This is a genomic window from Streptomyces sp. NPDC058092 (genome assembly GCF_042884935.1).
Lineage (GTDB): Bacteria > Actinomycetota > Actinomycetes > Streptomycetales > Streptomycetaceae > Streptomyces.
The window spans coordinates 1-53,983 of record NZ_JBHVSY010000041.1; the positions used below are offsets into that span (position 1 = coordinate 1).

At 69.9% G+C, this 53,983-nt stretch carries 43 protein-coding genes and 4 pseudogenes; 28 read left to right on the forward strand and 19 right to left on the reverse strand.

Annotation, left to right across the window (positions count from 1 at the left end; all coding sequences use genetic code 11):
• Positions 1-38: 38 nt before the first annotated feature.
• From ACFVV1_RS38455 to ACFVV1_RS38465, 3 genes and pseudogenes are all read right to left on the reverse strand, one after another.
• Entirely contained in the window at positions 39-449 is a 411-nt protein-coding gene (locus ACFVV1_RS38455) for a transposase (protein ID WP_389999609.1), read from the reverse strand.
• Between the two features lie 154 nt (positions 450-603).
• Positions 604-798 (reverse strand): annotated as a pseudogene (locus tag ACFVV1_RS38460) (ISL3 family transposase); the annotation flags it as partial.
• Between the two features lie 341 nt (positions 799-1,139).
• Positions 1,140-1,508 (reverse strand): annotated as a pseudogene (locus ACFVV1_RS38465) (alpha/beta fold hydrolase); the annotation flags it as partial.
• A gap of 25 nt (positions 1,509-1,533) precedes the next feature.
• On the opposite strand from ACFVV1_RS38465, the gene ACFVV1_RS38470 reads away from it, so the two are divergent.
• The gene (locus ACFVV1_RS38470; protein ID WP_389999612.1) at positions 1,534-1,803 is read left to right on the forward strand and encodes a GNAT family N-acetyltransferase; all 270 of its coding nucleotides are present in this window, start codon (positions 1,534-1,536) and stop codon (positions 1,801-1,803) included.
• 625 nt (positions 1,804-2,428) lie between these two features.
• Here the strand turns inward: ACFVV1_RS38470 and ACFVV1_RS38475 are convergent.
• On the reverse strand, positions 2,429-2,812 hold the full coding sequence (locus tag ACFVV1_RS38475; protein ID WP_389999615.1) for a hypothetical protein: 384 nt from the start codon (positions 2,810-2,812) through the stop codon (positions 2,429-2,431).
• An 84-nt stretch (positions 2,813-2,896) separates the two neighbouring features.
• Between ACFVV1_RS38475 and ACFVV1_RS38480 the strand changes: the two genes are divergently transcribed.
• Positions 2,897-3,298, forward strand: coding sequence for a heavy metal-responsive transcriptional regulator (locus ACFVV1_RS38480; protein WP_389999618.1), 402 nt, complete (start codon positions 2,897-2,899; stop codon positions 3,296-3,298).
• Positions 3,299-3,805: 507 nt separating this feature from the next.
• Here the strand turns inward: ACFVV1_RS38480 and ACFVV1_RS38485 are convergent.
• From ACFVV1_RS38485 to ACFVV1_RS38510, 6 genes are read right to left on the reverse strand one after another with little or no spacing between them, the layout of a single operon-like run.
• A complete protein-coding gene (locus ACFVV1_RS38485) occupies positions 3,806-5,035 on the reverse strand; it encodes a cytochrome P450 (RefSeq protein ID WP_389999621.1) in 1,230 nt (409 codons plus the stop codon).
• Positions 5,036-5,093: 58 nt separating this feature from the next.
• Positions 5,094-6,368, reverse strand: a complete 1,275-nt coding sequence (locus ACFVV1_RS38490; protein ID WP_389999623.1) for a cytochrome P450 — start codon at positions 6,366-6,368, stop codon at positions 5,094-5,096.
• Complete coding sequence (locus ACFVV1_RS38495) at positions 6,365-6,973, reverse strand: ATP/GTP-binding protein (RefSeq protein ID WP_389999626.1); 609 nt, start codon at positions 6,971-6,973, stop codon at positions 6,365-6,367. Before ACFVV1_RS38495 ends, ACFVV1_RS38490 begins: the two co-directional genes overlap by 4 nt.
• Positions 6,951-7,316 carry a DUF742 domain-containing protein gene (locus tag ACFVV1_RS38500; protein ID WP_389999628.1) on the reverse strand — a complete coding sequence of 122 codons (366 nt, stop codon included), beginning with the start codon at positions 7,314-7,316 and terminating at the stop codon, positions 6,951-6,953. The genes ACFVV1_RS38495 and ACFVV1_RS38500 overlap by 23 nt, the downstream gene beginning before the upstream one ends.
• A complete protein-coding gene (locus tag ACFVV1_RS38505; RefSeq protein ID WP_389999631.1) occupies positions 7,313-7,720 on the reverse strand; it encodes a roadblock/LC7 domain-containing protein in 408 nt (135 codons plus the stop codon). Before ACFVV1_RS38505 ends, ACFVV1_RS38500 begins: the two co-directional genes overlap by 4 nt.
• A 2-nt stretch (positions 7,721-7,722) precedes the next feature.
• Positions 7,723-9,333 (reverse strand): ATP-binding protein, encoded by a 1,611-nt coding sequence (locus ACFVV1_RS38510; protein ID WP_389999634.1) that lies wholly within the window; start codon positions 9,331-9,333, stop codon positions 7,723-7,725.
• A gap of 428 nt (positions 9,334-9,761) precedes the next feature.
• Between ACFVV1_RS38510 and ACFVV1_RS38515 the strand changes: the two genes are divergently transcribed.
• The 6 genes and pseudogenes from ACFVV1_RS38515 (at position 9,762) to ACFVV1_RS38540 (ending at position 15,138) form a co-directional block, all read left to right on the forward strand.
• Positions 9,762-10,112 (forward strand): hypothetical protein, encoded by a 351-nt coding sequence (locus tag ACFVV1_RS38515; RefSeq protein ID WP_389999636.1) that lies wholly within the window; start codon positions 9,762-9,764, stop codon positions 10,110-10,112.
• 41 nt (positions 10,113-10,153) lie between these two features.
• The gene (locus ACFVV1_RS38520; protein ID WP_389999637.1) at positions 10,154-10,354 is read left to right on the forward strand and encodes a hypothetical protein; all 201 of its coding nucleotides are present in this window, start codon (positions 10,154-10,156) and stop codon (positions 10,352-10,354) included.
• Between the two features lie 25 nt (positions 10,355-10,379).
• Positions 10,380-10,949: an isochorismatase family cysteine hydrolase gene (locus tag ACFVV1_RS38525; RefSeq protein ID WP_389999640.1), complete on the forward strand. Its 570-nt coding sequence runs from the start codon at positions 10,380-10,382 to the stop codon at positions 10,947-10,949.
• 4 nt (positions 10,950-10,953) lie between these two features.
• Positions 10,954-11,742, forward strand: a pseudogene (locus tag ACFVV1_RS38530) (FAD-dependent oxidoreductase); the annotation flags it as partial.
• A 161-nt stretch (positions 11,743-11,903) separates the two neighbouring features.
• The gene (locus tag ACFVV1_RS38535) at positions 11,904-12,857 is read left to right on the forward strand and encodes a hypothetical protein (RefSeq protein ID WP_389999643.1); all 954 of its coding nucleotides are present in this window, start codon (positions 11,904-11,906) and stop codon (positions 12,855-12,857) included.
• A 1,465-nt stretch (positions 12,858-14,322) separates the two neighbouring features.
• The gene (locus ACFVV1_RS38540; protein ID WP_389999646.1) at positions 14,323-15,138 is read left to right on the forward strand and encodes a GPP34 family phosphoprotein; all 816 of its coding nucleotides are present in this window, start codon (positions 14,323-14,325) and stop codon (positions 15,136-15,138) included.
• 379 nt (positions 15,139-15,517) lie between these two features.
• Here the strand turns inward: ACFVV1_RS38540 and ACFVV1_RS38545 are convergent, their stop codons facing one another.
• Complete coding sequence (locus ACFVV1_RS38545) at positions 15,518-15,646, reverse strand: hypothetical protein (protein WP_389999648.1); 129 nt, start codon at positions 15,644-15,646, stop codon at positions 15,518-15,520.
• Between the two features lie 313 nt (positions 15,647-15,959).
• Here ACFVV1_RS38545 and ACFVV1_RS38550 point away from each other — a divergent pair, with 313 nt between their 5' ends.
• The 4 genes from ACFVV1_RS38550 to ACFVV1_RS38565 all read left to right on the forward strand — a co-directional run bounded on the left by ACFVV1_RS38550 (position 15,960) and on the right by ACFVV1_RS38565 (position 18,191).
• Positions 15,960-16,421 (forward strand): SRPBCC domain-containing protein, encoded by a 462-nt coding sequence (locus tag ACFVV1_RS38550; protein ID WP_389999651.1) that lies wholly within the window; start codon positions 15,960-15,962, stop codon positions 16,419-16,421.
• Between the two features lie 5 nt (positions 16,422-16,426).
• Positions 16,427-16,780, forward strand: coding sequence for a winged helix-turn-helix domain-containing protein (locus tag ACFVV1_RS38555; protein WP_327271338.1), 354 nt, complete (start codon positions 16,427-16,429; stop codon positions 16,778-16,780).
• 14 nt (positions 16,781-16,794) lie between these two features.
• The gene (locus ACFVV1_RS38560) at positions 16,795-17,238 is read left to right on the forward strand and encodes an SRPBCC domain-containing protein (protein WP_389999654.1); all 444 of its coding nucleotides are present in this window, start codon (positions 16,795-16,797) and stop codon (positions 17,236-17,238) included.
• 389 nt (positions 17,239-17,627) lie between these two features.
• Positions 17,628-18,191 carry a dihydrofolate reductase family protein gene (locus ACFVV1_RS38565; RefSeq protein WP_389999656.1) on the forward strand — a complete coding sequence of 188 codons (564 nt, stop codon included), beginning with the start codon at positions 17,628-17,630 and terminating at the stop codon, positions 18,189-18,191.
• 56 nt (positions 18,192-18,247) lie between these two features.
• Here the strand turns inward: ACFVV1_RS38565 and ACFVV1_RS38570 are convergent, their stop codons facing one another.
• Positions 18,248-18,727, reverse strand: coding sequence for a transposase family protein (locus ACFVV1_RS38570; protein ID WP_389999711.1), 480 nt, complete (start codon positions 18,725-18,727; stop codon positions 18,248-18,250).
• 149 nt (positions 18,728-18,876) lie between these two features.
• On the opposite strand from ACFVV1_RS38570, the gene ACFVV1_RS38575 reads away from it, so the two are divergent.
• Complete coding sequence (locus ACFVV1_RS38575) at positions 18,877-20,202, forward strand: TerD family protein (protein WP_389999714.1); 1,326 nt, start codon at positions 18,877-18,879, stop codon at positions 20,200-20,202.
• Positions 20,203-20,253: 51 nt separating this feature from the next.
• Here the strand turns inward: ACFVV1_RS38575 and ACFVV1_RS38580 are convergent, their stop codons facing one another.
• Complete coding sequence (locus tag ACFVV1_RS38580; protein WP_389999659.1) at positions 20,254-21,426, reverse strand: glycosyltransferase; 1,173 nt, start codon at positions 21,424-21,426, stop codon at positions 20,254-20,256.
• A gap of 58 nt (positions 21,427-21,484) precedes the next feature.
• Between ACFVV1_RS38580 and ACFVV1_RS38585 the strand changes: the two genes are divergently transcribed.
• Both ACFVV1_RS38585 and ACFVV1_RS38590 read left to right on the forward strand, forming a co-directional pair.
• Positions 21,485-22,270 (forward strand): glutamate racemase, encoded by a 786-nt coding sequence (locus tag ACFVV1_RS38585; RefSeq protein ID WP_389999662.1) that lies wholly within the window; start codon positions 21,485-21,487, stop codon positions 22,268-22,270.
• 60 nt (positions 22,271-22,330) lie between these two features.
• Positions 22,331-22,894 carry a hypothetical protein gene (locus ACFVV1_RS38590; RefSeq protein ID WP_389999665.1) on the forward strand — a complete coding sequence of 188 codons (564 nt, stop codon included), beginning with the start codon at positions 22,331-22,333 and terminating at the stop codon, positions 22,892-22,894.
• On the opposite strand, the gene ACFVV1_RS38595 is transcribed toward ACFVV1_RS38590, so the two are convergent.
• On the reverse strand, positions 22,842-24,131 hold the full coding sequence (locus ACFVV1_RS38595; RefSeq protein ID WP_389999667.1) for an O-antigen ligase family protein: 1,290 nt from the start codon (positions 24,129-24,131) through the stop codon (positions 22,842-22,844). The genes ACFVV1_RS38590 and ACFVV1_RS38595 overlap by 53 nt on opposite strands.
• Before the next feature lie 188 nt (positions 24,132-24,319).
• Here ACFVV1_RS38595 and lnt point away from each other — a divergent pair, with 188 nt between their 5' ends.
• Positions 24,320-25,921: an apolipoprotein N-acyltransferase gene (gene lnt, locus ACFVV1_RS38600; RefSeq protein WP_389999670.1), complete on the forward strand. Its 1,602-nt coding sequence runs from the start codon at positions 24,320-24,322 to the stop codon at positions 25,919-25,921.
• A 30-nt stretch (positions 25,922-25,951) separates the two neighbouring features.
• The gene (locus ACFVV1_RS38605; RefSeq protein ID WP_389999672.1) at positions 25,952-26,431 is read left to right on the forward strand and encodes an NUDIX domain-containing protein; all 480 of its coding nucleotides are present in this window, start codon (positions 25,952-25,954) and stop codon (positions 26,429-26,431) included.
• 58 nt (positions 26,432-26,489) lie between these two features.
• On the opposite strand, the gene ACFVV1_RS38610 is transcribed toward ACFVV1_RS38605, so the two are convergent.
• Positions 26,490-27,875, reverse strand: a complete 1,386-nt coding sequence (locus ACFVV1_RS38610) for an MFS transporter (RefSeq protein ID WP_389999675.1) — start codon at positions 27,873-27,875, stop codon at positions 26,490-26,492.
• Positions 27,876-28,272: 397 nt separating this feature from the next.
• Positions 28,273-28,665, reverse strand: a complete 393-nt coding sequence (locus ACFVV1_RS38615) for an NADase-type glycan-binding domain-containing protein (protein ID WP_389999677.1) — start codon at positions 28,663-28,665, stop codon at positions 28,273-28,275.
• Between ACFVV1_RS38615 and ACFVV1_RS38620 the strand changes: the two genes are divergently transcribed.
• From ACFVV1_RS38620 to ACFVV1_RS38630, 3 genes and pseudogenes are all read left to right on the forward strand, one after another.
• On the forward strand, positions 28,656-29,573 hold the full coding sequence (locus ACFVV1_RS38620; RefSeq protein WP_389999680.1) for a hypothetical protein: 918 nt from the start codon (positions 28,656-28,658) through the stop codon (positions 29,571-29,573). The genes ACFVV1_RS38615 and ACFVV1_RS38620 overlap by 10 nt on opposite strands.
• A gap of 160 nt (positions 29,574-29,733) precedes the next feature.
• A pseudogene (locus ACFVV1_RS38625) lies at positions 29,734-29,856 on the forward strand (hypothetical protein); the annotation flags it as partial.
• 767 nt (positions 29,857-30,623) lie between these two features.
• Positions 30,624-31,331, forward strand: coding sequence for a response regulator transcription factor (locus tag ACFVV1_RS38630; protein WP_389999683.1), 708 nt, complete (start codon positions 30,624-30,626; stop codon positions 31,329-31,331).
• Positions 31,332-31,347: 16 nt separating this feature from the next.
• Here ACFVV1_RS38630 and ACFVV1_RS38635 read toward each other — a convergent pair whose 3' ends face one another.
• Together ACFVV1_RS38635 and ACFVV1_RS38640 are read right to left on the reverse strand one after the other, a co-directional pair.
• Positions 31,348-33,951 carry a LuxR C-terminal-related transcriptional regulator gene (locus tag ACFVV1_RS38635; RefSeq protein WP_389999685.1) on the reverse strand — a complete coding sequence of 868 codons (2,604 nt, stop codon included), beginning with the start codon at positions 33,949-33,951 and terminating at the stop codon, positions 31,348-31,350.
• Positions 33,948-36,338, reverse strand: a complete 2,391-nt coding sequence (locus ACFVV1_RS38640; protein ID WP_389999688.1) for a LuxR C-terminal-related transcriptional regulator — start codon at positions 36,336-36,338, stop codon at positions 33,948-33,950. Before ACFVV1_RS38640 ends, ACFVV1_RS38635 begins: the two co-directional genes overlap by 4 nt.
• A 288-nt stretch (positions 36,339-36,626) precedes the next feature.
• Between ACFVV1_RS38640 and ACFVV1_RS38645 the strand changes: the two genes are divergently transcribed.
• From ACFVV1_RS38645 to ACFVV1_RS38675, 7 genes are all read left to right on the forward strand, one after another.
• Positions 36,627-39,353, forward strand: a complete 2,727-nt coding sequence (locus ACFVV1_RS38645; protein ID WP_389999691.1) for a LuxR C-terminal-related transcriptional regulator — start codon at positions 36,627-36,629, stop codon at positions 39,351-39,353.
• A gap of 414 nt (positions 39,354-39,767) precedes the next feature.
• Positions 39,768-40,598: a LuxR C-terminal-related transcriptional regulator gene (locus ACFVV1_RS38650; RefSeq protein WP_389999717.1), complete on the forward strand. Its 831-nt coding sequence runs from the start codon at positions 39,768-39,770 to the stop codon at positions 40,596-40,598.
• Between the two features lie 95 nt (positions 40,599-40,693).
• Positions 40,694-41,446 (forward strand): response regulator, encoded by a 753-nt coding sequence (locus tag ACFVV1_RS38655; RefSeq protein WP_389999694.1) that lies wholly within the window; start codon positions 40,694-40,696, stop codon positions 41,444-41,446.
• Positions 41,447-41,449: 3 nt separating this feature from the next.
• Positions 41,450-42,445, forward strand: a complete 996-nt coding sequence (locus tag ACFVV1_RS38660; protein WP_389999697.1) for a sensor histidine kinase — start codon at positions 41,450-41,452, stop codon at positions 42,443-42,445.
• A 386-nt stretch (positions 42,446-42,831) separates the two neighbouring features.
• Positions 42,832-43,947 (forward strand): S8 family serine peptidase, encoded by a 1,116-nt coding sequence (locus tag ACFVV1_RS38665; RefSeq protein WP_389999699.1) that lies wholly within the window; start codon positions 42,832-42,834, stop codon positions 43,945-43,947.
• A 91-nt stretch (positions 43,948-44,038) separates the two neighbouring features.
• Positions 44,039-44,986, forward strand: a complete 948-nt coding sequence (locus tag ACFVV1_RS38670; RefSeq protein ID WP_389999701.1) for an ABC transporter ATP-binding protein — start codon at positions 44,039-44,041, stop codon at positions 44,984-44,986.
• Entirely contained in the window at positions 44,967-45,704 is a 738-nt protein-coding gene (locus tag ACFVV1_RS38675; RefSeq protein ID WP_389999704.1) for an ABC transporter permease, read from the forward strand. The genes ACFVV1_RS38670 and ACFVV1_RS38675 overlap by 20 nt, the downstream gene beginning before the upstream one ends.
• Before the next feature lie 92 nt (positions 45,705-45,796).
• Here the strand turns inward: ACFVV1_RS38675 and ACFVV1_RS38680 are convergent, their stop codons facing one another.
• Entirely contained in the window at positions 45,797-46,969 is a 1,173-nt protein-coding gene (locus ACFVV1_RS38680) for a peptidoglycan DD-metalloendopeptidase family protein (protein ID WP_389999706.1), read from the reverse strand.
• Positions 46,970-47,838: 869 nt separating this feature from the next.
• Here ACFVV1_RS38680 and ACFVV1_RS38685 point away from each other — a divergent pair.
• Positions 47,839-53,983, forward strand: a 6,145-nt coding sequence (locus tag ACFVV1_RS38685; protein WP_389999709.1) for an amino acid adenylation domain-containing protein, incomplete at its 3' end; no start/stop codon positions are given.

A 53,983-nucleotide genomic window follows, 5' to 3' on the forward strand; every position in this document is an offset into this window, starting at 1 on the left:
TTAGGTAAGCCATCAGACCCAAGAACCTCCCTCCAAATTCATCCCGACTGAATCGGGGATACGACAAGGCGCCTCATGGCGCACTGCCACCGGTCAGCGACCTGGATCGCCTGGGGTGCCCCGGCAGAAGCGCCTTCGGCGAAGAACGGAGCTCGGTCCCGGCAGATCACCTCGATGCCCGGCCGCTTCGCCAGCCACTCGGCCAGGCTGGACGCCTCCCGGTCAGGCAGCAGGTCCACCGGTCGACGGGTCTCGCAGTCGACCAGCACAGTGCCGTAGACGCGGCCCTTGCGTGTGGCGTACTCATCGACGCCAACCACCCGCGGTGCCGGCACGTCCGGCTCGGGCAGCATGTCGACCAGCCGCAGCACCGTACTGCGGCTGACGGAGACTCCGAACACGCCCGCCATCCGGGCCCCGGCCCGGCCCGCGAGGGCGAGGCCGATCATGGCCAGGGTCGACCGCAGACGTTCGGTCCACCGGCTGTATCTCCTGGTCAGCCCCGGCAACTGCTCGACGAACGTCCCCCGCCCGCACGCAGCGTGCCAGACAGAAGAACCTGCGGACTCGCAGGCACAGAACCACCCGCCGCCCCGCACTGGGCACATCGGCGGGAAACCGCAGGTAGGAGCTGTGTATTCGACTCGAAGAGCACCCACAGCTTGGACACACCGCCTCGATCGTCGTACTGCGGGCCTCGACGCGTACCGCCTCGTCGCACACGTCGACCGACAGCACCGTCACGTCCGCGACCGACGGGAACAACAGAGCTTCCAGCCGGACCAATCCCTCTTCCACGACGTCGAACTGTCGGCCACCTCAAGATCGGCACTGATCATTTTCAGGCAACTTCCCAGAGGCCCCCGCGGACGTCAGCCGTCACTCAACGTATGCGCTTCACGGAAAGTGAGCCAGAGCCACACTGGCAACAGCACTTATGCACGAGTGCCGGCGGCGGTTGGTGACCAACCCCACCCGGATCGTTGACGAGAAATGACGGCACTGCTGGCGGTCGCCGGCCGCACCGCGTTGTGGACAGTCATGGAACTTCCCATCGCTGTGGTCACGTAATTCCCCAGGTCCTGGCCGTGTAGAGGGTGAGTGGCTCCTGGGGCAGTCAGCTTGGACAGCGGTCGGCTGACGGAGTCCATGAAGCTCAGCATCCGGCGGTTGACCTCCTGCGCGTAGTCGATCTGCGGTCCGTGGCCGGTGTTGGAGACGATTTCGGCTCGGGCGCGGGGTCATCAGGCGCGGGATGCGCTCCACTTGCCGCTTTGGGTGCACGAGGAGGCTTCGTTTGCCGAGTACTAGGTAGAGCGGGGTGTGGATGGTGGACAGTTCGTCGTCGGAGAGGGGCGCAGCGGAGCCGGGCGGCGTATGCGGTAGGCGCGGACACCCAGCCTGATCATCGTGCGTAGCTCAGGCACGATCAGGACCGGCTGCTCCAGCCAGGCCGCCAGTCGTGGGCGTAGCGCCTTGGGCGCGAAGGTCGCGAAGAGGCTGACGAAGTTGGGCTTCTGCGGGATCAAGGCCATGGACCTGCACCGGACGCAGGTCCTCCACCTCTTCTACCGCTCCGCCACCTCAGCATGGGGTCAGGGTTTCGCCGGCGAAGCCGCCACCAAAGTCACGGCCTGGGTGTCCCGCCACGTTCCCGACCTCCCTCTGATTGCCAGGGTTCGGCCGGCCAACATCGCTTCCCGACGCGTGGCGATCCGGGCCGGTCCGACCCGGACGGAGCACCTTGACGGAGCCGGATACGCCGGTCTCGACTGGATCTATGCGTCGAAACTCCCAAACTGAACAGCATCTCCACGCCATCCGGTGCGCACGTCGACCTCTCCGCCCGCAGATCGAGAGGCGACTACGACTCCGAGATGGTCAAGGCCCTCAACCGGCACCGACCTGTCGATGGGAACCCCGGAGGGTTCGCAACCGCAGCTAAAACCGTACGAAACAGGGGAGATCGGTCCGCCCGCAGGATCTCGTCGATCAGGGCCTTGTACGGGTCCGGAGCAGTAGCCCGGGGAGGCAGCTTCTTGCGAGGTTTTGGCCAAGGCGAGTCCAGGGCCTTCCGCGCTGTCCGCCACGTCACGCCGTGCTTGCGCTCAAGCTCCCGCACTGACATGCCGCCGCGATGGTCATGCCGGATCGCGGCGTACAGCTCGACCTTCGACACCTGCGGCACGACCAGCACCTTTCACCGAGAGCATTCCGATGCTGCCCTGGCAAGAGCCCCCGTGCCTCGGAGGTACCACCACCGGCATGGGCCGGGGACCTCCCGGCGCTCGTAGAGCCGGACCCGCACGGTCTGTTCTTCGGGGCCGGGAACTGTGTGGTGTGAGTGGTACGGGAGTGGTTCGTTGATCTTCTGAGACTCGTTCTTGGGGGTGTGGCTCTGTGGCGGGTTGTTGTACTGGCCGACACATCAACGGAGTTGCCCATGCGGGCCTTCCCTGTGGATCCGCCTTCGGGTACGCGGTACCGGACTGTCATTGACGACCTCCGGCACGCCCACGGCATTCAGGGCCTGGCGCAGTTCGTCCACGCTCGGTGCCCCGTCCACGGTCCCGTCGGCATGCCGGTAGATCCGGCACGACACGGACGGCCCCGCCCCGGCCTGCGCGAACGGATCCATCCCGTCGAGCAGCACTGTGGGCGAGCCGGTCATGCCCCGCCGGGCCGCCTTCGCCTCGTCGTGCACCTTCACCGCCTCGACCTCGGCCACCCGCCCGGCCAGCGCGGTACAGATCCGCTCCTGCGCCACGGGCGCGTTCGGACAGTCCGCAACCGTCAGTACCGTGATCCGCATCGCCGTCGTCCTCCCAGTTCAAAGCCTTCACCGGCGACGCTAGACCTTCCAGCGTGCTGGAAGGTCAAGAGCTAGCCTGGAAGCATGCGCATCGGAGAGCTGGCCACCAGGAGCGGAGTCCCGGCCAAGACCATCCGCTTCTACGAACAGGCCGGCCTCATGCCTGAGCCCCCGCGCACCCTGGCCGGTTACCGCGACTACCCGGCCGATGCCGCCACACGGCTCACGTTCATCCGCGACGCTCAGCACGCCGGCCTCACCCTCGCCGAAATCCGCGGCATCCTCGCCCTGCGCGACAGCGGCCAGAGCCCCTGCGGCCACGTCAGCGACCTCATCCAGCAGCACCTCGACGACATCAACCGGCGCCTGGCCGAACTCCGCAAAACCCGCAGCGCGCTGAACGAACTTGCTCAGCGGGCCGCCGAAACCGACCCGGCGTCGTGCACCGACACCGACATCTGCCGCATCCTCGCCCGGGCCGGATGAGCCAGCACCCCCTGGGGCCTTCGGCCGGTCGAGCACGCACATGGGGTGACGACCACTCTCACGGCCCGCGGGAGGAGGCGTGGCGGGATGCCCCGGTCGCTTGCACGCTGGGCGGCGCTGAGCTGGGTGAGCGCACCGAGCAGTGGCGCCCCCTCGTCGCCAAGGCCGGGCGGCGCGAGGAGATCGACGACGGGCTGCGGCTGTCCTTCCCGCCGGACGCCGAGCTCGCCGGGCAGCTCGCGGCTCTCGCCGCGGCCGAGCAGGGCTGCTGCGCGTTCTTCGACTTCACCTCCCGCGGCCTGCCAAAGACCAGCCTCCAACACCAGCTCACCGGCGCCGCGGTCAACCTCATCCGCATCAACGCATGGCTCACGGCACACCTCACGCACGCACCCGAACCAGCCTCCTTGCAGCACTTCGCCCCGCCGCACAACGACGGGGCGAAGCAACCAGGCCCGAATCAACCAACAGCGTCAAGGCATGCTCCGCCGGGTCTCGCAAACAGGGTCAGATACCGAGCCGTACGGGCAGGGTCGAGGAACTGTTCGAGAAGAGGGACGGCACCGCGATGAGGGTGTCCGGATCGACTGCCATCGCGAGATCCGGGTACCGCTCGAACACTGCGGGCAGGGCCAACGCGGCCTCCAGCCGCGCCAGCGGCGCGCCGAGACAGAAGTGCGGGCCGTTACTGAAGGCCAGGTGCTTGCGCTGTTTCCGGGTGATGTCGAACCGGTCGGCATCCTCGCCGTGCTGGGCCGTGTCACGCCCCACAGCGCTGAACGGAGCCATGATCGCGTCCCCCTTCGGGATGCGCACCCCGGCGATCTCGACGTCCTCAAGGGGATAGCGGAAGGGGAAGTTCCCAATCGGGGCGTCCCAGCGCAGCGTCTCCTCCACCACGTTCGCCCAGGTGTCCGCGTCGCCCCGGACGGCAATCTCCCGCTGGTCGGGATGGGTCAGCAGCGCGCGCACCGCATTGGTGATCAGGCTCAGGGTGGTCTCCTGCCCTGCCGACAGCATGAGCAGCAGAGTACCGACCAGCTCCTCCTCGCTGAGCGCGTCGGGGTTCTCGGCACGGGCCGCGATCAATGCGCTGGTGAGGTCGCTTCCCGGCTCACGCCTACGGCCTTCGACCACCCGCGCCAGCAGTTCGTACTGCTCGATCTGGCTGGCGCTGACCTCCTCGGGCAGCAGATCGGAGCGGAAGATGTTGTCCATCAGCTCCTGCAGGCGGGGACGCTCGTCGGCCGGAACACCGAACAGCTCGCAGATGACCTGCATGGGCACAGGGTGCGCGAAGTGACGGCGGAGGTCGACACTGCCGTCGGCGGCGGCGTGCGAAGGCAGGTCATCCAGCAGGTCGTCCACGATCTGCTGGATACGGGGACGCAGTTCCTGGACACGGCGCGGTGTGAAGGTCTGGGTGACGAGTTTGCGCAGGCGGCGGTGTTCCTGGCCGTCCGAGGTCACCATGTTGGTGACTTTCACCATGCCGATGAGGGGCCAGCCGTCCGCAATCTCGCCTCGGATGATGGCGTTCCAGTTGCGCCAGTCCTTGCTGAAGCGGGGGTCGTTGATCATCTCATTCAGCAGGGCGTGATCCGTCACGGACCAGGCCATCACGTCGCCGGGCAGCTGGACCCGCACCACGGGGCCGAGTTCACGGAGCTTGGCCGCCTCGCCGTGATGGTCCGCGCCATGAGGATCCAGAGCGATGACAGGTATATGTGGCGTCATGCCGAACTGCTCCTAATCTCAGGACCCGCCGTGCGGTGGTCCTGTCGGATACAAGGGTTCATCGACCCGTCCTGGTAGGGATACGGGCCGGTATACGGGCCGCGGAGAACTCCGCGGGCAGTGCGACCGGCACCCTCGTCCAGGGAGAGGGACGCCAGGCCACCTCGTCCGCCGGAATGCCGAGTCTCATGTCCGGCAGCAGATGCAGAGCGGTCTGCACCGCGGTACGAGTGATCAGCCGAGCGGGCACCTGTGCGGGACACACATGCGGGCCGGCCGAAAAGGCCAGATGCGAGCGGTTTCCCCAGCCTTCGTCCGCACCGTCCGGCCGGACCTCGGGATCGTCGTTGGCGGCTGCGTGCCCGAGGATGAGGCAGTCGCCGCGCCGGATGTACTGGCCTCCCAGCTCGGTGTCGTGAAGCGCGTACCGGGCGGGCATGTTGTTCATGGGGGGATCGCGCCACAGCGCCTCGTCGAGCGCGTCGTCCACTCCGAGCCTCCCGCCGTGCAGGCGGGCGGCGAAACGCGGATCGGTGAGCATAAGCCGGAGCGTGTGCGAGATCCAGGCGGTGACCGTCTCGTTTCCTGCGGAGATCATCACGACGATGGACTGCAGGCGCTCCGCCTCGTTGCGCAGGTTGGGGTGGTTGATGAAGACCGTCGTCATGTCGTCGGTCGGATTGCTCCGCCGCTCGCGCACCGTATCGAGGAGGATCTGCTCGAAGTTGCGGTTGCCGGCCTGGGAGTCCACCGCGCTGCCGAACAGTGCGATGAGCGCGTCGAGCAGTTCCCGGCCCTCTTCGCTGTCCAGGCCGAACAACGAAGCAAGCGACAGCATCGGCACGATCGTGGCGTATTCGTTGACCAGATCAGCGCTGCCACGCTCGGAGAACGTCGCGATCAGATCCGTGCACAGCGCCTCCACCTCACGACGCACCTTGCGCTGGTCCATCCGCGCGATCCCGTCGTCGAGAGGCTTGCGCAGCCGCCGGTGTTCGGGGCCGTCGGCTCCGATGACATTGGCACGCCATCCCATCATCGGGAGGAGCCCCGAATGCGGCGAGACGACCCCCTCGTTCAGGTCGCGCCAGTTACGGGCGTCGCGGGAGTAGAGCTGCTCCTGCCGCGTGATGACCAGCAGTTCCTGGTAGCCCATCACCAGCCAGGCAGGCACTCCCGGCTCCAGCTCGACCTTCGCGACGCTGCCCCACTCCTCGCGGAGCCTGCGGTAGACCGCACGTGGGTCGGACGAGCCGACGACTGCGGACAGCGGAAGCAGTCCGGTGCCGTGCTGTGCGTGCGCCGGGCACCCCGGCGGCGGCAGAGTGCTCACGAGGCTGTCTCCAGGGTGCGCGCCGCATGGGTGCCCGATACGTGTTCCACCAACCTGATCAGAGAATCGACCGATGAGGCGCGGTCGCGCGCGTTGCAGGTCACTATGGGTGTCTCGGGCAGCAGATCGAGCGCACCGCGCAGTTCCTCGTCGGTGTAGCGCTCGCTGTCCGGGAACTGATTGATCGCGACCGCGAACGGGAGCCCGCGGATCTCCAATTGCTCCAGTACGTCGAAACTCTCCTCCAGCCTGCGGGTATCGATCAGCACGAGCACACCGAGGGCGCCCTCGGCCAGCCCTTCCCACAGATCCCAGAACCGCCGCTGGCCAGGCGTACCGAACAGATAGAGGACCAGTTGCGAGCTGAGCGTGACACGGCCGAAGTCCATGGCGACGGTGGTGGTCGTCTTGTCGCTCAGACCGGCCAGTTCGTCGACCCCCACGCTCGCCGCCGTCATCACCTCCTCGGTGCGCAGCGGTTCGATCTCGCTGACGGATCCGACGAGCGTGGTCTTGCCCACGCCGAACGCGCCCACGACGAGGATCTTGACGGCCTGCTGCACCGTGTCGGGCAAGTAGCGGTCAGCGGAACCGACGGAGACCATCCAGTACCTCCTGTAGCAGTTGCTTATCGGGCAGGGCGGCCCGTGGAACACCGGAGCGTGCGGACAGATGCCCGCTGTCGACGAGGTCGGACGCCAGCACCCTCACCAGACTGACCGGCAGCCCGAGATGAGCGGCGGCCTCCACGAGGGACAGCAGCTGCGCGCACATGCGCACGAGGGCGATCTCTTCCCTGGTCGCGGAGACAGGGAGGGCCCGTAGGGGGTCCACCGCCACGAGGAGCGTCTCGACGCCGATCGTGTTTCGGGTTGGCCGGGAGCGCCCCTTCGTGATCACGTACGGGCGTAACGCACCGTCCGAGAACCCCTCTCCCGGCCCGCTCACGCGGGGCCCTGGCGCGGCGGGCTGCTGAGATTGCGCGCCCCGATCTTTATCACCTGCGCCTGCATCTGCCGGGCTACGAGCTTCGGGTCGATCACCGGGCCCGTCACCACGGCGAGATGTGCTCCGTCGGCACTGCGCATAAACAGGAAACCGCCGTTGAACTCCACCATCTGCTGGTGCACGGCGCCGCCGTCCTCGCCGAACTCCCGTCCGAGACCGCGGCCGAGGGACTGAAGACCCGAGCAGCTCGCCGACAACCGGTCGGCGGAGTCGCGGTCCATGCCCTCCGAGTTGGCCAACAGCAGACCGTCGGAACTGAAGACGATCGCCAGCCGTACGCCGGGCACTGCGGCGACTTCGGAGATCATCCAGCCACGCTGCTCCGGGTTCTCCACGTAATTCATGCTCACATCTGTCCTTCCGGGGAATTGGGGGTGGTGGAGGAGTCGTACGGCGGGTCGTGCGGGTCGTGCGGGTCGTGACCGGGAGCGGAGCCGGATGCGGGGGGCGTGGTCCGGCCGCCTTCGAAGAACTGCCCCATCCAGTCGCCGGCGTCCTCCGGCGAACCCGGCGGAGTGACAGCGGTCGGCGCCTCCTCCACCGCGGGGACGTATCCGTCACGCCGAGACCTGCGCTGGGGCAACCGGTGGTGACGTGCGGCCGGACCATCGGTGGCAGGCGGGAGCGAATTGGACCGGTCCGCCTCCCGGGGCGAGGGGGCGGGTTCGGCCGCCGGAGCCGGGGCTTGCGCAGGAACGGTGCGGCCGGGGGCGGCCGGGGTGACGTCGGCGGAGGGCACGGCCGGTGATGGTGACGGTGGAGCGGGCGGCGGCGTGGGAAGCACCCGCCCGCCGGGCGCTCCGGCGGGCGCGAGGGTCTTCAGGAGCTCCAGCGGCACGAGGATCACCGCGCGGACACCTCCGTACGGCGACGGACCCAGATCGACACTGAGACCGTGCCGGTGGGCGAAGCGGCCGACGACCGCGAAGCCGGTCTGCGGGATCTCGCCGACATCACCGACGCCGAGAAGGCGGCGGCCCGAGACGATGTCACGTGCTTCGGCCAGCCGGTACTCGTCCAGGCCCAGGCCGCCGTCATCCACTTCGATGACCGCACCACGCTGCACGGTCCGCACCGTGACGGGCACGCTGGTCCTCGGCGGTGAGTACTCGGTCGCGTTGGCGAGCAGCTCCGCGATGAGATGGATCAGTGGTTCGACCACCGATGCGGTGATGCCGACATCCGGGTCACCGGTGACCTCGACACGCTTGAACGAGACGATCCGGCCCGAGGCGGCCCGCACCACATCGACCAGCGCCAGCGGCTTCTGCCACTGCTGGCCGGGCCACTCCCCGCACAGCACCTTGAGACTCTGGGCGTGTCGCGCCTGCTGAGTCGCCGCATGGTCGACATGCATGGTGGCCTCGAGCAGGTCTGCGTCGCCCGGGTGACGCTCCGCCACACCCGTGATCGTCGCCTGAATTCGGTGTGCCGAGGTCTGGACTCTGCTCGCCAGCTCGACCAACGCGATGCGCTGCGACTCCTCGCGGTTGTCGATCGCATCGGACACATCCGTAAGCAGCCGGTCGAAGCGCTTGGAGAGCTCCCGGACGAGGGGCTCCGAACTGTCCCGCGATGCAGGAATCCCGCTCCTGCCGAGAGCGGCAGGCAGCCGCTCCTCCAGGAGGAAATCCGCCTCCTGGAGCGTCGCTTCGGACTGCGTACGTACATGTGCGTGCCAGTCAGCATCACGGCGTGCGGATTCCGCCTCACGCTCACGTATCTCGGCACCCAGGCGGGTGGCTTCGGCCACGCTCGCCCGGTGCTGCCTGCGCAGGCGCACGAGGCAGGCGAAGACCAGCAGAAAAGCCACGACGTATGCCACGGTCGCGGTCACGCCGACACCTGCGATGGGCACCACGGCTCCTGAGAAGGCAAGGAGGGTGAGCACGAGAGACGCCGCCCAAAGGCCGTTGCTCCTACGGGGTTTGACAATGGACGCGGGCGAACGAGCCATGAAAGACCTTTGATTCGGCAATAATCGGCAATAAGTCGATGTCTGGTGGAAGCCAGGCGTCGGACATCAAGCGATGTGCGGTGGGGGGAGGACCGGGCGGGTGGCAGCACGGGGGTCCGCAGACCCGGGCGACCTGTCGGCATCGCCCCGGTTCGTCATCGTCTTCATGGGAGGAACCACTCCTGCACAAGAGGTTGTGTGAAGATCGTATCTTCGATCCGCTTCAGCGGAAGTGCTGGCCGGGCATGAACAGCCATGGTCCCCTTCCTGCTTGGGCGCGCTGCGCCACAGCTCACGCCTTGCAGGGCGGCAATCAGGGCTTCGGCATGGTCGCCTGGCATCCGGTTCATGACGAAGTGCCAGGTTGGTGGGGTTCCGGGAGCAAGAGCAGGCACAGGCTTCCAAGACCATGGAGTTCTCGACGCCCCGTGACCTCGATGGAAGACCGCGCCTGCCGACGCATCATCGCCGATCCGCCCTCGACCAACTGCGCGAGCAGCCCCTGGGCCGGTAGTGCCTACGACACGGCCCTGCGCCTGCTGTCCACGCCCTCGGTTCTGGTCGACCGCGGCGCCACTGGCGGGCCCGCGCCGCTGGACGGCTCGGTCGAGGAGTCACTCCTCGCCACCAGCTTCGACCATCCGGATATCGTGTCCTTCGGTGTTCGCGGAGTTTCCACCGGATACGCCGGCTGGTCCGGCGCCGCCCATGCGTCCCTCTCCCGCGAGCGCAGCCTCACCGTCGACGAGCTGGTCGCGAGCTGGTCACCTGCGAGCTGAACGTCCAGGAGCTGTCGCGCTTCACGCGACAGATTCAACGGATGAGCGAGGGCGGGCAGGACCCCTCCATGCCCGAGCAGTACGGCTGGCGCTTCCCGCGCGCCGCGTACTCCCGGCTCACCACGGCCCGTGCTCAGGAGACCGCCCAGCACGTCCTGATGCGGGAGGCCATCATGAAGACCAGCGGACTGGCCGAACGGCTGCGCGCCGCGCAGGACGCTCTACGCGAGAGCGTCGGCTGAGGGCACGAGGCAGGAGAGGCAGCGGATGGACATCGGCAGCGCCGCGCTGGTCGTGGTCGACATGCAGAACGGCTTCGTGAACCACCACAGCCGCCACGCTGTGCCTGCGGTCTCCGACATGGTCGCCCAGTGGTCCGCCGCCGGCCGGCCCGTGATCTTCACCCGCTATTTCAACTACCCTGGCAGCTTTTACGAGCGCTTTTTTCAGTGGTACCGGCTCCAGGAGCCGCCCGAGACCGACATCGTCTCCGAGCTCACCGAGGCTGCCGTCCATGCGCATGCGGTCATCGACAAGCCTGGGTACACGCTGTTCACCTCGGAGGTCGCCGAACTGATCCGCCAGGCCGACTGGACCGACCTCGTCTTCTGTGGGATCGCCACCGAGAGCTGCGTCCTGAAGTCCGCCGCCGACGCCTTCGAGCACGGCTACGCACCCTGGATCGTCACCGACGCCTCCGCGAGCGACGCCGGCCCGGACGTCCACGAAGCCGGACTCGTCGTCGCCCGCCGCCTGATCGGAACGGGCCAACTCGTCACCGCAGAGCATGTGGTGGGACAACTCACCGCGTACGCAGGGGCCCCGGTGCTGGAATAACCGCATGGCCGACACACCGTCCCGCACCGGTTCGCCCGCAACCCACGACACCGACCTGATCACCATCGGAGGCGGACCGGCCGGCTGCGCCGCCGCCCGCATGGCCGCCGGCGTCGGCATGCGCTCGGTCCTGATCGAGCCGGACACACTGTGCCGCGACCTCTGCCGCATCCCGGCCCCGAACAACGTCCTCAGCGGCTACACCACCGGCCCCGCGCTCGCCGACTCCATCACCATGGAGCTGAAGAGCACGGAGCTGTGCCGCCTGGAACTCGGCCGCCACGTTGTCGAACTCCGCGCCAGGCGGCGACCACGTCGCCGTCACCCTGGACACGGGTACTCGCCCGGCCGCTCCGTACGCCGTCGTCGCCACCGGCGTCGGCCCCCTCCAGCCTCGTGACGTCGCCTGGATCACCGCCCCCAGCAGCCTCAACCCTGCCCCTGCTCTGGCAGGCCGACGCGGACGGCGCCGAAGGCCGCACCATCCTCGTCCTCGGCGGCGACCGCCCGATCGGCACGTTCCTCCGCGCCCACCCGACCAGCGACACCCGCTTGCTCGTGGCGTACCCGGACGCCGACGCGTACAAGACCGAAGAGATCCGCGACGACCCACGCGTCATGCTCCTGCCCGTCGAGCACCTGACCCTGCCCCCCCGCCGAAGGGACCACGGTGACAGCTGAAGCGGTGAGCCGGGACGGCGGGGGGCACACCGTCGCGGCAGACGCCGCGTATCCGAGCATCGGGAACGCGCCCACCGCTCCGCCCGGCGACCTCATCCGCGGCGCGGACGGCTAAAAGCAGCTGGGAGTGACGCTCAGGCGGTTGGCCTGACCCCTTCACTGCACTTCGCTGCTGCAGCAGCCTGCCTCGCTCCAGGACCGAGTCGCGCATCCGGCTCTGCCTGACGTGCGCTGCGTCATGGAGTCCGTTTATGTGATGAATGGCAACTCTCTGTGACCGTCGTGATACCGCAGGAGAGTGTCGGTGACCTGCGGCGCGGCAACGTACTGGTCAGTAATTTCAACAATGCCGCGAACCAGCAGGGCACGGGGACCACTCTCGTGCAGGTCAGCCCCGAAGGCACGACCAGACTGTTCGCCCAGATCAACCCGCAGAACCTGCCAGGACCGTGCCCGGGGGGTGTGGGGCTGACCACCGCACTGTCCATCCTGCCGGGCGGCTGGGTGGTGGTAGGCAGTCTGCCCACGGACGACGGCACATCCGCCACGGCGCACGCCGGGTGCCTGCTCGTGCTGGACAGCCACGGAAAGGTCCGGGAGACCTTCAGCGGCCAGGGGATCAACGGTCCTTGGGACATGACGGCGAAAAGCCGCGGCGGGAAAACTGATCTGTTCGTCACCAACGTGCTCAACGACACGGTCGCCGGCGGCGGCAACGTCGTGCGGCGGGGCACCGTGCTGCGGATCACCCTGCGCACCCACGACAACCGGCCGCCGACCCGGATCGCCACGACCGAGATCGGTTCGGGCTTCGCCGAGAAGACCGACCCGGCAGCCCTCGTGATCGGGCCGACGGGTGTCGGCCTGCGGGACGGGACGCTCTACGTGGCGGACACCGTCGACAACCGCATCACCGCGATCCCGGACGCACTGACCCGGCGCACCAGCGCCGGCATTGGCCGAGTGGTCACCACCGACCAGCACCTCAACGGCCCGCTCGGGATGGCGATCACCCCGAAGGGCGACATCCTCACCGTCAACGGCGGCGACGGCAACATTGTGGAGACCACCCCACGCGGCGTCCAGGTGGCCGTGCGCACGCTCGACACCAGCGGCACCCCGCCGGGAGCGGGCGCACTGTTCGGACTCGCGATCGCCGAAAAAACCCAACAAGTCTACTTCGTCGACAACGCGACCAACACTCTGAACCTGCTGAGCCGACCCTGACCGCTTGCGCGGGGCTGCTCCGGCCCTGCGCGAGCCCAGGCGTGCGGTGCGCCCGAGCGGGTACACGAAAGGTCTGGTCGCGCGCCCCCGCTGTCGGCGCCACGCGGGACGGCCCACGGCCCCGGCGCACCCAGGAATACCCGGGGGCGCCGGGGCCCCGGTGTTCTCCGGGCGGACGGTGCCCGCCAACTGGTCACAGAACCGGCCTCCGGTGAGCGCCTCACGGGATCACAGGTTCAGGACGATGCGGCGATGCGGCCACCAACGACCAGTGCGCACGCTCCTGACCGCCGGCCGCCCCGTCCCCGGGGAAAGAGGCGGTCCACGGCGAGGCATGGACCGCCGCCAGAGCCAGCGACTCACGAGGCTCACCTCGCCGCCCTCGCCCGTCACATCGTTGAGTAAACCGACCGATGCCCCTCTGGTTCGGTGGGCCCGGACGAACCCAGGCCCACCCCGCTACGGTTATGGCTGCACCACCCGTCGGTTCGGCTTCGAGTCCCCTTCAGAAGACTCGAACCCGTGGTCTTCAGGCATGCTCCGAAGCATGGCCAGGACGGGGGACCAGTCACGCCGGACTGTGAACAGAGGTTCCTGCCCTCGGCTGATGTGCGTCGCAGGTCGCCCCTCATCGCGATCCGGGGCCGTGTCGTCGCCGACCGGGAACGCTACGAACGGGCCACCCTTGCCCATCGGCAGAGCCGACACCAGTTGCGTGGCGTGCCTCGTGACAGGGCGCGCCTCTGAGGTTCCCCCGAGATGCGGGCAGAGGTGACAGCAGGTCAGATGGGTCTCATGAGAGGGCCCAGACGATGCCTGCCCCGAGGGTACCCGCTGGAGTTGCGTGAGCGTGCGGTGCGGATGAACTCCCGCACCAGCATGCTCTGTCTCCCCCCATCGTCGGACCTGCTATACCTTACAAGGGCGACGCCGAGGCCTTCGAAGGGTCGAGGAGATCGCCGGCCGTTGTCAGAGACAGGCGCCGTGGATGTTTGCCGGCTTGCCGGGCCGACAAAGGCCGCCCAGCTTCCGGTGTCCATGCGCCCGACATGCCACGTACCAGAAGCAGATGTGGCGCGCGTGACCGGAGCCGGACCTGGCACCGTGGTTCAACGCTTTTCGTTCCCGCATCCATCGGTGCCTTCGCCTGTCCGAGGGCCTCGCCCTGATCCGGCTGCACGCCCTGCCTGTTACCCGCATTGCCGAACCGGCCATCGACCGCTTCCGCCGCGGCAAGAAGGGCGCCTACCTGACCCTCGACCGGCACCCCGTCCTGCTCCCGCCGGAACTGGCCCTGCTCATCAAGGAGTAGATTGCCCAGCTCATGAGCGACTCACGGATGCGCCAGCAGCGAGGTATTACCGTACTTCGGTTTCGAGGGCGCCCGGTGCGGCGAGTTGCGGAAGCTGGCGCGAGGGTCCGCGGAGGACTCCCCTCCTCGGACAGCCGCGCCTAACCTGCATGTATGACCTTGGGGGATGAACTGCTCCTGCTCGCGGCAGTCCCGGGCAGGCGACGTATACGGATACGGGCCGAGGACCGGCTCCGGTTCGCCCTGCGGGCCTCGGAGTTGGTGGATCTGGGCCTGGCCGGCCGGATCACAGCCAGCCCCCGGCGGATCGAGGTGACGGACTCTCGGCGCGTCGAGGACCGTCGCCTGAGCAATGTCCTGCGCAGTCTGGGTGCGGCTGATCCTCCACCCAGCCTCAAGGACTGGCTGCGCCAGACACCGCGCTCCCTCACCATCGAGTACCTCTCCCGGCTCGAGGACCAGAAGGCGGTCCGGGTCCGCCGGTGGCGCGACCCCGGCGGCCGTACCCACCACGACATTCTCTCCGTCGACCTGCCACGCCGCCGGGCGCTGCTGGGCCGTCTCGACAGCGTGGTCCGCTCCGGCTCCGCAATGCCGAAGGCCGCCCGCGACGTACGCCTCGCCGTGCTCGTCCAGGCTGCGGGCCTCGCCCCTGCCGCCTACCCAGGCCTGCAGGGCATCACCGACCGCCGCCGTTTGGCAGCCCTCGCCGCACCCGACCACCTCACGCCCGCCACCGCCGGAACGGCCCTGGGTGCCGACGAGGAACTCGCAGCAGCACTGACCACCGGCGCCGACGTCTTCACCCGCCGAGTCCTCGGCGAGCTGAGCGACCTCTACGCCGACTTCACCACCGGCGGCCACAGCCTCGCCCACGACCTGGACCCGGGCGGTTGGTCCGAGGGAGGCACAGGCAGCACCGGCCACCACAGCGGCGGGCACGGGGACGACAGCCACGGCGGCTGGTGACACCAACAACTGAGAATCGCACAACTCGTATCCGAGCCCAGTGGCTCATTGGGCGTTTCAAGCCACGGAGCCGAGCGAAGGCCTGCTCGACGAGCCGTGGCTTCATGGCGGTCTCTCCTGTCGAGCAGGTTGCGGACAGTTGCGTGGAACGACCGTCCCGTGCACCGGCGTTGACGGTGGAACGGAGCCGCTCGCCCGACCGGATGCCTCGCCCCGCCGCGACGAGTTCGAACACGTCGGGTGTCACGGAGCCTCCAGGCTCGTAGGGGTGGAGACGCCCGGAGCGCCGCCCCCGGCCGGGAAGGTCGGTACGGTGCTCCGTGGCGTCAGGGGTGCTGCTCGGTGGTGGTGTTGCCGGCCACGACAACCTGGTAGCTGCTCAGGTCCATGCGGCGTCCGTGCCCCGGGCGCGCTGGGCCGCGGCGAATTCGTCGGCGGGCCGGCTGCCGCAGGGGTGGTCGGCGGGGAACCGCTCCAGGACGGTGCGTGGGGTGGCGGTGGTCGTCATCGGGGGTGACCTCCGTTCTCGCAGGCGTCGCAGATCATTCGTCGACCCCGCCGGGCCGGCCCTGCGCCTCCCCGCCATCAGCTCCGCTCCTTTGTCACTCGTGACCGGCAACCGGGCCGGACATCGGGCCCGCCCGGCGGCCAGGAGCACTGTTTGGGCGGGCGGGTCTTGCGGCGATCCGGTTCAGCTTGGCGCGGGCCCACTCGGAAGCCATCGGCAGGAATCGGGCCACCATTGCGCAACTAAAGGTTGCATACACTTGAAGAAGTCGGCTAGGTTGATGCGCAACCAAACGTTGCAGAAGGTGGCGGGCATGGAACTTGGAACGATCGAGCGGGAGATCTACATCGACGCCTCACCCGAGGTCGTCTTCGACGTGGTGAGCAGTCCCGAGCACCTACGCGAGTGGTGGCCGGACGAGGCGGAGTTCCCGGCCGTGCCCGGGGGAGCGGGGCGGATCGGCTTCGGGGACTTCTCGCAGGGCGGTACCTGGGTGCAGTTCGCGGTCGTCGACGCCGTGCCGCCGCGGCGCTTCTCCTTCCGGTGGACCCACGACGAGGGGGAGTCGGCCGCCCCGGGCAACTCGAACCTGGTCGTCTTCGAACTCAAGCCCGCCGGGACAGGGACGCTCCTGCGGATGACCGAGAACGGCTTCCGGGAGCGCGGCTGGGACGAGGCGAAGGCCGCCGCCAAGTACGCCGAGCACGTCACCGGCTGGGACTTCTACCTGCCGCGGCTGCCGGCGTACGCCGCGAAGGTCGGAGCGGGTGCATAAGCGTGATGGTGGACGACGACCTCTGGTCGGCGGTCGGTGACCCGACCCGGCGCCGGATGCTCGACCTGTTGCTGAGCGAGGGCAGCGGGACGGCGACCAGCCTGAGCGAGCACCTGCCGGTGACCCGTCAGGCGGTGGCGAAGCACCTCGTCGTCCTCGACCGGGTCGGCCTGGTGCACGCCACCACAGCCGGCCGCGAGAAGCAGTTCCGCGTCGATCAGGCCCAGCTCGCCCGCGCCGTCGCCCAACTTGCCGACGTCGGAGCTGCCTGGGGCTCCCGTCTCCAGCGCATCAAGCGCATCGCCGAGACGATCCAGCGCGGCAAGGACACGAACAACGAGACCGAGAAGAAGCAGTAGAGAGGAACACGGAGATGGCAGACATCCTTCACCGCATCGGAGTCGAGCAGTCCTCGCCGGAGCAGGTGTACGACGCGCTCACCACCCTGGACGGCTTGTCCGGCTGGTGGACCGAGAAGACGTCGGGGGAGACCGACCTCGGCGGCGTGATCGACTTCCGTTTCGGGCCGGGCGGGTTCGAGATGAAGGTCGCCGAGCTCGATCCGGGCCGGCTCGTCCGGTGGGACGTCGTGGACGGACCGCAGGAGTGGATCGGCACCAGCGTGCAGTGGGACATCCGTCAGGACGGCGACTACACGATCGTGTTGTTCAAGCACGAGGGCTGGCGTGAGCCGGTCGAGTTCATGCACCACTGCAGCACCAAGTGGGGCACCTTCCTGATGAGTCTCAAGCAGCTCCTTGAGACCGGGGAAGGTGCCCCCGAGCCGCGCGACGTGAAGATCAGCGACTGGCACTGACCCGGCAACGCTCGCCGAGCCAGCCGTTCGCGCGGGCTTCGCGGATGCGCGTGGGTGGAAGCCGTTGAGGTCGAGTAGCGGGCGGCAGCCGCGTCGAGGTGTTGGCCGGCATGCCCGGCACGCCCATTCCGCCGGAGGAGATCGCCCTGCCGCTCATCAGGGTGGAGGGGCGGCTTGATCCGCGGCTTCTGGTTTCCACACAGGAGCCCTGCGGCGAAGGGTTCCCGTTGGGGAGCCCGATAAGAGGGTTGTCTTACGTGTTGTGAGTGAGGTTTTCTCAACGAAATGATCTCGTGAGGTGACTCGGCCCAGGGGATCCCGCGAGCCGCGATGAGTCCTGCGGCGTCCGGCGGTCGTACTGTCGGACCCGTTACCGAGGAGGACTTCTGATGCGCAGCGTGACCTATTCGATGGGCGTCTCACTTGACGGCTACATCGTCGGGCCGGACGGCGACTTCGACTGGACGGCGCCCGACGAGGATGTCTTTCGCTCCTGGATCGACGAGATTCGACAGGTCGGCGTGCACCTGTTGGGACGACGGCTGTACGAGACGATGCTGTACTGGGAGACCGTCGACCAGGATCCATCGCTCGACGACGCCATGCTCGAGTGGGCCGCGATCTGGAAGCCGCTCCCCAAGGTGGTGTTCTCCACCACGCTGTCGGCCGTGCAGGGCAATGCCCGCCTGGCCTCCGGCGGCCTGGCGGAGGAGATCGAGCGGTTGCGAGCCGAGCCGGGGGAGGGCGACATCGCGATCGGCGGCGCGACTCTCGCCGCCGAGGCGGCCGCGTTGGGCCTGATCGACGAGTACCGGGCCAGGGTCTACCCGGTGCTGGTTGGCGGTGGCATCCCGTTCTTTCCCCAGCGCGAGCGCCGGGTGGATCTCGAACTCGTCGAGACCCGCACCTTCAGCTCCAGATTCGTCTACCTCCGCTACCGCGTGGCGCGTTAGCCGGCCGCCGAGCCCTAGGAAGAACGGGCCAGTCAGTGACGTCTTCTCAGTGAAGATCACGTCCAGTGTCTGTTGAGGACGAGGGCGGCGCGGGTGATGTCGCCGATTCGGCTTGGGCTGAGGGTGACATGTTGCAGGGTGCGCCAGCGTTGTTTGAGTTCGGCGGCGGTGCGTTCGCCCAGGGAGCGGACGTTTTTGATCAGGGCGTTCGTTGCGCGGGTGTCGGCGTGCAAGGCCTGCTCGGACTGGCCCTTGGGACGGCGGACGGGGACCCGGATACCGATGCCCGCACCGATATGGCCCTTGTCCGCCGAAGTCGGCATTCCCTCGGCGGCTGCCTTGTACAGCGCGGGTAGCGCGTGGCGGCGGGCGGCGGTGATATCGGGGGTGGAACCGGGCTCGACGTCGGAGACCCACAACGGGGTGCCGTCCGGGGCGGACAGGAACTGCACGTTGCCGCCGAACGCCTTGTGCTGAGAAAACCTCAGTGAACCACGATCCCCAATGCGAGCGAACTTGGGAAAAATGGGCGTCAGGAGGCGTCAGGAGGCGTCTTGATCGCGTAAAGGGCGAGTTCTCGGGAGGTTACCGGCGGTTCGCCGGATGGTGACCGCACCGCTGTGGGCTCCGTGGCGCGCGGGGGATTAGGTTGGCCGAGAAAAGCCTTCGGGCAGCCGGACTCGCGATGGGGGCGAGCATGACCATGCTAAAAGGCGCCAATGTTCCGGTGGCGGCTCACGCCGTGCGGGTCGAATTGGGGTGGCACACCTCCTCGGGCTCGCCGGACGTGGATGGCTCGGCGCTCCTTCTCGTGTCGGGAAGGGTGCGCGGCGACGCCGACCTCGTTTTTTACAACCAGCCCTCCCACGCATCCGGTGCGGTACGCCACGAGGGCAAGCGAACCGCCGGTGACGCGGTGACGGACAGCCTCGCCGTCGACCTGGCGCGCGTCGAACCGGCCATCGACCGCGTGGTCCTGGCCGCCTCTGCGGACGGGGGCACCTTCGGGCAGGTGACGGGGCTGTACGTACGGATCACGGACGCGGCGGACGGCTCGGAGATCGCCCGCTTCGACAGTGCGGACGCGACGGTCGAGACCGCGTTCATTCTCGGCGAGCTCTACCGGCGCCAGGGCGCCTGGAAATTCCGCGCCGTCGGCCAGGGGTACGACACCGGTCTCGAAGGTCTCGCGACGGACTTCGGTATTTCCGTCGACGAACCACAGCGGCCCCAGCCGTATCACCAACCCCCGTCGCCTCAACAGCCGCAGCACGGAACGCGGGTTGACCACCTGTCACCGCCCGCACCGCTGTTTCCGCCCGCACCTTTGGCATCACCTCCGGCCCCTTCCGTGCCTCCCGCCGCCCCGCCCGTCCGGCTCTCCAAAGTGACTCTCACCAAGGACGCGCCGTCGGTCTCCCTCGCCAAACAGGGCGGCACTTCGGGAGCCCTCCGGGTCAATCTCAACTGGGAAGTGCGCAAACAGTTCAAGGGCTGGGGAAGCAAACTCGGCAGAGCGGTCGCCAACCACGCGGACCTCGATCTTGATCTCTGTGCCCTCTACGAACTCACCGACGGCCGCAAGGGAGTCGTGCAGGCACTCGGAAACGCGTTCGGCGCGCTTCGGCAGCCCCCCTATATCCATCTCGACGGCGACGACCGCACCGGCGCCTTGGCCACCGGTGAGAACCTCACCGTCAACCTCGACCAGAAGGACAAGCTCCGCCGCGTCCTGATCTTCGTCACCATCTACGAAGGCGCCCGGAGTTTCGCCGATCTCCATGCCACCGTCACCCTCCAGCCCCAGCACGGCGCCCCGATCGACTTCTCGCTCGACGAATGCACCGTCCCGTCCACCGTCTGCGCGCTCGCGCTCCTCACCAACAACGGGGGAGACCTCACGGTGCAGCGCGAGGCCCGCTATCTCGTGCCCGAGCGAGGAGTGAGCCCGCAGCGCACCATCGACTACGCCTACGGGTGGGGCATGAACTGGACACCCGGCCGTAAATGACCCCCCGGGGGTCCGGCCGTCCCTGCGGTCATCGGCCCCCGCCGGCTCCGCTCACCGGTCCGGCGCGGCCTCGGGACGGGCGTACGTACGTCCCTTCCAGGCCGCGCCCCGCCCCCGGTGGTGCTGCACCGCCGAATCGACCGTCATCAGCAGATACAGCACAGCGGTGAACGGCAGCAGCGGCGCCAGCCACAGTGACTGCCGGTAGTAACCGAGCATCGGCATGTACGTCCCGGCCATCACCGCCCACGCCAGCCCGCCCGCCCACGCCGTCACCGGAGCACCGCCCAGCAGCCCCGCGACGAGCGTGACCGGCGGCGCGAGATAGACCAGCGCGAGCCCCAGCACCGTCCCGAGGAGCAGCGGCGCACTGTGCCGCAACTGGGCGTACGCGCTCCGCGACACCATCCGCCACAGATCCGCCAGGCGCGGATACGGCCGCACGCTGTCTACCCGCTCCGCGAGCCCCAGCCAGACCCGCCCGCCGCTGCGCTGCACCGCCCGCGCCAGCGAGACGTCGTCGATCACCGCCTGCCGGATCGACTCCGGCACCCGCGCCCGCTCCGCCGCCCCGGTCCGCAGCAGCACACATCCGCCCGCCGCCGCGGCCGTCCGCGCCCCCGTCCGGTTCACCCACCGGAACGGATAGAGCTGCGAGAAGAAATAGACGAAGGCCGGCACGACCAGCCGCTCCCAGCCGCTCGACACCCGCAGCCGGGCCATCTGGGAGACCAGGTCGAACCCGCCCGGCACGGCGGCGGCGACCAGCTCGCGCAGGCTGTCCGGTTCATGCGCGATGTCGGCGTCCGTCAGCAGCAGATACTCCGGCTCCCGGGCCCGGGCCAGCGAGATCCCGTACCGCACGGCCCAGAGCTTGCCCGTCCAGCCCGGCTCCGGCTCACCGGGCGACGCCACCGTCACCGGCAGGCCCCCGTACCGTACGGACAGGGCACGGGCGACGTCCCCGGTGCCGTCCGCGCTGCCGTCGTCCACGAGGAAGATCTCCGCGACCCCTGGGTAGTCCTGCGCCATCAGCGACGGCAGACTCACCGGCAGCATGTCGGCCTCGTCGCGCGCGGGCACGACGATCGCCACGGAAGGCCAGTGATCCGGTGCCTCCCGGCGTGGCAGCCGCTGGTCGGTCCGCCAGAAGAACCCCTGTCCCAGCAGCAGCCACACCCATGCGGCCAGCGAACCCACGGCGATCCAGGCAACGGCACTCATTTGCCGCAGTCTGCCCCACTGTGACGGAACCGCAAGGGCGGTCGACTAAGGTGACCGGGTGAAGATCGCGCTCATGGACTCCGGAATCGGCCTGCTCGCGGCCGCCGCCGCGGTACGCAGGCTCAGGCCCGACGCCGATCTGGTGCTCTCCTCGGACCCCGGCAGCATGCCCTGGGGGCCGCGTACCCCCGAGGACGTGGCCGCCCGCGCGCTGGACGTGGCCCGCGCGGCCGCCGCCCACCGGCCCGACGCACTGATCGTCGCCTGCAACACGGCCTCCGTGCACGCCCTGCCGACGCTCCGCGCCGAGCTGGAACCCGCGCTGCCGGTCATCGGCACCGTTCCCGCCATCAAGCCGTCCGTCGCCGGTGGGGGCCCCGTCGCGATCTGGGCCACGCCCGCTACCACCGGCAGCCCGTACCAGCGCGGACTCATCCGGGACTTCGCCCGCTCCGTCGCCGTCACCGAGGTCCCGTGTCCGGGTCTCGCCGACGCCGTGGAGCACGCGGACGAGCCGGCGATCGACCGGGCCATCGCCGCGGCCGCCGCGCTCACCCCGCGCGAGGTGCGGGCCGTGGTCCTGGGCTGCACCCATTACGAGCTGGTCGCCGAACGCATCCGCGCGGCCGTGCGGCAGCCCGGTCTGCCTCCCGTCGTGCTGCACGGTTCCGCCGGTGCCGTCGCCGCCCAGGCGCTGCGCCGAATCGGGGCGGCCCCCGCTCCGTCGGCGGAACCGGCCGGAGGTCTCACCGTGCTCCTCGGCGGCCGCACCGCCGACCTGCCGGAAGCCGCTCTGACGTACGCCGAGGGGCACCTGCTGGGGGCCGTCAGCACCGCACGCTGACCCGGCGCGGGGCCACCGGACCCATGCCCGGCGTGCGGGTTCTTGAGTACGCTGCTTGACATGAGGGACCACCCCCGAAAACCGAGGCGCCCCGGAGTCGGCCCGCACTCCGACGTTTGGATCGGCAGGGCCACCAACCGGACCCAGTGGGTGCTCGCCGCTGTGGGCGCCGCCTGCCTGGCGCTCGGCGTCCAGCTGGCCGTCACCTCCAACTGGACGTCCGGAATCGCCCCGCTGCTGATGTCTGTGATCGGCTGCGTCGCCGCCGGGCTGCTCATGCTGTTCGGCACCCTCGCCTTCGTGAACGTGGCCGTCAGGGTCGACGGGGACGCCCTCGAAGTGCGCTGCGGACACATGGGCCTCCCGCGCCGCCGCATTCTGCTGACCCAGGTGGTGGGCGCGGAGTTCGTACCCCAGGTCAACCCGCGCCAGTGGGGCGGCTGGGGCTACCGCTGGCGCCCCGAGCAGGGCACGGCCGTGGTGGTCCGCAGAGGCGAGGGCCTGGTGCTCCGGCTCGGTGACGGCCGGACGTTCACCATCACGGTCGACGACGCGGAGACGGGCGTACGGTTCATCCGCGAGCGCCTGCACCTGTCGACGAGCGGTGCGCCGGCCGGAGCCTGATCCACGACAGGGCCTGTGGCCTTAGGGGCCCGGGAACGGCTCGGAGCGGGGCGCGGTCCGAGGGCCGGGTGCGGTTGACCGTGCCGAGGGGGCCGTCATACGCCGCGCCGACCGCATCAGGTCCCTCAGCCGCACCGTTCGGACCAGGTCCCTGACGGCCATCGCCCGGTCCGCGCGTCCCGTCCGCACCGTCCGACCCCGCCGTGCCGTCGCCGATGGGCCGCCGGGCCGACGCGAGCCCTGCGAGAAGTCCCACCCCCGCGGTCACCGGCGTGAAGCTCAGGGCATTGCCGACGCTCGCCAGCATCGCGAGTGCGGTGAGCGCGGCGCCGGCTGTCAGGACGACGGCCGTGGTGCGGGGCGACCGCCACAGCACGTACAGCAGCCAGCCGAAGGCCGACCCCAGCAGTACCACCCCCACCACGCCTTGTTCGGCCGCCTGCTGCAACGGCGCCGAGTGCGGCTTGCCGTCGGAGTGGAGGGTCTGCTGCACGGCGGGGCTCAGTTCGGCGAACCGTCCGGGGCCGACGCCCAGCACCGGATGTTCTCCGGCCAGCTCCAGCGCGTCCTGCCAGAGCAGCACCCGGTTCGGGGTGAGCGGACCTTCCAGGGACACCATCAGGCCTTGGGGCAGCGCGTCGGCGGCGACCGCCCATGACGTTCCGACGGCAAGACCGGCGGCCAGCGCGAGCCCCGCCAGGCCGAGCAGCCGTTGCCGCATCCTGGCGGCGGCCAGCGAACAGAGCAGCACCCCGAGTGCCGCGGCGAACCCGGCCACCGAACGCAGCGCCGGCGCGGCGCACGCCGCGCCCAGCGCCAGCAGCCGCAGCGTGTACCGCAGCGGTGCCTGCCGGGCCGCCGCCGCCGCGCAGCAGGCGGCGCCCGCCGCGAGCACCAGCAGTGCGGCGGCGGCCCCGGTGTGACCGGGCGCCGTGTCCACCGTGGCCGTGGCGCCCGGCATGCCGTGGCGCGAGAGGAGCCCCATGAGGAGCGCCCCGACGGCGGCAACCGTGGCCGTCGCCACCGGCAGCAGCGTGCCGCAGATCCGGCCGCAGGCGAAGCCCGCGGCGACGGCGAGCAGGGCAAGCAGAACGCCCTCCGGACCGGTCTCCCGTCCGGCGGCACTGATCAACGACCAGATCGCGCAGGCAGCGAGGATCACGGCCCCGGCCCCGTCGGAAGCGTTCCCGCGTCCGCGTCCGCGTGCCCGGCCCTGTGCCGCTGGTGCAATCGTCACGTGCGCCCCCGACCTGTGACCGTCCCGTTCGCCATGGCCGGATCCGGCCCGTCGTCGGGGACTGGCGGACACGGTAACGGCAGTGGCCCGTATCTGTGCGGGAAAGTGGCGAAACGATCCGGCACGAAGGGTTCCGTCACCCCCGAGGGGCTGCCCGGCACACAGCCGACCACCGTAGACTCCGCCGGGTGAGCGCCACCATCACGTCAGTCGACGACCCGCAACAGCCCGCAGCCGCCCCCGCGTCAGGGGGGAGACGGCCGGTGCGGCGGCTCGTACGGCCCGCCGCCGCCGTGATCGCGGGAGTACTGCTGTACCTGAGCTTCCCGCCGCGACCCCTGTGGTGGCTGGTTCTGCCCGGTTTCGCCCTGCTCGGCTGGGTGCTGCACGAACGCAGACTGCGCGCCGGATTCGGCCTCGGCCTCCTCGCCGGGCTCGGTTTCATGCTGCCGCTGCTGTACTGGACGGGCGAGGAGGTCGGTCCGGTGCCGTGGCTGGCGCTCGCCACGGCCGAGGCGCTGTTCATCGCGGTCGGCTGCATCGGGATCGCCGCCGTCTCCCGGCTCGCCTGGTGGCCGGTGTGGGCCGCCGCGGTCTGGGCCCTCGACGAGGGAATCCGGGCCAGGGTGCCGTTCGGCGGCTTTCCCTGGGGGAAGATCGCCTTCGGCCAGGCGGACAGCGTGTTCCTGCCGCTCGCGGCCGTGGGCGGCACACCGCTGCTCTCCTTCGCGGTGGTCCTGTGCGGCTTCGGGCTCTGTGAAGCGGTACGCCAGATCCGTACCCACCGCACCATCGGCGAGGTGCCCCGGGCCGCCGTCGCCGCGGCAGCCGCGACCGTCCTGGTCCCCGTCGCCGCCGCCTTCGCCGCCCTGCCGCTCGTGGACGACTCTCCCGAGGACGGCACCGCGACCGTCGCCGCGATCCAGGGCAATGTGCCGCAGCTCGGACTCGACTTCAACGCCCAGCGCCGTGCCGTCCTCGACAACCATGCGCGCCGCACGGAACAGCTGGCCCAGGACGTGAAGGCGGGCAAGGTTCCCCAGCCCGACTTCGTCCTGTGGCCGGAGAACTCCTCCGACCTCGACCCCTACCGGAACGCCGACGCCCGGATCGTGATCGACGACGCGGTGAAGGCGATCGGCGTACCCACCGTGATCGGGGCGGTGGTCGAGCCCGACACCGGCAAGCTGCGCAACACCCTCATCCAGTGGGATCCGAAGAAGGGGTCGGTCAGTACCTACGACAAGCGCCACATCCAGCCGTTCGGCGAATACATTCCGATGCGCTCCTTCGTACGCCTCTTCAGCTCCGACGTGGACCGTGTGCAGCGGGACTTCGGCCCCGGAAAGAAGGTCGGCGTCTTCGATCTGGCGGGTACGCACGTGGGGCTCGTGACCTGTTACGAGGCGGCGTTCGACGACGCCGTACGGGACACGGTCGAGCACGGCAGCCAACTGATTGCCGTACCCAGCAACAACGCCACCTTCGGACGCAGTGAGATGACCTATCAGCAGCTGGCCATGTCCAGGGTGCGGGCGGTCGAGCACAGCAGGTCCGTCGTCGTCCCCGTCACCAGCGGGGTCAGCGCCGTCATCCGCCCGGACGGGACCATCGTCCGGAAGTCGAAGCTGTTCACCCCGGACGCGCTCGTGGACAAGGTGCCGCTGAGGTCCTCGCTCACACCCGCGACCCGGATGGGCACGCTCCCCGAGGGAGTCCTTGCCCTGCTCGCCGTGGTGGGTCTCGGCTGGGTCACCGCCCGTTCGGTACGGGTCCGGCGCAGCCGCTGATCGACCCGCGCGCCACGTAGGGTCGGACCCATGGCTACTCCTGATTTCATCCGCGAGATCCGCGCCACCGCGGGCCAGCAGCTGCTGCTGCTGCCGGGCGTCACCGCCGTGGTCTTCGACGACGAGGGCCGCGTGCTCCTCGGACGGCGTTCCGACACCGGCAAGTGGTCGGTCATCGGCGGCATCTGCGAGCCGGGTGAGCAGCCGGCGGCGACGGCGGAGCGCGAGGTGTACGAAGAGACCGCCGTGCGCTGTGTGGCGGAGCGGGTGGTCCTCACCCAGGCCCTGGCACCGGTGCAGTACGCCAACGGCGACCGCTGCCAGTATCTGGACGTCACCTTCCGCTGCCGGGCGACCGGCGGCGAGGCCCGCGTCAACGACGACGAGTCGCTGGAGGTGGACTGGTTCCCGGTGGACGCGCTGCCGCCGTTGAACGAGTTCTCGCTCTTCAGGATCAAGCAGTCCCTGACCGACGAACCCACCTGGTTCGAACCCACCGTCCAGCAGTGACAAACCACTGTGCGCCGGACGGGTCCCGGTACCCCCGGCCCCGTCCGGCGCACACGACTCAGACCGTACGGGCGTCGGTCGCCACCACCGCGGGTGCGGCCGGCTCCGCGCCGGTCCCTTCGATGTCCGCGAGATCCCGGTCCCTGGTCTCCCTGGCGCAGACGACAGCCACCACGGTGATGAGCGCCGCTGCGATGACGTACAGCGAGATGGGCGCGGAGCTGCCGAAGTCCGCGAGCAGCGCGGTGGCGATCAGCGGCGCCGGAGCACCGGCCGCGACCGACGAGAACTGCGCCCCGATCGACGCGCCCGAGTACCGCATCCGGGTCGCGAACATCTCCGAGAAGAAGGCCGCCTGAGGTGCGTACATCGCTCCGTGGAAGATGAGCCCGACCGTGACGGCGAGCAGCAGACTTCCGAAGCTCCGGGTGTCGATCAGCGCGAAGAACGGGAACATCCACAGCCCGACGCCGATCGCACCGACCAGATAGACGGGCCTGCGCCCGACCCGGTCCGACAGCGCGCCCCACATCGGAATGACCGCGAAGTGGACGGCCGAGGCGATGAGCACCGCGTTGAGGGCCGTCTGCTTGTCCAGGTCCGCCGCCGTGGTCGCGTAGACGAGGATGAACGCCGTGATGACGTAGTAGCTGATGTTCTCCGCCATCCGGGCGCCCATGGCGATCAGCACATCGCGCCAGTGGTGCCGCAGCACGGCGACGAGCGGCATCTTCTCGGCGACCGCGGCGGCCGCCTTGCGCTCCTCGGCCTGCGCCAGAGCTGCCTTGAACACCGGCGATTCATCGACAGAGAGACGAATCCACAAGCCGATGATCACCAGGACTCCGGAGAGCAGGAACGGTATGCGCCAGCCCCATGCCCCGAAGGCCGAGTCCGACATCAGCGCGGTGAGCGCGGAGAGCACCCCGGTGGCGAGCAACTGCCCGGCCGGCGCCCCCGTCTGCGGCCAGGAGGCCCAGAACCCGCGCCGCTTGGCGTCCCCGTGCTCCGACACGAGCAGCACGGCCCCACCCCACTCACCACCGAGGGCGAAGCCCTGCACCAGACGCAGGACGGTGAGCAGCACGGGGGCGGCGGCCCCGACCGTGGCATGGGTCGGCAACAGCCCGATGGCGAACGTCGCTCCGCCCATCATCAGCAGACTGAGCACCAGCAGCTTCTTGCGGCCGAGCCGGTCGCCGTAGTGCCCGAACACCAGAGCACCGAGCGGCCGGGCGGCGAAGCCGACCGCGTAGGTGAGGAAGGAGAGCAGAGTGCCGACGAGCGGTTCGGACTCGGGGAAGAACAGCTTGTTGAAGACCAGCGCGGCAGCTGACCCGTACAGGAAGAAGTCGTACCACTCGATCGTGGTCCCGATGAGACTTGCGGCGACGATGCGTTTGAGAGAGCGGGTGGTCGGCGGGGCGGATGCCGAGGCAGCCATGAACACCACTTCCGGACGTTGGCGGGGACGGTTTCGTGTCGCCACACCGTAGGAAGGGGCAGGTCAGGGGCGTATGTGGTGGGAGACCATAGTTCGGGAGGCTGCTGTGCGCGCGGGCACCATGAGGCGGCGGCCCGGGCTCCGTTGACGCTCGCTGAGCGGGCTACGGGTACCTGTCGGAGTTGCGCCGCTCAGCATGATTTGTAGGCCCGGTGCTGATTCCCGCGCTGGTTTGGTGTTGACCTCACACCGCATGTCAGCACCCCTGATCATCCGTCCCGTGCTGACACCCCTGATCATCCGTCCCGTGCTGACCTGGTGCTGACTACGCAGCGCTGAACTTCGGCATTCGGGGTGGATCGGGCGGCGCCGCTCCCGTCCCGGGCGGCGCCCGGCCTCAGGTGCGCTTGAAGAACTCGACCTCCCCGACCGCGATGGGCCGCCCCTCGCCCTGGCCGGACGCGACCCGCAGCACGAGCCGGACGGAGACGACATCGCTGATGCCGGTCCGGATCGTCTGCCGGCCCGGTTTGTCGGTGAGCGTCACCACTCTCTCGTGGACCTCGCCGTCCGCGTCGGTGACGATCAGATCGGCCCGGGTGGGCCTGGCCCCCTGCCGGAATTCCTCGGGCTCCGTCGACACACCGGTGTACACAACGACGCCGACCAGCCGGAACGGCTTGTCGAAGGCGCACGTCAGTGACGAGCCGAGGGTGGGTGCCGCCCAGTACTTGTTGGTCAGTCCGTCGACGGCGGCGGACGCCGGAGCAGGCCGAGGCGGTGCAAACACAGCTGGACCCCGAGGCGGTCTTCCGGGACCTGGTGACCGAAGTCGACCGCATGATGAGCGAGGGGAAGAACCCGGACCTCGACATCCGCATGCCGGCCGGTGAGGCCCAGAAGGCGGCCCAGGCCGTCCCCGCGGAACAGTTCCACGCGATGATGGGCGACTTCGTCCAGAAGTTGGGGGCGCTGCGCGAGGACCAGGCACTCCCTGAGGAGACGCGTGCCGTAATCGAGGAACTGATGGCCGTGGTGCCCCTGGTGACCGTGATGCAGTACCCGCAGGGCGGCATGCCGGGCATGAAGCTCAGCGGGGCCACCGACGGCGGCGGCCCGGCGTTCACGTTCAACGTCGACACCCAGGCCAGGGGTGGCACCTCCTTCCTGCTGGGGCACATCGCCCATGAGCTGACCCATGTCGCGGCCCACCAGGCGTTCGGCAGCAGCCCGGTGATGGAGCTGGTGCAGTCCGGGGCGACCGATGAGGAGGTCGCGGCGCTGGCGGCCGAGCGCAAGCAGGCGCTCAGCGATCTGAAGTCGGCGCTGGCCGGAAACCCCGAGTTCGACGAATTCCAGCGAGGGATGCTGGAGGAAAAGCTGGTCTACGGCGCTCAGCCGCACAAGCTGGAGCGGTACGCGGAAGCCTTCGCGAATTTGGCCGAAGGGAAGCCGGGCAAGATCACCCCCGCGCAGAAGGACCGCCTGGTCGGCTGGGGCAAGGCGGCCGGAGACGCGTCCGGCACGCTGGTCGAGTACGACACCGTGCTCAACCAGATGCTGATCTATCTGCACATGTGGCAGATCAGCCAGGACAACCCCTTCTACGTGCGGCTGCGTGCGGTGGCACAGGCGGCGTACGACCGCCGGAGCCGCGCCTTCCAGCCCACGGACCAGCCGACGGATCAGTCGTCGTAGCCCGCTTCGCGGGTCACGATTTCATACGTCCACCTCGTCCGTGTCCACGGTCGAGGTGGAAGCCCCGTCTGAAGCTTCCCCTGAACCTTGGACACCTGGAGACTGGGACATGAGGCTCCAGAGGACGTAGTACCAGGCGGGAAGCAAGCACACGAAACGGTACTCGCAGGAGTACAAGCGAGACGCCATCGCGCTCGCCAGCTCCTCCGGGGAGACCGTCACGGAGGTCGCCCGGGAACTCGGGTCAGCTCGGAGAATCTGCGCAACTGGCCCCGTTACGTGAACGTGAACGACTCCGTCAACGCGGAGGTGAACGGCTCCGGGCACCAGGAGCTGGCGCCAAGGACGAACTGACCCCAGCCGACCGAGTCCTGGCCACCGTGCTCTGCGCAAAATCGGCGCCCGAGACCTGCTGGCTCAGCTTTTCGGCGTCAACGGCACCACCCTCACCAGGGCAGCCCATCGGGTCCCACCGCTTCTGACTGAACGAGGCCACACCGTCCCACCCTCGCGGGTGGTCGGCGGGGCGGATGCCTCGGCCGCCATGAACACCGCTTCCGGACAGTTGGCGGGGGCGGGTTCGTGTCGCCACACCGTAGGAGCGCTGGTCACCGTCACCTGTGGCGGGACGCCATAGTTCTTGGCGCGGGTGTGCGCGCGGCCACCAGGAAGGCGGCGGCAGGAGCATGACGAAAGCCTCGACGAAGGTGATCAGGGACGCGTCACTCAGAGGGCCGGACGGTACGGGCTCCAGCCCGGCATGAACGGCTGCAAATCCTCGGCGCGGGGTTCCAGGCATGGCACGGCCTTCGGGTGGCAGGACGGCGCGGCCGGGTTGCTGTCGTGGCCGAGATCTTGCGGCACCTGGTGAACACGCAGGCCCGGAGAGGTCTACGCGCGTCGGACCGGTGGCCTGATTGTCGATCGATTGCAACGGAGAAGTGGCGGAAAACAGCACCTCGCGGGGACATAATCGCCAGGTGCGCGAGGAGCGGCTGCTGGGGAGCCGTCGCGCCGGGCAGTCGGTCGATGGATGGACGGGGGCGCCGCATGAACACGGGATCGGTCAGGGTCGCGGTCGTGGCACGGGGCGAGGTGGCACGCGGTGGGCTGGCAGCCATGCTGGGGCAGACCGGCCATGTGAAGCAGACTGCAGTCTTCCGGCCCGAGGAGTTCACGGCGCCGTCACCGGAGGACGCCATCCAATTGCTCATCCTCTCCTGCGACGTGCTGATGCTGTGGTGTGTGAACGGCTTCGGGCAGGGTGAGGACGCGTGGGCGGCCGAACTGGCGGCGGTCGTCCGCAGGAACGGGATACACGTGGTGCTGGTGCTGCCCGGAAACGAGGTGACGCGGATCGCGTCAGGCGGGGCCGTGCCCTGTGAAGGCGTCCTGGACCAGGACGCCTTGACCACCGAGGGACTGGGCGACGCGCTGTGCAGGCTCGCCAACGGTGAGCGGCTGCTGCCGGAGCCGACCGGGCGGACACAGCCGCGCCGGGCCGGCGGCCGGGACGCCGTGCCGCAGAAAAGATCGCCGATCGGGTTGCTCGCCGAGCGCGAGACAAAGGTGCTGGAGCTACTTGTCGACGGGCTGAGCAACCGGCAGATCGGAGAGGCCCTCGGGGTGTCCGAGCACGCCGCCAAGCGCACCGTCGCGATCGTGCTGTCCAAGCTGAACTGCCCCAACCGAACCCAGGCCGTCGCGGTCGCCCTGCGCGAGGGGCTGGTGGGCACGGGCGAGGCGCTGTACACGTAGTCCGGCCGGACACGGCCTACGGGTGTCCCAGTACCACCGCGAGATCGGCTCGCCCACTGATGCCCAGGGCCCGGTAGGTGTGGGTCAGATGGAGTTCGACCGTACGCACGCTGACCGACAGCTCTACGGAGATCGCCGTGTTCGACCGGCCTTCGGCGGCGAGCAGCGCGACCCTGAGCTGGGCCGGGCTCAACCGTGCCCGACTCGTCAGGGGCTGCGCGGCGAACCGGGCGGCGACCTCATCGGCACGCCGGACCGACCGCCCCCCGGCGGCTCGGCCGACCGCTACGGCTTCGTCCAGCAGGCTTCGCGCCTGCGTCGGGCGGCCCGCGTCGAGGAGGGCGGAGGCCAGTTCCGCCACCGCTCGCGCATACAGGCCCCGGGTCGTCGTACCGGCGAACACACGTACCGCCGTCCGCAGATGCCGGAGCGCCGTCGGGCCCGTGAGGGCGCGTCCCGTCCAGAGGTGGACAGCACCGACGGCGCCCGGCGCGCCCCAGGCCCGGGCCGCCGCGAGGCTTTCGGCACCCAGGCGGGCCGCGGCCTGCGGGTTCACGGTGGCCTGTGCCATGGCGAGATGCGGACGCCAGGGCACGACAGCGGGATTCGCACAGCCGAGGGCCTGGAGGATCCGGCCGCACTCGTGCAAGTGGGCCGTCGCCTGGGCGATCTGACCGGTGCGCAGGCCGAGGACGCACCGGGCGAACAGCAGGTGGGTCCGGCCGAGAGAGTACTCGTGCCGGTTCGGCGGGACCCCCGCCAGAGCGGACTCCGCGAGGTCCGGCCGCCCGGACTCCAGGGCTACGAGCGCCTCCAGCGCGGTCAGCCTCGACAGCACCCGGGGGTGCCAGTGTCGCCGTGGCACCTCCGCGACCGCCTGGGCAAGCCGGACCCCGGCCTCGTCCGACTCGCCGGTTCGAAAGGCGAGTTCGGCGAGGCCCAGCAGGGCCTGACCGATCGCCGCGCCCACCTTCTGCCGCCGGGCCTCCGCCTCGATCCGCTCCAGCCCGTCCCGCGCCAGGTCCACGTCCTCGCTGACGGCGAGGACTCTCGCGGCGACGAGCCGCGGAGTGAACAGCCCGGCCTCCGCTCGCGTGAGCACGGCGCCGGCGAGCCGGCGGGCCCTGCCGATCCCGCGCCCGGCCAGACAGTGCCGCCAGGCGGCGGCCGCGGCCTCGGCCGGATCGAACGCCGACGGCGACCCGCCCCCGGGACTCTTGACCGGTGCCACCGTCCCGCAGGCCGGTGCGGTGGCGGCCGGGCCGGTCCCCAGGGCCAGCTTCCGCAGGCCGAGCAGCGTGCGCCGCTCCGCCGCGGACATCGTTTCCGCCGCCGCCGCCGCGCAGAGGGCGGCCGCCACATCGCCCCCGCCGCCGCGCAGGGTCAGCAGGTCGGCGGCGAGCAGCCGGGCCGCGGTCCGGTCCGGGGCGGTGGCCTCCGCCAGGATGCGGCGGAACCCGCGGTCGGCGGCCTCGGGCCGCAGGGACGACTGCGCCCTCGCCAGTTCCAGCAGCACGTCCGTGCGCAGCCCCTCGGCTGCTCCACGGTCCATCGCCTGTTCGAGGAACGCGACCGCGGCGGCGTCCTCGCCGGACCGCCGGGCGTGCACGCCCGTCGCGTACAGGGCACCGGGCACCCAGGGCCCGGTCAGCCGGGTCTGCGCGACAAGCCGTCCGAGCACCGCTTCCGGGAGCCCCTCGCGGCGCGCCGACGCCACGGCGCGTTCGTGGAGTTCGTGGCGTCGGCTGTCGTTCAGGAGGCCGAGAACCCGGTCGGCGACCAGGGGGTCGTACACCCGGGGGTGCGCGATTGAGTCGAGCAGCCCGGTACCGGCCAGCTCCGCACGGGCTCGTTCACGGTCCGGCGGGAGGATTTCGGCCAGTTCGCAGACCTGGTCGAAGGAGAAGTCCCCTCCCGCTACCGCGCTCGCCCCGACCAGTGCGATCGTCCGCTCGGACGCCCGGGCCAGAGTGCTTCGCAGGTGGTTTCTGCCCACTTGGTCGGCGAGCGCCGCGAACTCGTCGGGACCGGGCGCCGGAGCGGGCCACCGCCGGAGCGTGGCGCACAGGACCGCCGGGTTGCCGCCCGTTGCGGCGACCGCGGCCGGCACGAGCGGGTCGGCGGCGTTCTCGCCGTACGCCGCGACGAGCAGCGCCCGCACGGCGTGGGCGCTCAGGGGGCGCAGGGCCAGCTCGTACCGGGGAGCGGCGCCCGTGCCGAGAACCGCCGGGCCGGTGCCGGCGACCACCCGCAGCAGCGGCCGCGGTTCCGCGGGGCCCGCGAGGCACGCCACAGGTTCCGTCGGGGGTGCGCCCCGGGCGTCGTCGACGAGGACCGCCAGGGGTGCTCCGGGGATACCGCGCGCCGCCTCCGCGGCTCGGGAGCCGGCCGGGCGGGCAGGTGCGGTGACGACGCGCAGTCCGGCCCGCAGGGCGAGCGCGGCGGCCTCGGCGAGCACGGCGCTGCGTCCGGTACCTGGCCGCCCGCGCACGACGACGGTCACCGGTACGCCGTCCGCGGCATCGCGCACCGCCCGCTCCAGCGTCGCCAGTTCGTCCGACCGCTCCAGGAGACCGCCCTGCACGACGGCCGGTGCGGAGGGGCGCGGCAGCGGGCTCAACGTGCCTGGCCGAGCACGCGCGCGGGCGGGCACGGTCCGTGGGACGGGAACCGCTTCGCGAGGCCGGCGCGACCGGTGACGCCGAGTTTCCGGTACACGTTCGTCAGGTGGTACTCGACGGTGCGCACGGTCAGACAGAGCGCGTTGGCGATGGCCCGGTTCGACGCCCCGGCCGCCGCCATCTCCGCCACGGGACGCTCGGCGTCGCTGAGCACGGCCCGCGCGGGCCTGCCTCCCGACGAGTCGAGGGCGGCCCGCGCCTGTTCGGCCACGGTGTTCAGGCCGCACCGCACGGCCCTCGTCCGCGCCGCGTCCAGACGAGTGCGCGCGGCCCTCTCGTCCCCCCGTTGCAACAGGGCCGTTCCGAGCCGGAGTTCGGCGAGCGCGTGGGAGTGCTGGTCACAGGTGTGCGCCAGTACGCGAACGCTCTCGGCGAGGAGGTCCACGCGGTCGGCCGCACCGGCCGCCATGCCCCGGGCCAGCAGACTCAGCCCGGTGCTGCGGGCCGTCGGCCACCGCTCGGCCAGGCGCCGGCCGAGTTCGGCCCGCTCCGCGGCGGCGCTCGACCGGCCCAGCTCCATGAGCAGCTCCGTGCTGTGCACCCACCAGGTGGTGAACACCGGGTTCTGCACCCCGGCGGTGGCGAGACTCGCCCCGCACCGCTCCAGCAGGCTCAGGGCCTGCTCGGTCCGGCCACGGCCGCGCTCGAGGAGGGCCCTGGCCATCAGGTGATGGTGGTGCTCCCAGACGGATTCGTCGAAGCGGCGGCCGTCAAGTCGGCGCAGGACGTCCTCGGCCCGGTCGAGTTCGCCCCGCGCCACCAGCGCCAGGGCCAGGGCGATCGGCGCCAGGTGGGTCCCTTCGGCCCTGCCCTGGCGCTCGGAGAGGCAGGACGCGGCCAGCGCCGACTCGGCCGCCTCGGACATCTGGCCCGATTCGAGCAACAGCAGCGCCCGGGCCGAAGCGGCGTGGCACTCGGCCCACACCTCCTCGCGCCGCCCGCTGTCCACGACGGTCCGGCGCAGGTGGTCGAGCGCGGTCGTGGTGTCGTCGGCCAGCGCGAGGACCTGGGCCGCGGTGACCCTGGCCCAGGCGGAGCGCGGCCGCTCGGACCACAGGACCTGACGGGCGTCGCAGACCGCGGCGTCGGGATCGACTCCCGTCAGCGCGGTGCGCAGTGCGCGGGCGGCGAGCACCAGATGCTCGGTCGGGTCGTCGCCGGACCGGTGGGAGGCGCCGGCCCGGACCGGCCGGGACCGGGAGTGAGGCTGATCGTCCGTACGGCCGCACACCGGCTCGCGCAACAGAGCGCCGAGCGCGTCGGGCGTGTCCGGGTAACGGTGCGTCATGAGCGCGGTGAGTCGGAGCGGGCCGGCGGCGCGTGCTCGGACCAGCGGGTCGTCCGTGCGGGAGAGCGAGCCCTCCAGATGCTTCCGGGCGGCCCCCGGATCGATGTCGAGCAGCGCGGCGGCGAGGTCCATGCGGACGGTGACGTTGTCGGGGTCGGCCTCGTGGAGCCGTCTCAGATAGGACACCGCGGACGCCGGACGGTCGAGCCGCGCGGCGGCGGCCGCCTCCTTGAGGACGGCATTCATCCAGGGGCGGTCCAGCGTCGACTGCCCGAGCAGCAGGTCGGCCACCTGCCCGGCCGGTCGTGCCGCGTCGTTGAGGATCTCGGCGGCCTGCGCGCGTATCTGCTCGCACCCGGCCTCGGGCAGCGTGTCCAGCAGCGGCAGGCCATCGCGCGCCGGGATCCGTCCCGGGAGCAGACCGAGGGCCTGGGCGGACTCCAGCAGCCTGCCGGTCACTCCGGAGGGGATCCCGGCCAGGGCACCGACGAGATCCGGTTCGGTGCTGCGCAGCAGCGCCGCCGCCTGGGCGACCCGGAGCAGACCGGGCTCGCGCCGGCCGAGCTCGTCGAGGCTCCCGGCGGCCGGCCGGGCGGTGCCGGACGGCCACAGGCCGGTGGCGTGGACGACCGAGCAGTAGTCCCGCGCCACCAATTCGTGGAACGCCGCCTCGGCCGCGGCCAGCAGACTGGGCGACAGGCTCAGCAGGACGGTCAGCGGCGCCCCGGCCGTGGCGCGCATCAGATGGTCGATGCAACGGAGCGTGCCCTCGTCGCACCACTGCGCGTCGCCGATGGCGAGGACCAGCGGCCCGCGCGCCAACAGGCCGTCGACCAGTGCCAGGGCCGCGTGCCGTACCTCGCGCGGCGGGAGCCGTTCGTCGTGGGCCGCGCCGAGCAGGCGCCGCAGCACGGCGTGCTCCGTGCCGGCCGCCTCGCGTCGGCAGCCGACGTACCGCACGCTCGCCTCCCGTCCGCACCTGTCACCGACATGGCGTGCGATCGTGTCCACGGGGGTGCGGTCGGGGGAGCCGAGCATCACCACACAGTGCGCTCGGAACCGTTCCGCGGGGATCGGGCAGTCCGAAGGGCCCGGACGGGCGGGCCGGACGACAGAGGTGGCAGCCGCGGGGGAGGCGGATCGAGAAGCCGAGAACGAGAGGACGGGACGCACGGGATCTGATCGGCTCGAACTCATAATCATGACGATATGGCAATCCTGTGATTTTTTGTTGTGGGGCGGCGGCCCTGTTCAGGAGGCAGGCTGGGCCCATTTGCCCTGGAAGAACGCGTACTTGCTCACCCCTGTCCGTGAATGGAGGCCCCCTTGCCGCTTCGTGAGCGGATGCACAGTCTTGGCTCGATCCGTACGGCAATGGCCCGCGTGCAGACCGGCGACGTCGTGCTCGTGGCAGTCACGGGCGCACCGGGCACGGGTCGTTCGGTATTCCTCGACACGGTCGCGGAACTGGCCGCGAGGGACGGGTTCGTGGTACGACGAGCCCGCGGCAGCCGCCTGGAACAAGGCCTCCCTTTCGGCCTCCCCGGCCGGCCCCTCCCACAGGCCGTCGGCCCGGTGGCCCTCCTCGTCGACGATCTGCAATGGGCCGATGAGACCTCGTTGGCGTGGCTGGCCCGGCTGCTCGCCGACCCGGGACCCGTCCCGCTGCTCATGGCAGTCGCGGTCTGCGAGGGCGAGTCGGCCGTCGAACTGCCGGGCGTGCAGGACTTCTTGTCGGCCGCGGACCACCTGGTCCGGATGGGGCCGCTCGGCGCGGAAGGGGCGCGCGCCCTGCTGGAGGAGCGCGGCATCGTCCTCCTCGACGAGCAGGTCGGGGCCTGGACCCGTGCGACGAGCGGCAATCCGGCCCTGATCACCTCACTGCTCGACCGCCTGGACACCCCGCACCGTCTCGCCCCCGCACGACTGCTCGACCTCGCCCGCGCCCGGCCGGCGCCCTGGAACCTGCGGGCCCGGGTGGCCGCGGCCCTGACCGGCCACCCGGAATCCGTCCGTCGGCTCGCCCACTGCGCCGCGATCCTCGGCGGGGCGGCCGAGGCGCCCGTCCTCGCCCGTCTCGCGGATCTGGACCCGGCCGAGGGGGCCGCCGCGGCACGAGCGTTGCTCCGGCTCGGCTGGGCCGCCGACCGCTGGACGCCGCCCGTTCTGTGGGACTGCGTACGCGAGATCGCCGAGGACGGCCTCTCCCTCGCCGACCGCACCCGACTCCACCGCCGCGCAGCCGAGTTGCTCCACGACACGGGGGCTCCGGCCGAGCGGATCGTCCCGCACTTCCTGGAAGTCGGCCCGGGGGAGTGGGCCGACGCCGCGCGGGTGATGCGAGAGGCCGCATGCGAAGTGTGGAGCCGTGGGGACGACGCCCTCGCGATCCGCTGCCTGCGCCGGGCCCTGCGTGAGTTCCCGCCCGACAGCGCGCAGCGTGGCGACTTCCTGGCTGCTCTGGCCGACGCGGAGCAGGACGCCGACACCTCCGCCATGCTGCGCCACGTCGGCCAGGCGCTGCCCCTGCTGAGCACCGTCCGCGAGCGCGCCGCGGTCGTGGCGTGCGTGCCGCTGACGCTGTTCCTCTCCGCTTCGCAGGCGGCGTCGGAGATGCTCGAGCACGCCGGCAACGAACACATGGGGGACGCCGGGGAACAGGGCACGGCGCCGACGGCCGATCCCGAAGCGACGGAACTCGGCCTGAGGCTGGAGGCCCGCGCGCGGCTGTTCGATCTCACCGACCCGGCGGCCCCGGCAGCGGCGGTCGAGCGCCTGCGCGCCCTGGATCCCGGTTTCGGTCCCGGGCCGGGGACCGCGGCGCAGCGCGAACTCACGTCGGTCCTTGTCTTCGTCGGCGTCATCGGCGGACGGCTGCCCGCCCCCGAAGTGGCCGCCCGGGTGCGCTGGATGCTGGAGCACGAACCGGCATCGGCCGCCTCCGCGTACGCCGCGCCCGCGTTGACGATCGCCTGCGCGGCGGTGTCCGAGACGGAGGAACCCGCACGCAGCTGGCTGGACATGGCACTCGAAACGGCACGGCAGCGCGGTGACGAACGGCTGCGGATCCATGTGCTGGGGTGGCGGGCGCTGACCGCCCTGCACGCCGGCCGGCTCGCGGACGCCTGGTCGGACGCGTGCGAGGCCTGCACGGGGACCTCTGTCGCGCTGGGGGACAACGACTGGCTGACCGTGCTCGGCCTGACGTCCGTGGCGGTCGAGACGGGCGATCCCTGGCTGGCCGAGCGCCTGCGGGTCCTGTTGGCCGCGGGGACCGGGGGACCGGTGTGCGGCCTCGCCCTGCGGGTGTTGCAGGCCTCGCCGACCCCGGAACGTGAACTGCCCGCCCTGGTCGCCGACCTGCAGGACGCCACCCGCCGCGCCAAGGCGGCGGGCTGGTGCAATCGGACGCTGTTCCCGGTGGACCTGTGGTGCGCGCCCCTGCTGCTCCGCCTCGGCGATCCGGAGGCCGCGCTCGAACTCCTCTCCCGCGCCTGCGACCGGGCCCGGGCGTTGGGCGCCCCGGCCGCACTCGGCCGCGTCCTGCGCATCTGGGGTACGGTCGTTCGCGGCCGCTATGCGCTGTCCCTGCTCGCCGAGTCCGTCGCAGTGCTCAGGGGAGGCTCCAACGCCCTGGAGCTGGGGCGGTCGTTGACAGCCTACGGAAACCGGCTGCGTGCGGCCGGGCGACCCGGCTCCGCCGAACTCCTCGCCGAAGCGGACCGGATCGCCGAGGCGACCGGCGAGTCACTGCTGCGATGCTGGAGCGGGCCGCAGCCGTCGTCCCTGCACGGGGAGCCGCGTGGAGCCTTGCTGGCGGGCGGCGGGCTGCTCAGCGACACCGAGCGCCGGGTCGCCTCCCTGGTGGCTCTCGGACACACCAACCAGGACGCCGCGGAGGCGCTCGGCGTCACACGGCGCGCCGTGGAGAAGATCCTGACCAGGCTGTACCAGCGGCTGGGCGTGAACGGCAGGTCAGGGCTGATTCCGGCCGTGCGCCGCATGGCGGGAAAGGCCGCCTTCGGTTCGGGAGTGCTTGCCGAGAGACTGTGACCCCACGCGACTGTGCCTCCCGGCCCCGGGCCGCGGGCTTCGACGTGGCGGTGGATCGCCGGACGTCTCGGCCCCGGCGGCTGCCTGCCATCGGGCCCGGGCGGGATACCCCCTTCGGTGACCGATCGGTGCACCGAACGGGCTACCGTTCGGTAAACCGAACCGGCGATGCGGGACCGCGGAAAATGTATGCGGAATTTCTCGGAATTTTCGGTCAACCGGCGGCCGACCCGTGGTGTACGGACGTCTCCTGTGGGACGCCCGAGGTGGGCCGCAGCGGACCCTCCGAACCCGCCCGCCCGCGACCACAGTGTTTTCGAGGCGTCACTCGATCCCATTGCACGTCGGCGTTCGGTCTCCTTAGGCTGGCACGCAGCCGGTGAACGATGAGGAAAGGAAGGGGGATTGGCCTACATGGCCCACGTGGAGATCGGTACGGGGAGCGAGCTTCGGCAGGTGGGGGAGAGCAAAACCTGCCACTCGAAGAATAATCTTCGCCCCATCGGTGAACTGCACGATATCAATTCGCTCTTATTCGACGCGGAGATGCGGAGCGAGAAATACCGTGGTGTGATCCTCTCGCTCTTCGAACGCTCCGGAATCGGTCTCGCGATCCTCGATCCGACGCTGCGCGTGCGGTCCGTCAACAGCGCTTTGACTTCCCGGTGCGGCCGGTGCCCCGACGATCTTCGCGGCCGTGACTTCGCGGAGTTCCTGCACCCGAGCGTGCGCCAGTATGTGGTGGGCCATTTCGGCCGGCTCGTCCAGGGACACGGGGCACGCCTGGTCAGCTGCTCCGTCGCCATGTGTTTCCCCGACATCGCCGTCTCCGGCAAGCTCACCGCGTTCCCCGTCGAGGAGGAGGGCGCCGGCCGGGTCGACATGATCGTGGTGCAGTTCACGCCGGAGGAGACGGCCGGCGGCCAAGAGGCGCTCGACGGCTCCGAGTGGAGGCTGGCGCCGCTCAGCGCCAAGGTCCTGGAGGGCGTGGCGGCGGGCAACCCGAGCGTACGCCTCGCGGCCAAGCTGTTCCTCAGCCGTCAGGGCATCGAGTACCACGTCAGCATGCTGTTGCGGCAGTTCAAGGTGCCCAACCGCACGGCGCTCGCGGCGAAGGCGTACTCGATGGGCGTGTTCAGCATCGGGTCCTGGCCGCCCAGGGTGCTCCCCGACTACATCCGTGCCGGTCACCAGGGGGCGGAGCTCACGTGGGAGGAGGCGCGCGCGGAGTCGGGGCAGCCATAGACGTTGGTCGATGACCTTGGTTAGGGTGGGCGGCAGTTGTGTGGGGAGCCACCACGGTGACGCCGACCGCGTGGGGGAATGTCAGGCCGGCTGTTGTGCCGGCGTCAGGGCTCCAGCACTACGAGGACGATGTGAAACTACTGGTGGTTGAGGACAGCGTACGGGTGTCGGCGGCCCTCCAGGCAGCATTGGCTCAGCAGGGGCTGGAAGCGGTGTGCGCGACCACCGGCAAGGCCGCGATCGAGCTTCTGGAACAGGCCCGCCCGGACGCTGTACTGCTCGACCTCGGGCTTCCCGACTGTGACGGCTTCACGCTGTGCAGCATGATGCGGGCAACCAGTTCCGTCCCGATCCTGGTGACCACCGCCCGCGGGGACCACGGCTCATGCGTGCGGGGACTCGACCTGGGCGCGGACGACTACCTCGTCAAGCCCTACAACCTGGCCGAAGTGCTGGCCCGAATACGCGCGGTGATGCGCCGTCAGCGACCGGTCGCGCCGGCCGTTGCCGTCACCCCGGTCGGACCGGCCGAAGAGCTGCCCGGCGATCTCCTCCTGGCAGGGCGGGTGCGGATCGACCTGAGGGAGCGGGCCGTGCTGGTCAACGGTGCCCCGACCGAGCTGCCGGACGAGGAGTTCGACATCCTGGTCGCACTGGCCCGGCGGCCCGGCGAGACACTGCTCGCCGATCAGATCACCGACGAGATCCTGCGGGCCCACCGGGCTTCGCTCCAGGCCTCGCTGCAGCACCGCGTAGCCTCTCTGCGGGAACGGCACGGACTGTCCCAGGTGATCGAGGCTGTCGAAGGAGGGGGCTACCGACTGTCGATCCCCGGATCGTCCGCGTAGCCCATGCAGCTCCTCTTACAGCCCGTACGCAGCGCGGGGGCGCCCGCCACCGATGGCGTCGCACTGTCCGCCGACGGGTCGCTCGTCGAGATCGGATGCGGTCCTGCGGTGGTCGCCCTCGTCCTGATCGCGGTCGCCCTGGCCGGACTGCGCAGCAGCCGCCGTCGGCGCCACATGCGCGAGCTGGAGCGGGCGGTCCGGCAGTTCGGCGACGGCGACCTGTCCAGCAGGGTGCCCGGGCCCTCCCACGGACCGGCCGACATCCGCCGACTGGCAGGCGCGTTCAACGACATGGCCGACTTCGTGCACGTATGTGTGGAGAATCAGGCCGCGTTCGTGGTGGATGCCTCGCACCAGCTGCGTAATCCGCTGACCGTTCTGAATCTGCGGATGGAGATGCTCGCACTCCGGCTGGAGGGAGAAGGGCGGGAGGAGGCGGAGCTGATCCGTGACGAGTTGAACGGGCTGGACGTTCTGCTCGGCAGGCTCCTGAACATCGCCTCCGCCCGCAGTGCGCTCACTGTGGATGCCGGGCCGGTCCGCGTGCTGGACCTGGTGATGAACCGGGTCACGGCATGGCGGCCGCAGGCCGAGCGCCGGTCGGTCTCGCTCCATGTGGCGGCCGGGCCCCTGGCCGTGATCGGAGTCGACGCGACGCTGGTCGGTTCGATCCTGGACACCCTGTTGGACAACGCGATCAAGTTCAGTCCGGAGGGAGGACGGGTCACGGTGCTCCTCCGGGAGGACGGACCCACCATCGGCATCGACGTCGTCGACGAGGGTCCCGGGATCGCCCCGGCCGACTTCGAGCGCATCGACGACCGGTTCTGGCGGAGTTCCACGGCGCGGGACGAACCCGGCGCGGGGCTCGGCCTGAGCATCGCCCGTGAGCTGGCGACGGTCATCGGCGGACGGTTGACGTTCACCGCCGTCGAGCCGCACGGACTGTGCGTGGGCGTGAAGTTGCCCCGGCTCGGCGTACGGCCGCCGGGTCGATGACGAGCCGGTGACCGTGGCCGGGTCCCGCGACGGGATGCAACCGGCGAAAACCTGGTGTCCGGCTCTCCGAGCGAGGTGAATTTCCGGGCACCGGACCACCCCGTGCCCCGGGGGACCGGTTCCGCAACCCGGTCGCGGAAATTCTGGGAATTCTTATAGCGATGAGCGGTACGGCCAGCGGTTCTCCGGTAATGCGGGGAACGTGGTCGGCGAAGCCGGCCGACGCCGTTCGTGGGGCCTGTACCGCCGGCCCCGCCCGGGCAGTCTGCCGTGCCCTCAGGTAAGTGACTATATATTTCATGCGAGGAGAAATAGTGCGATCAGCCCGCTTCACCCGCCGCCACCGAATATCTGTCACCGCTCTGGCCATGGGAACTCTGCTCTGCGTGGGTGCAACGGCCGCCCCGGGATACGCCGAGGACTTCGGGACCGTCGTCAATACCGGAAGTGACAGTGCGGTACGCGCAAGTTATCTCGTCGTTTTCGAGGACGGAGCGCGGCCGGACGTCGCCGCCAGGTACGGTGTGCGGGTTCAGAAGAGATACGACCACGCGCTGCACGGGGTGCTGATCGAGGGCAGCGAGGAGCAGGCGAAGCGGCTGGCCGCCGATCCGGCGGTACGCCTGGTGGAGCAGAACACCGTGGTACACCGGGCGACTTCGAGCCGGGCGAGGCCATCGGCACCGCTGTCCTGCGGGCTCGACCGGATCGACCAGCCCGCGCTCCCGCTCGACGGTTCCTACACCTACCCGCACCGTGCGGCGGCCGGAGTCGACGTCTACGTGGTCGACACCGGCATCGACTACGGCCACCCCGATCTCCGGCCGCGCGCCAGGCCCGGTTTCGACGCCTTCGGCGGGGACGGCAGCGACGAGCACGGCAACGGCACCCTCATGGCCGGGATCGTCGGCGGTACCGAACACGGAGTGGCCAAGAAGGCCACGCTGATCTCGGTGAAGGTGCTCGACGCGCAGGGCGGCGGAACGCTCGCAGGAGTGGTGGCGGGGATCGACTGGATCACCGAGCACGCCAAGGGGCCGTCGGTGGCCAATTTCGTCATCGGCGCCCCCGCCAGCGAAGTGCTGGACGAAGCGGTGCGCAACTCCATCGCCGCCGGGGTCACGTACGCGCTGTCGGGTGGTGCCAGTTTCGACGACGTCGCCAACTCTTCGCCGGCGCGGGTGACCGAGGCCATCACCGTCGGCTCCTCCGACTGCGGTGACCAGGTCGCCTCGTTCAGCAACTACGGTGACGGGCTGGACCTCTACGCCCCCGGGGTGGACATCACGTCCGCCTGGCCGGGTGGTGGGACGGGCACCGACTCCGGCACCTCGGTCTCCGCGGCACACGCGTCCGGTGCGGCCGCGCTCTACCTCGGCGGGCACCCGAAGGCCACCCCGAGAGAGGTCGGCAGGGCGCTGGACCGCGCCGCCGTCGTGGGCGCGCTCACCGGTGTGCCGACCGCCGGCACCCCCAACAAGCTGCTCCAGGTGGCTCGGTGAGCAACCGTCCTCGACCCGGTTCTCCAGACCCTGAATCTCCTCAATCTCCTCCAAGGCAGCGGGCGAAACATTGCTGATCATCGAAGATCTCGTGAAGTGCTACCGGGGCGGTACCCGCGCCAACGACGGCATCGGCCTGCACGTCAAGGCCGGTGAGGTGGTCGGTCTCCTCGGGCACAACGGCGCCGGCAAGACGACGCTGATCAACCAGGTGGCCGGACTCGCGGTGCCGACATCCGGCACCATCAGGGTCGACGGATGCGATCCGGTCGCCGAACCCGCCAGGGTCCGCCGGATGGTCTCGGTGATGCCTCAGGCCCATGCGCCGCTGGCCGGTGTGACACCGCGGCAGGCCATCAGGACCATGGCCCGCATACGAGGGATGAACAAGCGGGCCGCCGTCGCGCGGACCGAGGAACTGATCGACGCACTGGACCTCAGCGAGTGGGCCGACACCACGGGCGAACGCCTTTCCGGCGGCATCCGGAGGCTGACGGCGTACGGCATGGCGGCGGCGGATCCCGGGCGGGTCGCGATGCTCGACGAGCCGACCAACGATGTGGACCCCGTACGCCGGAGGCTGCTGTGGGAGCAGATCCGCGAACTCGCCGACCGGGGCTGCGCCGTTCTCCTCGTCACCCACAACGTGATCGAGGCCGAGCGGAGCGTGGACCGCATCATCGTGATGGACTCCGGCAAGGTGCTGGCGGAGGGCACGGCCGCACAGCTCCGCTCCCGGGCGGTAGGTGAGCTCAGGCTGGAGCTGACCGCGGCGACCACCGACGGCCTTCCGGACCTGCCCTCCGACATCCCCGCCGCGGGCCCGCCGCTGCGCAGCTCCCGGCGGCTGGCGGTGCCCCTCGACTCCGACGCGGCGTCGGCGGCGCTCGCCTGGGCGCAGCAGCTCCGCAAGGCTGGGGACATCGACGAGTTCGCTCTTGTGCCGGTCGGCCTGGAGGACGTGTATCTGCAACTGGTCGGCGGCGACGCCGCCCCCGGCACGGAGGAGGGTGAGCAAGGTGAGCCACTGGCTGCGTAGTTACGGCCTGCTGCTGGGATGGACCGCGCTGCGGAGCCGCGCGACCCTGCCGTTGAATCTCATCATCCAGACCTGCCTCGCGGTGGGCATCATCGTGGGTTTCGCGTATCTCGTACCCGAGATGGACGATGCCACCGCGCTCTACTTCGCGACGGGAGCCCCCGTGCTGGGACTCATCACCGTCGGCATGGTGATCGGTCCTCAGGAGGTCGCGTCCTCCAAGCAGGAAGGCATCTTCGACTTCAACCGGTCGCTACCGGTGCCCAGAAGCGCCCTCATCGCGTCGGACGCCACGGTCGCGCTGATCACCGCGCTGCCCGGCATGGTGGCCGCGCTCGTGGTCGCCGGTCTGCGTTTCGACCTGACCCTCGACATCAGCCCGCTGGTCCTTCCCGCGATCCTCCTGACCGCGTTCACCGCCATCGGTCTGGGCTATGGGATCGGGTACGGGATGGCACCGCCGGCCGCCCGCATGATGTCCCAGCTGGTCGTGTTCGTGGCGCTGATGTTCTCGCCGATCACCTTCCCGGCCTCCCGGCTGCCCGACTGGTTCGAGTCCGTGCACGCGGTGCTCCCGTTCCAGTACATGGCCGAGGCCGTCCGGGACACGCTCAACACCCCTCCGGAGGGTGTTTCGTTGCTCCCCTTCGCCGTCCTGGCGGCCTGGTCCCTCGTCGGGTTCCTCATCACCTACCGGATGATGTCTCGAAGGCCCTGAGCCCTCCTCGCGGACGGTGGGCAGCGCGCGACGCTCCCGGCACCCGGTGCCGGGAGCGTCGCACCACCTCCCACAACGTCGCCTTTCCGGTCTCAGGGCGCCGTCCCGGGCAGCGGTTCCACCACAGCCTCCTCCTCCGGCACCGTCCGCGCCCTGACGCGGAAGTGCTCAGGGCCGGAGGGCCATTCACGGAAGTGCCGGAACAGCATCGGCAGGCCTCGGGCGACGGAGATGTCGGCACTGTCCATGGCCTGCATGTGCACATGCGGCTGGGTCGAGTTGCCGGAGTTGCCGCAGTCCGCGATGTGCTGGCCCTCCACCACCCGCCGGCCGACGGACACGCGGACGGAGCCGGCCTTGAGGTGCGCCAGAGCCACGAACGGGCCGCTCTCCGACAGAGAGATGATCAGGTGGTTTCCGGCGACGCCGTTCGCCCCCCGGCGCAGCCGTGACGCCTGGCCCAGCATGTACGGCACGAGGGCCAGCTGCGACCGCCGTCCTTCGTGGTCGGGCTCGGCGTCGTGGACCGCGACGACGGTGCCGCCGACGGGTGCCAGGACCGGAAGGCCGAAGGCATGGAAGAGCTCCGGCGGTTCGGTGGCGAGGAAGGTGCGCCAGCTACGGCTGCCGGCCGTACGGTGTTTGTCGTCCACGGCGATGAAGTCGATGGCGTAGCGGCTGCCGAGCAGGTCGGTTCCATGGCTCGGGACCTTTCGGGCCGGGCTGTTCCTGGCACGCCAGAGGCCGGTGAAGGGCATCGAGAGTTCAACCCCCTGGCCCCCCGGACCCTGTGAGGGCGACCCTCCGGACCGGCCGGCGGCGGCGCCTCCCGCGGCGAGGGTGGTGGCGCCGATGGCGACGGTCCGTGCGACGAAGAGCCGACGGGAGCGGTCGCCGGGTTCCGCCGCGCCGGAGGCTTCGCCGGGCCCGTCCGCCGACCGGGCGCTCCGGCGGGCGAGGGCCCGGCGGAGCAGCGGGCGGACCAGTTCGCCCAGGAGCAGCGCGAGGGTGAGGTACAGCAGCACGGGCAGCCAGGCGGAGGCCGCCCGGTCGGCGAGGGAACCGACCTCGAAGGGCGGCTCGGCGGGTCCGGCGACCAGCACGAATGCGGTGGTCGCCGAGAGCAGCCACACCAGCACCGTGCCGATGCGCCGCCATGGACTGCCCGCGCGGGAGACGTCCTTGACGAGGCGGCGGTACAGATACCAGTGGACGGCTGCCAGGACGGAGAGGATCAGGGCGGCGTTCAGGAGTAAGAGGGCCATGTAGGTGAGCTCCCGTTGTCAGGGGTGCTGCGCGCAGTGCTCGTCAGGTCGGTGCCCGGAGGCGGCCCGGATGATCCGGGAGCGGCACACCGCCGGATCCAAGTATGGCCGCCCGCCTCACCTCGTCAACGCATGGGGACCCCTGCCGGGTTTCCAATGAATGGGGATTCTCCTAGTCCTTCGGCAGGCGGCGCCCGTTCGCCGATCAGGCGTGCGGAGGTTTCCCGGAGATTATTGCAGGTCGGAGAGGATGTCGGCCCGGGAAAAGCCTTCAGATCTCGGACCGGTCGTACGGATGCGAACTGTTGACAGGTGCTGTTCGAGTGGATGAGCATGCTGATCAATGACGAAGGCCCGAACGAACACATCTCCCTGCCAGGGGGCATGCGAGTGGTTTCCAAACTCGTTGTGAATTCCAGCGCAACTTTTCTCGTCCGGGGACTTGAAATGCGAAGTTGGGCCATGCATGGACCCGTGCGCCATCGCCTTGCGCGCAGTCCGGTCGCCCTCGCGTCGGCCGGCACCCATGCGGCCGGTCTGTACAGGTCGGAGCCGGTTCCAGGGGCGCGGCGCCCGAGAAGGTGCGGTACTCCCGCCGGTTGCTGACGAGATGTTCTGCCGGGCCCGATTCGGGTCCGGAATGATCGACTACGCCAATGTGCACGGTTCCGGAACGGTCGACCGAGACCGTCGTCGGACAAGGGGATCCAGGTATTCGCCCGACGGGTCGGTGTTTTCCCTTGGTCCGGACCGGAAGTGCGCATCATTGTTCATGACTTCAGGGGATTGCGGCCTTGAGTACTTCTCGTAACTCAGCAGAAAACCGCCCTGCCTTCTCGGAAGACCGGCGGGTCGAGATTTCCTACCCGATGACTCCCACTCAGCAGGGCATTCTGTTCCAGTCCCGCCATGGAGAAAGGGCCGGGCTCTACCACGCGCAGGTTGTGCTCGACATCGCACAGGATCTCGATGCCGGTGCGTTCCGCCGGAGCTGGGAGCGGACGGCGCAGCGGCACGCGGCGCTGCGGACGGGCTTCCTCGATCAGATGGGTGAGGAACCGCTTCAGACGGTCTGGGAGAGCGTGGACGTTTCCCTCGTCCACGAGGACTGGCGCACCCAGGACGAGGAGCAGCGATCCGACCGGCTGAAGGCCCTTCTGCGGCGGGACCGCGAGCAGGGGTTCGCCATGGACCGGGCGCCGTTGTGGCGGCTCCACGTCGCCCGGCTGGGGCAGGCGCGCTACCAGGTTCTCTGGAGCCTCCACTACCTCCTCATGGACGGACGGAGCCAGGCGAGGGTACTGCGCGAAGTCGAACAGACCTATGACTCCCTGATCTCGGGACAGCCCCTGGACCTGCCGGTCGCGGCGCCGTTCAAGGAGTACATCGAGTGGCTGGGACGTCAGGAATCCGGCCGGGCCGAGGCCTTCTGGCGTGAGGAACTGCAGTCGGTCTCGCCCGACACCCCCCTTCCTGTCGAGTGCAGGCCCGCTGCCGACGGGGAAGCGGCCGAGGAGGCGTCGACCGTCGTGTACGAGCAGGTGTCCCTCGTCCTGGACGAGCGGGAGACCGCCGCGCTGCGTGCCGCCGGGCAACGGCACGATCTGACCCTCACCACTCTCGTCCAGGGCGCCTGGGCCATGCTCCTGAGCCGCTACAAGAACTCCGACGAGGTGGTCGTGGGGGTCACCACCCCCGGCCGGCCCGCCGACCTGCCCGGTGCGCAGGGCATGGTGGGGCTCCTCATCAATACGCTTCCCCTGCGCGTCCGGGTGCCGGCCTCGATGGGCTGGGCGGAATGGATGCAGGACCTGCAACAGCAGTACGCGCAGATCCAGGAGCATGAGTACAGCCCGCTGCTGCGGGTTCAGCAGTGGAGCGGGATCGGTTCGGGGGAGTCGCTCTTCGACAGCGTTGTGCTGGTGGAGGACGAGAACGAATACGAGGAAGAGAACGGGAACGGGAACGGCGACCGGAACGGCGACCGGGACGGGAACGAGGCCGAGGAAGCAGGACCCCGGAGCCGCTCCTTCCGGATGATCCGGGTCCGGGAGGAAAGCCACGCCGCCTATCCCCTGAGCCTCGTGGTCACCCCCGGGGAACGCGTCGTGCTCACGATCCACTACGACACCCTGCGCTTCGAGGCGCGGACGATCGAGAGGATGGCGGGGCACCTCCGCAGGATCGTCACGGAGCCGGCGGACCAACCCGACGCCTGTCTCGGGGAATTGACCCTGCTCACTCCGGCGGAGTTCTCCCAGCTGGTCCATGAGTGGAACGACACGGACACGCCGTATCCGCACGACCTCTGCATCCACGAGTTGTTCGAAAAACAGGTCGAGGAAACCCCGGAGGCGCCGGCGCTGCTGTTCCAGGACGAGCGCTGGACCTACCGCGAGGTCAATGAACGTGCCAACCAGGTGGCGCACTGTCTGAAACGCCTCGGGATCGGCCGCGGGGACCAGATCGCGATCCTGATGGAGCGCTGCGCGGAGATGGTCCCCGCGCTCCTGGGTGTCCTCAAGGCCGGAGCCACCTACGTTCCCCTGGACGTCAACGCTCCCGTCAAGCGATGGCACTGGATCATCGACTCGCTCAAGGCCACGTGCGTCCTGACGCAGCACGCTCTCGTGCCTCGCGTCCTGTCCGCCGATCCCCTGCCGGACCTCGCCCACATCGTGTGCCTCGACTCGGCGGACGACGACTCCTGCCTCCCGGCCGACGGCCCGTACGCCATTCACCCGTCGGCCGAGATCGCGAGCATGCCCCGGGAGAACCTTCCCCGGCAGGGCACTCCGCAGGACCTCGCCTACATCATCTTCACCTCGGGCTCCACGGGAACCCCCAAGGGCGTCTCGGTTACGCACTCTCCGGCGGTGAACCTGATCGAGTGGGTCAACAACTCCTTCTCGGTGGGCCCCGACGACCGCATCCTCTTCATCACCGCGCTGACCTTCGACCTGTCCGTCTACGACGTCTTCGGCATTCTCGCCGCCGGGGGATCGATCCGGATGGCCACCAGCGAGGAGGTCCAGGAGCCCACGGCCCTCCTGCGTCACCTCGCTGACGAACCCATCACCTTCTGGGACTCGGCGCCCGCCGCCCTGATGCAGCTCGTGCCCCTGCTCCCCACGGACGGCGACGGATCGCACGAGATCGTCTCGCGTTCGCTGCGCCTGATCTTCATGAGCGGGGACTGGATCCCGGTCCACTCCCCGGACCTCATGAAGGCGGTGTTTCCCAACGTCGAGGTCGTCGGACTGGGCGGCGCGACCGAGGCGACGGTCTGGTCGAACTTCTTCCCGGTCGGGGAAGTGGATCCCGCCTGGACGAGCATCCCCTACGGAAAGCCCATCCAGAACGCCCGCTACTACGTCCTCGACGAGAGCCTGAACCCGTGCCCCGTCGACGTGCCGGGCGACCTCTACATCGGCGGCCCCTGCCTCAGCTCCGGCTATGCGAACGAGCCCCGGCTGACGGCGTCCAAGTACCTCCCGTCCCCCTTCGCAGCCACGCCCGGCGAACGCATCTACAAGACGGGCGACATGGCACGGTGGCGGCCGGACGGGAACCTGGAGTTCCTCGGACGTAACGACTCCCAGGTCAAGATCCGCGGCTACCGCATCGAGCTCGGCGAGATCGACAGCATCCTGAGCGAGCACCCCGTCGTCCAGGACGCGGCGACGATCGTCCGCGAGGACCGGACCGGCGACCGGTCCCTGGTGTCGTACGTGGTGCTGCACCCGCAGCGCGCCCGTGGTGCCGTCCAGGAGGACGAGGACTCGCTGGCGGACAAGCGCATCGACCGCTGGCGCGAGGTGTACGACGCCTTCGACCCCGACGCGGCGAAGGGCTCCGAGAACAGCGACGACTTCTCGGGCTGGAACAGCAGCTACACCGGCCTGCCCATCCCCCTGGAGGAGATGCGGGCCTGGCAGGACGACACGGTGCGGCTGATCCGTAGCCATGATCCGCGCGTGATCCTGGAGATCGGCTGCGGCACCGGTCTGCTGCTCTTCCCGCTCGCCGCCGGATGCCGGCGGTACTACGGCACGGACTTCTCCTCGTCGGCCCTCGACTCCATCCGCGGCCGCCTCGACGACCGTCCGGAACTCAGGGGGTCGGTGGTCCTGCACCAGAGGCAGGCCGACGCCCTCGACGACCTGGAACTGGAACCGGTCGACACGGTCGTCATCAACTCGGTCGTCCAGTACTTCCCCGACATCGACTACCTTCTCGGCGTCCTCGAAGGCGCGGTGTCCCGGGTCGTCGACGGCGGCCGGATCATCGTCGGCGACGTGCGGAGCTTCCCGCTGCTCGACGCCTTCCACGCCGGCGTCGAAGCGGAGCGCGCCCCTGAGACCATGACGCGCCAACAGCTCTGGCAGCGCGTACAGCAGGACGTCCAACAGGAAGAGGAGCTGACTCTCGACCCGGCGTTCTTCCGCGACTGGGCCGCCCGCACCGGCCGTGTCTCCCGGGTCGAGATCCGGCCCAAGGGCGGCCGCCACCTCAACGAGATGTCGATGTTCCGCTACCAGGTGGTGCTCCACGTGGGACACCCCGTCCGGGACGCCGCCGCCCGGCCGGCACCGGACAGCCCGGAGCGCGACTGGACCGCCGGACGTCTCACCCCCGCGAGGCTGCGGGACCTGCTTGCGGACGGCAGGCCCGACCGGCTCCGGCTGCGCAACGTACCGAACGCGCGCGTCGAGGACGCCATCCGCACACTGCGCTGGCTGAAGGAGGGTTCCGGGCTGGAGACGGTCGAGGCCTGGCGCGCCCAGGACCGGCCGTCGAACGGTGTCGACCCCGAGGATCTCCGGGAGCTCGCCGAGCAGGCCGGCTACCGGGCCGTCCTCGACTGGAGCGGCCACGGAGCGGATGGCGGCTACAACGCGCTGCTGACCCGGGCGGGAGTCGAACTCGTGCCGCATCAGGACGAGTTCGTCACCCCGCCCGAGCCGGGGTCCGACACCCCGCCCGACCCGGAGCACGAGGCCCACGACTGGTCCCGGTACGCCAACCAGCCACTGAAGGCGGAGATCCAGCACCTGCTGGTACCCCGGCTCCACGCCTACCTGGCCGAGCGGCTGCCCGGCTACATGGTGCCGTCCGGCCTCGTGCCGCTCGACGCCCTGCCCATCACCTCCAGCGGCAAACTGGACCGCCGTGCGCTGCTGCTTCCGCAGACACCCGAGTCCGCGGGGTCGGCGCCCCGGGTACCGGCCCGCAACACCACCGAGGCGCTGCTCGTCTCGATGTGGGAGCAGATCCTGGAGCGTTCGCCCATCGGCGTCCTCGACAACTTCTTCGAGCTGGGCGGGCACTCGCTTCTCGCCGTGCAGCTCGTGGCCCGGATCCGGCAGGTCTTCTCGCTGGAGGTGCCGGTCCGCCTCTTCTTCGACCTCCCCACGATCGTCGAGGTCGCGCGCGAGCTGGGACGCCGCCAGGAGGAGCTGCAGCCGCAGCAGGCGCGTCCCCTCACGCCCGTTCCCCGTGGCGGCCCGCTGCCGGCCACCTTCGACCAGCAGCGGCTCTGGTTCATCGACCGGCTGAGTCCCGGAACCACGTCGTACACCGTCAACTGGCTCATCCCCCTGCCGACATCCATCGGGACCGCGGTCGTCCGCGACGCGCTGGGCGAGATGCTGCGGCGCCACGAGCCGCTGCGCACGACGTTCCGCGAGGAGGACGGCCAGGTCTGGCAGGTCATCGAGGACCGGTGGCAGATCGAACTGCCGACGGTGGATCTTTCCGGGCTCCCCGAGGAGCAGAGCGAGCGGCAGGCACAGGACGAGATCCGTCAGTGGTGGGACCAGCCCTTCGATCTCGTCGAAGGCCCCTTGCTGCGCGCCCGGCTCGTCAAGTGGTCACAGGCGGAGCAGGTCCTGGCGCTCAGCGCCCATCACATGGTGTTCGACGGCTACTCGATCGGGGTCTTCGGTCAGGAATTCCTGCAGATCTGCCGATCCCTGGCCAACGGCGAACCCTGCCCGCTGCCGGATCCCGAGGTGCAGTACGCCGACTACGCGGTGTGGCAGCAGAGCCGGCTGGCAGAGGACGGGTTCCGGTACCAGCTGGACCACTGGAAGGAACAGCTCACCGGCGCACCGGAACTGCTCACGCTGCCCACCGACTTCCCGCGACCGGACGAGCAGAGCCTCAAGGGCGAATTCCTGAGGCGGCAGCTGACGCCCGAGGCGACCCGGCAGGTCGCGCAGACGAGCCGCGACTACCAGGTCACGAACTACATCACCATGCTCAGCAGCTACGCCGTCTTCCTGTCGCGATACAGCGGACAGGACGTCGTGGTCATCGGTGTGCCGATCGCCAACCGCAATCGCGTCGAACTCGAATCCATGATCGGGTTCCTGGTCAACACCGTCGCCGTCCGGGTGGATCTGCGCTCCAACCCCACCTTCGAGGACGTACTGCTCCAGGTCCGCAAGCAGCTGTTCGACGCCCAGAGCCACCAGGAAGTCCCCTTCGAGCGGCTCGTCGAGGCGCTCCGGCCGGCCCGCAGCCTCGGCTACAACCCGGTCTTCCAAGCGATGTTCGCCGACGAGAGCCTTCCGCTTCTGGACCATGCGTCGGCGCTGGTCCAGCCGAAGCCCTGGATGCACAGCCTGATCGCCCAGGGCATGAGCGTCGGCGTCTCCCGCTTCGACTTCACCCTCATGATCCAGACGGTGCCGGAAGGGATGCACTACGGGTTCGAGTACAGCACCGACCTGTTCAGGGCGGAGACGGTCGAGCACATGGCCGACCACTTCGAGGTGCTCCTGCACTCCGCGTTGGCGGACCCCGGGCAGCGTGTTCAGCACCTGCCGATGGTCGACGAGGCCGAGCGTGCACAGATCGTCGAGGGAGGGCACGGGGCCCGCAACGAAGCAGCCATCACGCCGGCACCGCTCACCGAGTTGTTCGCGGGGCAGGTGCGTCGATGTCCTGACCGTGTGGCGGTGGTGTTCGGTGATTGCCAGCTGAGTTATGGGGTGTTGGACCGGTTGT

Bases quoted from the DNA above. Each gene is read 5' to 3' on its own strand.
- ACFVV1_RS38455 (WP_389999609.1), bottom strand. From the start codon at position 449: ATGATCGGCCTCGCCCTCGCGGGCCGGGCCGGGGCCCGGATGGCGGGC.
- ACFVV1_RS38470 (WP_389999612.1), top strand. From the start codon at position 1,534: ATGGACCTGCACCGGACGCAGGTCCTCCACCTCTTCTACCGCTCCGCC.
- ACFVV1_RS38475 (WP_389999615.1), bottom strand. From the start codon at position 2,812: ATGCGGATCACGGTACTGACGGTTGCGGACTGTCCGAACGCGCCCGTG.
- ACFVV1_RS38480 (WP_389999618.1), top strand. From the start codon at position 2,897: ATGCGCATCGGAGAGCTGGCCACCAGGAGCGGAGTCCCGGCCAAGACC.
- ACFVV1_RS38485 (WP_389999621.1), bottom strand. From the start codon at position 5,035: ATGACGCCACATATACCTGTCATCGCTCTGGATCCTCATGGCGCGGAC.
- ACFVV1_RS38495 (WP_389999626.1), bottom strand. From the start codon at position 6,973: ATGGTCTCCGTCGGTTCCGCTGACCGCTACTTGCCCGACACGGTGCAG.
- ACFVV1_RS38505 (WP_389999631.1), bottom strand. From the start codon at position 7,720: ATGAATTACGTGGAGAACCCGGAGCAGCGTGGCTGGATGATCTCCGAA.
- ACFVV1_RS38510 (WP_389999634.1), bottom strand. From the start codon at position 9,333: ATGGCTCGTTCGCCCGCGTCCATTGTCAAACCCCGTAGGAGCAACGGC.
- ACFVV1_RS38520 (WP_389999637.1), top strand. From the start codon at position 10,154: ATGAGCGAGGGCGGGCAGGACCCCTCCATGCCCGAGCAGTACGGCTGG.
- ACFVV1_RS38525 (WP_389999640.1), top strand. From the start codon at position 10,380: ATGGACATCGGCAGCGCCGCGCTGGTCGTGGTCGACATGCAGAACGGC.
- ACFVV1_RS38540 (WP_389999646.1), top strand. From the start codon at position 14,323: ATGACCTTGGGGGATGAACTGCTCCTGCTCGCGGCAGTCCCGGGCAGG.
- ACFVV1_RS38545 (WP_389999648.1), bottom strand. From the start codon at position 15,646: ATGACGACCACCGCCACCCCACGCACCGTCCTGGAGCGGTTCCCCGCC.
- ACFVV1_RS38550 (WP_389999651.1), top strand. From the start codon at position 15,960: ATGGAACTTGGAACGATCGAGCGGGAGATCTACATCGACGCCTCACCC.
- ACFVV1_RS38555 (WP_327271338.1), top strand. From the start codon at position 16,427: ATGGTGGACGACGACCTCTGGTCGGCGGTCGGTGACCCGACCCGGCGC.
- ACFVV1_RS38560 (WP_389999654.1), top strand. From the start codon at position 16,795: ATGGCAGACATCCTTCACCGCATCGGAGTCGAGCAGTCCTCGCCGGAG.
- ACFVV1_RS38565 (WP_389999656.1), top strand. From the start codon at position 17,628: ATGCGCAGCGTGACCTATTCGATGGGCGTCTCACTTGACGGCTACATC.
- ACFVV1_RS38575 (WP_389999714.1), top strand. From the start codon at position 18,877: ATGGGGGCGAGCATGACCATGCTAAAAGGCGCCAATGTTCCGGTGGCG.
- ACFVV1_RS38580 (WP_389999659.1), bottom strand. From the start codon at position 21,426: ATGAGTGCCGTTGCCTGGATCGCCGTGGGTTCGCTGGCCGCATGGGTG.
- ACFVV1_RS38590 (WP_389999665.1), top strand. From the start codon at position 22,331: ATGAGGGACCACCCCCGAAAACCGAGGCGCCCCGGAGTCGGCCCGCAC.
- ACFVV1_RS38605 (WP_389999672.1), top strand. From the start codon at position 25,952: ATGGCTACTCCTGATTTCATCCGCGAGATCCGCGCCACCGCGGGCCAG.
- ACFVV1_RS38610 (WP_389999675.1), bottom strand. From the start codon at position 27,875: ATGGCTGCCTCGGCATCCGCCCCGCCGACCACCCGCTCTCTCAAACGC.
- ACFVV1_RS38630 (WP_389999683.1), top strand. From the start codon at position 30,624: ATGAACACGGGATCGGTCAGGGTCGCGGTCGTGGCACGGGGCGAGGTG.
- ACFVV1_RS38640 (WP_389999688.1), bottom strand. From the start codon at position 36,338: ATGCTCGGCTCCCCCGACCGCACCCCCGTGGACACGATCGCACGCCAT.
- ACFVV1_RS38650 (WP_389999717.1), top strand. From the start codon at position 39,768: ATGGCCCACGTGGAGATCGGTACGGGGAGCGAGCTTCGGCAGGTGGGG.
- ACFVV1_RS38660 (WP_389999697.1), top strand. From the start codon at position 41,450: ATGCAGCTCCTCTTACAGCCCGTACGCAGCGCGGGGGCGCCCGCCACC.
- ACFVV1_RS38680 (WP_389999706.1), bottom strand. From the start codon at position 46,969: ATGGCCCTCTTACTCCTGAACGCCGCCCTGATCCTCTCCGTCCTGGCA.